This window comes from Stenotrophomonas sp. MH181796, assembly GCF_009659995.1.
In the GTDB taxonomy this organism is placed as follows: domain Bacteria; phylum Pseudomonadota; class Gammaproteobacteria; order Xanthomonadales; family Xanthomonadaceae; genus Stenotrophomonas; species Stenotrophomonas riyadhensis.
The window spans coordinates 1-57,248 of sequence record NZ_RAHU01000010.1; the positions used below are offsets into that span (position 1 = coordinate 1).

At 66.9% G+C, this 57,248-nt stretch carries 49 protein-coding genes and 1 tRNA gene (1 of these 50 running past the window's edge); 18 read left to right on the plus strand and 32 right to left on the minus strand.

The genetic code is table 11. From position 1 onward, the window contains the following. Positions 1-228: 228 nt before the first annotated feature. Positions 229-313, minus strand: a tRNA-Leu gene (locus D5301_RS22055). Between the two features lie 128 nt (positions 314-441). On the opposite strand from D5301_RS22055, the gene rnr reads away from it, so the two are divergent. The 3 genes from rnr to rlmB all read left to right on the plus strand — a co-directional run bounded on the left by rnr (position 442) and on the right by rlmB (position 4,399). Beyond that, positions 442-2,907, plus strand: a complete 2,466-nt coding sequence (gene rnr, locus D5301_RS22060) for a ribonuclease R (RefSeq protein WP_153856902.1) — start codon at positions 442-444, stop codon at positions 2,905-2,907. A 102-nt stretch (positions 2,908-3,009) separates the two neighbouring features. Beyond that, complete coding sequence (locus D5301_RS22065; RefSeq protein ID WP_153856903.1) at positions 3,010-3,492, plus strand: GFA family protein; 483 nt, start codon at positions 3,010-3,012, stop codon at positions 3,490-3,492. 163 nt (positions 3,493-3,655) lie between these two features. Continuing rightward, on the plus strand, positions 3,656-4,399 hold the full coding sequence (gene rlmB / locus D5301_RS22070) for a 23S rRNA (guanosine(2251)-2'-O)-methyltransferase RlmB (protein WP_005408775.1): 744 nt from the start codon (positions 3,656-3,658) through the stop codon (positions 4,397-4,399). A 132-nt stretch (positions 4,400-4,531) separates the two neighbouring features. Here rlmB and D5301_RS22075 read toward each other — a convergent pair whose 3' ends face one another. The 3 genes from D5301_RS22075 to D5301_RS22085 are packed head-to-tail and all read right to left on the minus strand — an operon-like array spanning position 4,532 to position 9,164. Beyond that, positions 4,532-5,971, minus strand: a complete 1,440-nt coding sequence (locus tag D5301_RS22075; RefSeq protein ID WP_153856904.1) for a TolC family protein — start codon at positions 5,969-5,971, stop codon at positions 4,532-4,534. Next, positions 5,968-7,926, minus strand: a complete 1,959-nt coding sequence (locus D5301_RS22080; RefSeq protein ID WP_110711731.1) for a MacB family efflux pump subunit — start codon at positions 7,924-7,926, stop codon at positions 5,968-5,970. The genes D5301_RS22075 and D5301_RS22080 overlap by 4 nt, the downstream gene beginning before the upstream one ends. Then, positions 7,923-9,164, minus strand: coding sequence for an efflux RND transporter periplasmic adaptor subunit (locus tag D5301_RS22085; RefSeq protein WP_324187375.1), 1,242 nt, complete (start codon positions 9,162-9,164; stop codon positions 7,923-7,925). The genes D5301_RS22080 and D5301_RS22085 overlap by 4 nt, the downstream gene beginning before the upstream one ends. A 204-nt stretch (positions 9,165-9,368) precedes the next feature. On the opposite strand from D5301_RS22085, the gene D5301_RS22090 reads away from it, so the two are divergent. The 3 genes from D5301_RS22090 to D5301_RS22100 all read left to right on the plus strand — a co-directional run bounded on the left by D5301_RS22090 (position 9,369) and on the right by D5301_RS22100 (position 14,717). Next, entirely contained in the window at positions 9,369-10,097 is a 729-nt protein-coding gene (locus D5301_RS22090; RefSeq protein WP_110711733.1) for a response regulator, read from the plus strand. A gap of 6 nt (positions 10,098-10,103) precedes the next feature. Then, a complete protein-coding gene (locus tag D5301_RS22095) occupies positions 10,104-11,513 on the plus strand; it encodes an ATP-binding protein (protein WP_153856905.1) in 1,410 nt (469 codons plus the stop codon). A gap of 177 nt (positions 11,514-11,690) precedes the next feature. Beyond that, positions 11,691-14,717: a ligand-binding sensor domain-containing diguanylate cyclase gene (locus D5301_RS22100; protein ID WP_153856906.1), complete on the plus strand. Its 3,027-nt coding sequence runs from the start codon at positions 11,691-11,693 to the stop codon at positions 14,715-14,717. A gap of 319 nt (positions 14,718-15,036) precedes the next feature. Here D5301_RS22100 and rnt read toward each other — a convergent pair whose 3' ends face one another. The 11 genes from rnt to pstS (D5301_RS22155) form a co-directional block, all read right to left on the minus strand. After that, positions 15,037-15,621, minus strand: coding sequence for a ribonuclease T (rnt, locus tag D5301_RS22105; protein ID WP_005408782.1), 585 nt, complete (start codon positions 15,619-15,621; stop codon positions 15,037-15,039). Between the two features lie 235 nt (positions 15,622-15,856). After that, positions 15,857-16,378, minus strand: coding sequence for a DoxX family protein (locus tag D5301_RS22110; protein WP_153856907.1), 522 nt, complete (start codon positions 16,376-16,378; stop codon positions 15,857-15,859). A gap of 24 nt (positions 16,379-16,402) precedes the next feature. Next, complete coding sequence (locus tag D5301_RS22115) at positions 16,403-17,158, minus strand: putative DNA-binding domain-containing protein (protein WP_153856908.1); 756 nt, start codon at positions 17,156-17,158, stop codon at positions 16,403-16,405. Further along, positions 17,151-18,026: a DUF692 domain-containing protein gene (locus tag D5301_RS22120; RefSeq protein WP_324187376.1), complete on the minus strand. Its 876-nt coding sequence runs from the start codon at positions 18,024-18,026 to the stop codon at positions 17,151-17,153. The genes D5301_RS22115 and D5301_RS22120 overlap by 8 nt, the downstream gene beginning before the upstream one ends. Beyond that, positions 18,013-18,369, minus strand: a complete 357-nt coding sequence (locus D5301_RS22125) for a hypothetical protein (protein WP_110711739.1) — start codon at positions 18,367-18,369, stop codon at positions 18,013-18,015. Before D5301_RS22125 ends, D5301_RS22120 begins: the two co-directional genes overlap by 14 nt. Positions 18,370-18,595: 226 nt before the next feature. After that, positions 18,596-19,303 (minus strand): phosphate signaling complex protein PhoU, encoded by a 708-nt coding sequence (gene phoU, locus D5301_RS22130; protein WP_008265615.1) that lies wholly within the window; start codon positions 19,301-19,303, stop codon positions 18,596-18,598. A gap of 97 nt (positions 19,304-19,400) precedes the next feature. Beyond that, positions 19,401-20,231, minus strand: a complete 831-nt coding sequence (gene pstB, locus D5301_RS22135) for a phosphate ABC transporter ATP-binding protein PstB (RefSeq protein ID WP_005408788.1) — start codon at positions 20,229-20,231, stop codon at positions 19,401-19,403. A 19-nt stretch (positions 20,232-20,250) separates the two neighbouring features. Next, positions 20,251-21,114: a phosphate ABC transporter permease PstA gene (gene pstA / locus D5301_RS22140; RefSeq protein WP_032127902.1), complete on the minus strand. Its 864-nt coding sequence runs from the start codon at positions 21,112-21,114 to the stop codon at positions 20,251-20,253. Next, positions 21,114-22,082, minus strand: coding sequence for a phosphate ABC transporter permease subunit PstC (gene pstC / locus D5301_RS22145; protein WP_049421601.1), 969 nt, complete (start codon positions 22,080-22,082; stop codon positions 21,114-21,116). The genes pstA and pstC overlap by 1 nt, the downstream gene beginning before the upstream one ends. Positions 22,083-22,164: 82 nt before the next feature. After that, positions 22,165-23,253 carry a phosphate ABC transporter substrate-binding protein PstS gene (gene pstS, locus D5301_RS22150; protein WP_110711741.1) on the minus strand — a complete coding sequence of 363 codons (1,089 nt, stop codon included), beginning with the start codon at positions 23,251-23,253 and terminating at the stop codon, positions 22,165-22,167. 581 nt (positions 23,254-23,834) lie between these two features. Further along, positions 23,835-24,851, minus strand: a complete 1,017-nt coding sequence (gene pstS / locus D5301_RS22155; protein WP_014646540.1) for a phosphate ABC transporter substrate-binding protein PstS — start codon at positions 24,849-24,851, stop codon at positions 23,835-23,837. A gap of 553 nt (positions 24,852-25,404) precedes the next feature. Between pstS (D5301_RS22155) and D5301_RS22160 the strand changes: the two genes are divergently transcribed. Beyond that, entirely contained in the window at positions 25,405-26,637 is a 1,233-nt protein-coding gene (locus tag D5301_RS22160; RefSeq protein WP_110711743.1) for a porin, read from the plus strand. An 81-nt stretch (positions 26,638-26,718) separates the two neighbouring features. Here D5301_RS22160 and nth read toward each other — a convergent pair whose 3' ends face one another. The 3 genes from nth to D5301_RS22175 are packed head-to-tail and all read right to left on the minus strand — an operon-like array spanning position 26,719 to position 28,551. After that, on the minus strand, positions 26,719-27,411 hold the full coding sequence (gene nth / locus D5301_RS22165) for an endonuclease III (RefSeq protein ID WP_110711744.1): 693 nt from the start codon (positions 27,409-27,411) through the stop codon (positions 26,719-26,721). Beyond that, entirely contained in the window at positions 27,411-27,764 is a 354-nt protein-coding gene (locus tag D5301_RS22170) for a hypothetical protein (RefSeq protein ID WP_049399879.1), read from the minus strand. The genes nth and D5301_RS22170 overlap by 1 nt, the downstream gene beginning before the upstream one ends. A gap of 4 nt (positions 27,765-27,768) precedes the next feature. Next, positions 27,769-28,551 carry an enoyl-CoA hydratase-related protein gene (locus D5301_RS22175; RefSeq protein WP_107432509.1) on the minus strand — a complete coding sequence of 261 codons (783 nt, stop codon included), beginning with the start codon at positions 28,549-28,551 and terminating at the stop codon, positions 27,769-27,771. Positions 28,552-28,719: 168 nt separating this feature from the next. On the opposite strand from D5301_RS22175, the gene D5301_RS22180 reads away from it, so the two are divergent. The 3 genes from D5301_RS22180 to D5301_RS22190 all read left to right on the plus strand — a co-directional run bounded on the left by D5301_RS22180 (position 28,720) and on the right by D5301_RS22190 (position 31,260). Beyond that, complete coding sequence (locus tag D5301_RS22180) at positions 28,720-29,421, plus strand: FKBP-type peptidyl-prolyl cis-trans isomerase N-terminal domain-containing protein (protein WP_005408797.1); 702 nt, start codon at positions 28,720-28,722, stop codon at positions 29,419-29,421. A gap of 136 nt (positions 29,422-29,557) precedes the next feature. Next, the gene (locus tag D5301_RS22185; protein WP_153856910.1) at positions 29,558-30,361 is read left to right on the plus strand and encodes a CoA pyrophosphatase; all 804 of its coding nucleotides are present in this window, start codon (positions 29,558-29,560) and stop codon (positions 30,359-30,361) included. After that, complete coding sequence (locus tag D5301_RS22190) at positions 30,358-31,260, plus strand: sulfurtransferase (protein WP_153856911.1); 903 nt, start codon at positions 30,358-30,360, stop codon at positions 31,258-31,260. Before D5301_RS22185 ends, D5301_RS22190 begins: the two co-directional genes overlap by 4 nt. A gap of 317 nt (positions 31,261-31,577) precedes the next feature. Here D5301_RS22190 and D5301_RS22195 read toward each other — a convergent pair whose 3' ends face one another. Further along, on the minus strand, positions 31,578-32,144 hold the full coding sequence (locus D5301_RS22195) for an N-acetylmuramoyl-L-alanine amidase (RefSeq protein WP_110711748.1): 567 nt from the start codon (positions 32,142-32,144) through the stop codon (positions 31,578-31,580). Between the two features lie 72 nt (positions 32,145-32,216). On the opposite strand from D5301_RS22195, the gene D5301_RS22200 reads away from it, so the two are divergent. Both D5301_RS22200 and rlmKL read left to right on the plus strand, forming a co-directional pair. Beyond that, entirely contained in the window at positions 32,217-32,744 is a 528-nt protein-coding gene (locus D5301_RS22200) for an alpha/beta hydrolase (RefSeq protein WP_049399884.1), read from the plus strand. Between the two features lie 145 nt (positions 32,745-32,889). Then, positions 32,890-35,028 (plus strand): bifunctional 23S rRNA (guanine(2069)-N(7))-methyltransferase RlmK/23S rRNA (guanine(2445)-N(2))-methyltransferase RlmL, encoded by a 2,139-nt coding sequence (rlmKL, locus tag D5301_RS22205; protein ID WP_049423319.1) that lies wholly within the window; start codon positions 32,890-32,892, stop codon positions 35,026-35,028. A 120-nt stretch (positions 35,029-35,148) separates the two neighbouring features. Here rlmKL and D5301_RS22210 read toward each other — a convergent pair whose 3' ends face one another. The 6 genes from D5301_RS22210 to D5301_RS22235 all read right to left on the minus strand — a co-directional run bounded on the left by D5301_RS22210 (position 35,149) and on the right by D5301_RS22235 (position 41,369). Further along, positions 35,149-35,478 carry a DUF3325 domain-containing protein gene (locus D5301_RS22210; RefSeq protein WP_153856912.1) on the minus strand — a complete coding sequence of 110 codons (330 nt, stop codon included), beginning with the start codon at positions 35,476-35,478 and terminating at the stop codon, positions 35,149-35,151. Then, a complete protein-coding gene (locus D5301_RS22215) occupies positions 35,475-37,112 on the minus strand; it encodes a PepSY-associated TM helix domain-containing protein (RefSeq protein WP_110711749.1) in 1,638 nt (545 codons plus the stop codon). Before D5301_RS22215 ends, D5301_RS22210 begins: the two co-directional genes overlap by 4 nt. Further along, positions 37,109-37,423, minus strand: coding sequence for a DUF3649 domain-containing protein (locus D5301_RS24315; protein WP_164162308.1), 315 nt, complete (start codon positions 37,421-37,423; stop codon positions 37,109-37,111). The genes D5301_RS22215 and D5301_RS24315 overlap by 4 nt, the downstream gene beginning before the upstream one ends. 246 nt (positions 37,424-37,669) lie before the next feature. Next, the gene (locus D5301_RS22225) at positions 37,670-38,956 is read right to left on the minus strand and encodes a DUF445 family protein (protein ID WP_153856914.1); all 1,287 of its coding nucleotides are present in this window, start codon (positions 38,954-38,956) and stop codon (positions 37,670-37,672) included. A gap of 118 nt (positions 38,957-39,074) precedes the next feature. Further along, on the minus strand, positions 39,075-39,953 hold the full coding sequence (locus D5301_RS22230; RefSeq protein WP_153856915.1) for a plasmid replication/partition related protein: 879 nt from the start codon (positions 39,951-39,953) through the stop codon (positions 39,075-39,077). A 63-nt stretch (positions 39,954-40,016) separates the two neighbouring features. Continuing rightward, on the minus strand, positions 40,017-41,369 hold the full coding sequence (locus tag D5301_RS22235) for an aspartate aminotransferase family protein (RefSeq protein WP_153856916.1): 1,353 nt from the start codon (positions 41,367-41,369) through the stop codon (positions 40,017-40,019). 104 nt (positions 41,370-41,473) lie between these two features. Between D5301_RS22235 and D5301_RS22240 the strand changes: the two genes are divergently transcribed. After that, entirely contained in the window at positions 41,474-42,970 is a 1,497-nt protein-coding gene (locus tag D5301_RS22240; RefSeq protein WP_153856917.1) for an aldehyde dehydrogenase, read from the plus strand. A 153-nt stretch (positions 42,971-43,123) separates the two neighbouring features. On the opposite strand, the gene D5301_RS22245 is transcribed toward D5301_RS22240, so the two are convergent. Next, positions 43,124-43,765: a hypothetical protein gene (locus D5301_RS22245; protein WP_153856918.1), complete on the minus strand. Its 642-nt coding sequence runs from the start codon at positions 43,763-43,765 to the stop codon at positions 43,124-43,126. Between the two features lie 156 nt (positions 43,766-43,921). Here D5301_RS22245 and D5301_RS22250 point away from each other — a divergent pair, with 156 nt between their 5' ends. Continuing rightward, entirely contained in the window at positions 43,922-45,214 is a 1,293-nt protein-coding gene (locus D5301_RS22250) for an MFS transporter (protein ID WP_324187379.1), read from the plus strand. Here the strand turns inward: D5301_RS22250 and D5301_RS22255 are convergent. The 3 genes from D5301_RS22255 to D5301_RS22265 form a co-directional block, all read right to left on the minus strand. Next, entirely contained in the window at positions 45,195-45,656 is a 462-nt protein-coding gene (locus D5301_RS22255) for a bacteriohemerythrin (protein ID WP_153856920.1), read from the minus strand. The two genes, D5301_RS22250 and D5301_RS22255, sit on opposite strands and share 20 nt — an antisense overlap. Before the next feature lie 85 nt (positions 45,657-45,741). After that, positions 45,742-47,085, minus strand: a complete 1,344-nt coding sequence (locus D5301_RS22260; protein ID WP_153856921.1) for a diguanylate cyclase — start codon at positions 47,083-47,085, stop codon at positions 45,742-45,744. A 95-nt stretch (positions 47,086-47,180) separates the two neighbouring features. After that, on the minus strand, positions 47,181-48,716 hold the full coding sequence (locus D5301_RS22265) for an MASE1 domain-containing protein (RefSeq protein ID WP_153856956.1): 1,536 nt from the start codon (positions 48,714-48,716) through the stop codon (positions 47,181-47,183). A 346-nt stretch (positions 48,717-49,062) separates the two neighbouring features. On the opposite strand from D5301_RS22265, the gene D5301_RS22270 reads away from it, so the two are divergent. After that, positions 49,063-49,482, plus strand: a complete 420-nt coding sequence (locus D5301_RS22270; RefSeq protein WP_228756488.1) for a hypothetical protein — start codon at positions 49,063-49,065, stop codon at positions 49,480-49,482. A 108-nt stretch (positions 49,483-49,590) separates the two neighbouring features. Here D5301_RS22270 and D5301_RS22275 read toward each other — a convergent pair whose 3' ends face one another. The 3 genes from D5301_RS22275 to D5301_RS22285 form a co-directional block, all read right to left on the minus strand. Next, positions 49,591-51,180 carry an MASE1 domain-containing protein gene (locus D5301_RS22275; RefSeq protein ID WP_121504083.1) on the minus strand — a complete coding sequence of 530 codons (1,590 nt, stop codon included), beginning with the start codon at positions 51,178-51,180 and terminating at the stop codon, positions 49,591-49,593. Positions 51,181-51,371: 191 nt separating this feature from the next. Further along, positions 51,372-52,979 (minus strand): MASE1 domain-containing protein, encoded by a 1,608-nt coding sequence (locus D5301_RS22280; protein WP_153856923.1) that lies wholly within the window; start codon positions 52,977-52,979, stop codon positions 51,372-51,374. Between the two features lie 50 nt (positions 52,980-53,029). Further along, complete coding sequence (locus tag D5301_RS22285) at positions 53,030-54,250, minus strand: FAD-binding oxidoreductase (protein ID WP_153856957.1); 1,221 nt, start codon at positions 54,248-54,250, stop codon at positions 53,030-53,032. A 218-nt stretch (positions 54,251-54,468) separates the two neighbouring features. On the opposite strand from D5301_RS22285, the gene D5301_RS22290 reads away from it, so the two are divergent. From D5301_RS22290 to D5301_RS22300, 3 genes are all read left to right on the plus strand, one after another. Next, a complete protein-coding gene (locus tag D5301_RS22290) occupies positions 54,469-55,230 on the plus strand; it encodes a gamma-glutamyl-gamma-aminobutyrate hydrolase family protein (protein ID WP_153856924.1) in 762 nt (253 codons plus the stop codon). Beyond that, positions 55,227-56,624: a glutamine synthetase family protein gene (locus tag D5301_RS22295; RefSeq protein ID WP_153856925.1), complete on the plus strand. Its 1,398-nt coding sequence runs from the start codon at positions 55,227-55,229 to the stop codon at positions 56,622-56,624. The genes D5301_RS22290 and D5301_RS22295 overlap by 4 nt, the downstream gene beginning before the upstream one ends. Positions 56,625-56,715: 91 nt before the next feature. After that, positions 56,716-57,248, plus strand: partial view of a polyamine ABC transporter substrate-binding protein gene (locus D5301_RS22300; protein WP_153856926.1) — the 5' end (the start) only. 577 nt of this gene lie beyond the right edge of the window; only the first 533 of its 1,110 coding nucleotides appear in the window; it begins with the start codon at positions 56,716-56,718; its stop codon lies off the right edge, out of view.

The window sequence follows — 57,248 nt, forward strand, 5'->3', positions numbered from 1 at the left end:
TCTACCAATTCCGCCACCTGGGCGTCGAGGAGCGAAATTATGGGGTGTTGTTACGGGGGTGTCAACACTTCTTGCAGATCCGGGGTCGAATCCCGTTTCGCAGGCGAAACGGGATTCGACCCCATGGGGCTCGCGTTGGGGTCAGAGCCTTTTCCTGTGGGAAGGGCCCTGCCCCCGCCCCGAATTGCAGGCAAAAAAAATCCCCGCCGAAGCGAGGAATTTTTTCGTTGGTGCCCAGGAGAGGACTCGAACCTCCACGGTTTTACCCGCTAGTACCTGAAACTAGTGCGTCTACCAATTCCGCCACCTGGGCGTTCCAGAGGCGCAATTGTGAAGATGAATCCGCAGGCTGTCAACGACTTCCTGAATATTTTTCATGCAAGGCCTTCAAGACTGCCGCTGACCCGTTATGCACACCGTCAGCGGCTACCATGTAGGGCGATGACTACCAAAAAACCAAGCAAGGGCGGGAGTACCTCCCGCAGCCAGGCCCCGAAGAAGGGCGCCAAGGCGGGCACGGCCCGCACCACCAAGCCGGGCAAGCCGTTGCCGGGCTGGTTCCCCGAATTGAACGAAGGCGGTGCACCGCCGCGTGGCCGCAAGGCCCGCAGCGCCGATGCCGCCACCCCGGGCCCGGCCCCGGGCCGCAAGCTGCCGCCGACCGGCAAGGTGATCGACGATCCCTATGCCGCCCGCGAAGCCGAAAAGTACGAACAGCCCATCGCCAGCCGCGAGGCCATCCTGGCCCTGCTGGAGCGCTGCGAAGGGCCGCAGACCGCCGAAGAACTCGGCGCGCGCCTGGGCCTGACCGCGCCGGACCGGGCCGAGGCGCTGTCGCGCCGGCTCGGTGCCATGGTCCGTGACGGCCAGCTGGTGCAGAACCGTCGCGGCGGTTTCGCCCCGATCCAGACCCTGAACCTGGTCACCGGCGTGGTGATCGCCAACCCGGAAGGGTTCGGTTTCCTGCGCCCGGTCGAGGGTGGTGACGACCTGTTCCTGCCGCCATATGAGATGCGCAAGGTCATGCACGGCGACAAGGTGCTGGCCCGCGTGACCGGCATCGATCACCGTGGCCGTCGCGAAGGCAGCATCGCCCGCGTGCTCGAACGCGGCATGACCCGCCTGATCGGCCGCTTCAGCATCGAGATGGGCATCAACTATGTGGTGCCCGACGACAAGCGCGTGCAGCGCAACGTGCAGGTACCGCCGGACCAGACCGGTGGTGCACGCGACGGCCAGCTGGTGGTCTGCGAACTGACCCAGGCGCCGGACAGCCGCCGTCCGCCGATCGGCCGCATCATCGCCGTGCTCGGCGACAAGCTGACCGCGTCGCTGGTGGTGGAGACCGCCATCCACGGCCACGAGCTGCCGTTCGAGTTCCCGCAGGAGGTGCTGGACGAAGCGGCTTCGGTGCCGCTGGTGGTCGAGCCGGCGATGATCGGCGACCGCGTCGACCTGCGCAGCACGCCGCTGGTCACCATCGATGGCGAGGATGCCAAGGACTTCGACGACGCGGTCTACTGCGAGCCGAATGCCGAGGGATTCCGCCTGGTGGTGGCGATCGCCGATGTCTCGAACTACGTGCGCCCCGGCACGCCGCTGGATGAGGAGGCGCAGAAGCGCGCCACCTCGGTGTACTTCCCGGGCTTCGTGGTGCCGATGCTGCCGGAGACGCTGTCCAACGGCATCTGCTCGCTGATGCCGAAGGTCGACCGCATGTGCTTTGTCTGCGACATGCAGATCGACCGCGACGGCCTGGTCACGCATTCGCGCTTCTACGAAGCGGTGATGAACTCGCACGCGCGCCTGACCTACACCCAGGTGTGGAAGGCGGTGGGCGAGGACGATGCCGATACCAAGGCCTGGATGGGCGACCTGCTGCCGCAGGTGCAGCGCCTGCACCAGCTGTACAAGGTGCTGTCCAAGGCACGCGCCAAGCGCGGCGCCATCGAGTTCGAAAGCAGTGAAGTACGTTTCGTGCTGGACAACCGCGGTGAAGTCACCCAGGCCGGCATGCTGGTGCGCAACGACGCACACAAGCTGATCGAGGAATGCATGATCGCGGCCAACGTCGAGGCGGCCAGGTACCTGCTGTCGCGCCATGTGCCGGCGCCGTACCGCATCCACGAGAAGCCGCCGGAAACCAAGTACGCCGACCTGCTGGAATTCCTCAAGGAGTTCAAGCTGAGCCTGCCGCCGTGGTCGAAGGTACGCCCGGGCGATTACACCAAGCTGCTGAAGAAGATCCGCGACCGCCCCGATGCCACGCTGCTGGAATCGGTGCTGCTGCGCAGCCAGAGCCTGGCGATCTACAGCCCGGAAAACCACGGTCACTTCGGCCTGGCGCTGGAGGCGTACGCGCACTTCACCTCGCCGATCCGTCGCTACCCTGACCTGCTTGTGCACCGCGCGATCAAGCACGCGCTGTCCGGCAAGCCGCTGGACAAGTTCACCTACAACGCGCGCGAAATGGCAGCCCTGGCGCTGCAGTGTTCGGAGCGTGAGCGTCGTGCCGACGAGGCCGAGCGCGAAGTCGACGAGCGCTACCGCGCGGCGTGGATGGAAAAGCACGTGGGCGGCCAGTTCGACGGCGTGATCAGCGGCGTGACCAGCTTCGGCCTGTTCGTGGAACTGGACGAGTCGAAGGTGCAGGGCCTGGTCCATGTGACCCAGCTGCCGCAGGACTATTACAAGTTCGATGCCACCCGCAAGACGCTGACCGGCGAACGCCGCGGCAGCAGCTACCGGCTGGGCGACCGCGTGCGCATCCTGGTGCTGAAGGCCAGCATGGAAGAACGCAAGATCGACTTCCGCCTGGTCGAGCATAAGGGTGAGGATGAGGGCGATGGCCTGCCGCCGCTGCCCGAGCGCGGCAAGCCGGCCAAGCGCGCGAAAAAGCAGTATTGAAAGGTGTGCCGACCAACGGTCGGCACCCACCTCACCCGGTCGGCACCCACCTCACCCGGTAGGTGCCAACCTTGGTTGGCACGACGTTACGGAGGACCGCAGATGCAGGGTCAACCCGAATACAGCGGCGGCTGCCAGTGCGGCGCGATCCGCTTCCAGGCGCGAGGCGAGCTGACCGACAGCTCGATCTGCCATTGCCGGATGTGCCAGAAGGCCTTCGGTGCCTACTATGCGCCGCTGGTGTCGGTGCGCGGCGTGCAGTTCAGCTGGACCCGCGGCCAGCCGCGCTATTTCCAGTCGTCCAACGTGGTGCGGCGTGGCTTCTGCGCCGACTGCGGAACGCCCCTGACCTACGAAGCCCCGGATGGCGTGGCCGTGGCCGCCGGTGCCTTCGACGAGCCGGAACGCCTGCCACCGACCATCCAGTACGGGGTGGAGCGCAAGCTGCCGTTCGTCGACAGTTTGTCCAGCCTGCCGGCGCGACGTACCGAGGAAGACGTCGCGGCGCTGGAGTTCCTGGCCACCATCGTGTCCCACCAGCACCCGGACCACGACACCCCGCACTGGCCGCCGCGCAGCCGATAAGCCACCTGTAGCGCCGAGCCCACGCTCGGCTGCTCTGGGTCCAGGCTTCATCGGCCGCCGCCCGCCGCCCGCCGAGCATGGGCTCGGCGCTACAGAGGGCCGGCCGCAGCGCCCGGCCCGCCGATGCTCTACCATAGCCACCCCCTTTCCGGTCCCCGCCCGCATGAGCAAGAACAGCCAGTGGATTGTCGGCGTCAACGCCGTCGCCTCCTCCATCGAGAACGACGCCGAGAACGTCCGCGAAGTGCTGGTCGAGGCCGGTGCGAAGAACCCGCGCCTGACCGAGATCGAGGAAAACGCCCGCCGCAAGGGCATCGACGTGCGCAAGGTGAACAGCCAGGCGCTGGACGGTGTCGGCGGTTCGGTGCGCCACCAGGGCGTGGCCGCGCGCTATGCCGCCGCCCGCACCTACAGCGAGAACGAGCTGGAAGGCCTGGTCACCGCGGCCGAGGGCAAGGCCCTGCTGCTGGTGCTGGACGAAGTGCAGGACCCGCACAATCTCGGTGCCTGCCTGCGCTCGGCGGCTGCCGCCGGCGCGACTGCCGTGATCATCCCCAAGGACAAGTCGGCCACGGTCAATGCCACCGTGCGCAAGACCTCGGCCGGTGCCGCCGATCTCATCCCGGTGGTGGCGGTGACCAACCTGTCGCGCTGCCTGAAGGACCTGCAGAAGCAGGGTGTGTGGATCTACGGCCTGGCCGGCGAAGCCACCGCCTCGCTGTACCAGCTGGACCTGAAGGGCAACATCGCCCTGGTGCTGGGCGGCGAAGCCGATGGCCTGCGCCGCCTGACCCGCGAGAACTGCGATGGCCTGGTCAAGATCCCGATGCCGGGCGAGATCGAGAGCCTGAACGTCTCCGTCGCCGCCGGCGTCAGCCTGTTCGAGGCCGTGCGCCAGCGCGGTTGATCGGCCAGCGCGATGTGATCGGGGTCAGATCCCTCTCCGCTGGAGAGGGATCTGACCCCTTCTTCATGTGCCGTGTCGACCAAGGTCGACACCTACCGGGTAGTCGCCAACCTTGGTTGGCGCTCCTAAAGCTCACCCCGCGCTGCCGCCCAGTGCCTTGAACAGGGTCACGTCGTTGTTCAGCTGGCCCTGGCGCACGCGCGCCAGCGACAGCTCGGCATCGCGCCGGGTCTGCTGCGCTTCCAGCCAGGTGCGCAGATCGGTGGCGCCCACGCGGTAGCGCACTTCCTGCGCGCGTTCCACTTCCACCGCTTCGTCGTACGAGGCCTGCGAGGCCGCTACCTGGCGCGCCAGCTGCTCGCGTGCCGACAGCGCGTTGTCCACTTCCGACAGCGCGGTGTACAGCGTCTTGCGGAAGTTGGTGGCGGCGATCTGGTAGGCGGTGCCGGCAATATCGGTATCCAGCTGCGCACGCTGCAGATTGAGGAACGGCAGTGACAGGCCGGCGCCCAGCGTGGCTACCGGGTTGCGCAGCACATCGCCCAGCGAGGTCGCGCTGGAACCGAGGCTGCCGGTCAGGCTCAGCGCCGGGTAGTACTGGGTGGCGGTGACCTTGATGGTCTTCAGGCTGTTGCGCAGGCGCAGTTCGGCCGCGCGCAGGTCGGGACGGCGACCGAGCAGGTCGGTCGGCAGGCCCTCTGCGATGCTGGGGCTGCGTGCGCCCAGCAGGTCCTGCGGTTCGTCCTGCTGCGGCCAGGGCGTGCCGTCCAGCAGCACGGTCAGTGCGTTGCGTACTTCCACCCGCTGCTGCTCCAGTGCGCTCTGCGAAGACCGCTGCGACTGCAGGTTCTGCAGCGCCTGGCGTACTTCCAGGCGCGATACCGCACCGGCGTCGAAGCGTGCCTGCACCAGTTCGCGGGTGCGTTCCAGGCGCTCCAGGTTGGCCTGGCCGGTGGCAATCGACTGGTTGAGGTAAGCCAGCGTCCAGTACTGGGTGATGGTGTCGCTGATCACCAGCAGCGCGGTGTTCTGCCGGTCTTCCTCGCTGGCCTCGGCTTCCCAGCGGGCGATGTCGCGCTGGGTGCGCAGGCGGCCCCACAGGTCCACTTCCCAGCCCAGCGAGACGCCGGTGGAATAGCTGCGGCGCCAGTCGTCGGCCTGGTCGGTGGCGCGGCTGGCATTGCCGCTGACGCCGGACGACGAAGGCTGTGGCCACAGCGCGTTGCTGGCCAGTCCGGCCTGCAGGCGCGAACGCTGCACGGCCAGGCCAGCGGCGGCAAGATCGCTGTTGGCGGCCAGCGCCTGCGCCACCAGACGGTCGAGACGCTCATCGCCGAAACCGGTCCACCAGGTGTCCTGGCGGATGTCGCGGCCCGGAGTATCCAGGCTGCTGCGCGGATCGTCGGCGGGCGCATTGAGGGTGGCGTCGCCACGACCGTAGGTCGCCGCCACGTCGGGGTCCTGCACCGGATAGCGGCCCATCGATGCGCAGCCGGACAGGGCGAGCAGAACGGCACCGGCCAGCAGCAGGCGCGAGGGGGCAGGGAAGGTCAGTCGGGTCATCATCTTCATTCGCGGGCCAGGGCCTCCACCGGGTCGAGCTGCGCGGCGTTGCGCGCAGGCAGGAAGCCGAACGCCACGCCGATCAGGGTCGAGCAGGCGAACGCGGCAACGATCGAGGCCGTGGAGAACAGCACCTGGAAGTCGCTGGCGAAGCGCCCGATCATCGAGCCCAGCAGCAGGGCCAGGCCGATGCCGAGTACGCCGCCAAGCAGGCAGACCAGCACCGCCTCGATCAGGAACTGCTGGCGGATATCACTCTGCCGTGCACCCACGGCCATGCGCACGCCGATCTCGCGGGTACGCTCGGTGACCGAGACCAGCATGATGTTCATCACGCCGATGCCGCCGACCAGCAGCGCGATGGCGGCGATGGCGCCGATCAGCAGCGTCATCGTGCGCGTGGTCTGTTCGATGGTCTGGCGGATTTCGGCGCTGTTGCTAAGGAAGAAGTCTTCGGTGCCATGGCGCATGGTCAACAGGCGGGTGATCGCTTCCTGTGCGGCATCCATCGGCGTGTCGTCGTCCACGCGCACGGTGATGCTGGACACGTGGCTCTGGCCGAGCATGCGCGACATCACCGTGGTGTACGGCACCCACACGCTGAGGCTGGTGCTGCCGCCGAAACCGAAACTCTGGCGCTTGGCCACGCCGACCACACGTGCCGGCACATTGCCGAGCAGGATCACCTGGCCGACCGGGTCGACATCGGGGAAGAACTGGGTCTGGGTGTTCTCATCGATCACCGCCACCTGGCCCAGGCCCTTCACCGCATCGCTATCGAAGAAGCTGCCGCTGAGCAGGGTCACGCCCTTGACCCGGAAGAACTGCTCGCCGACGCCGCTGACCTGGGCGGTGGAGGACTGGTTGCGGTAGCGGGCGGTGACCGAGGTCGACACGCTGGGGGTGGCGCTGTCCACGTAGCTCTGCTTTGCCAGTGCATCGGCGTCGCTGGCCTTGAGCGTCTGTACCCGCGCCGAGCGCATGTCGCCGAAACCACGGCCGGGATAGACGTCGATGGTGTTGGTGCCGAGCGCGCTGATGTTCTGCAGGATCTGTTGTTGCGAGCCATTGCCCAGCGCCACCACCGAGACCACCGAGGCGATGCCGATGATGATGCCGAGCATGGTCAGGAAGGTGCGCAGCCGATGTGCGTTCATCGCCAGCAGCGCCATCCGGAACGCTTCGGTGAAGCGGTCGCGTGCGGCCCGCCAGCTGTTGCCGCGGGCGACGCCGGTGCTGGCCTCGCGCTGCGCACGGTAGGTCGGCGCATTCGGGTTGGCGCGATCAGCGATGATCTCGCCGTCGCGGATCTCGATGATGCGCTGCGCGTGTTCGGCCACGCTCATGTCGTGGGTGACGATGATGATGGTATGGCCTTCGGCGTGCAGCTCACCGAGGATCGCCATCACTTCCTCGCCGGATTTCGTATCGAGCGCGCCGGTTGGTTCGTCGGCCAGGATCACCTCGCCGCCGTTCATCAGGGCACGGGCGATCGACACGCGCTGCTGCTGGCCACCGGACAACTGCCCCGGCTTGTGGTGCATGCGATCGCTCAGGCCCAGCCGCTGCAGCAGCTGTTCGGCACGCGCGTTGCGCACTGCGCCCGGGCTGCCGGCATACACCGCCGGCACCTCTACGTTGCCGCGCGCGTCCAGGTCGCCGAGCAGGTGGTAGCGCTGGAAGATGAAGCCGAAATGCTCGCGGCGCAGTTCGGCCAGCTCGTCCGGCGCCATCTTTCCGGTCTCGCGGCCGGCCACCTGGTAGCTGCCGCGGGTAGGGCGGTCGAGGCAGCCGAGGATGTTCATCAGCGTCGACTTGCCCGAACCGGACTGGCCGACGATGGCCACCATCTCACCGGCGTGGATGTCGAGATTGACGTCGCGCAGCACGGCGATCACATCATCGCCGGCCGGGAATTCGCGTCGCAGGTCGCGCAGGCGCAGCAGCGGCGCCGTCGTGCTCATCGGCGCCCCATGCCCGGGCCGCCAACCCGCATCTGCATGCCGCCACGGTTGCCGCCGGCGGCGCTGGCACCGGCCGCACCGGCTTCGCCGACCACCACGCGCTCGCCTTCCTTCAGCCCCGACAGGATCTCGGCCGAGGCGCCGTTGTTGATGCCCACGGTGACCTTGCGCGGCTGCGGCTGGCCCTTGTCGTCCAGCACCCGCACCATGCGCTCGTCGCCACGGCGCTTCGGTCCCAACGCCACTGCCGGCACCATCAGCACGCCCTTGGCCTGCTTCAGCAGCACCGAGACCTGCGCGGTCATGTCGATGCGCAGCGTGCCATCCGGGTTTTCCACATCGAACAGTGCGTTGTAGTAGACCGCGCTGCTGGAGCTGGAACTGGAAGAGCTGCTGGAGCTGGACGAGTTTTCATTGGCGATCGAGGCCGGCGCCGGATTGATCTGGCGCAGCGTGGCGTGGTACTTGCGGTCCGGACCGCCCAGCGTGGTGAAGTACACCGGCATGCCTGCCTTGATCTTGACCACGTCGGCCTCGGAGATCTCGGCATTGACCGTGACCACGTCCAGCCGCGCCAGCATGACGATGGTCGGTGCGGTCTGGTTGGCGTTCACGGTGCGACCTTCCTCGGCCACCACCGCCACCACAGTGCCGTCCATCGGCGCCACGATGCGGGTGTAGGCCAGGTTGGCGCGGGCGGTGCCCAGTTCGGTTTCGCGGCCCTTGATCTGTGCCTCGTAGGACTGCAGCTGGGCACGGGCGGTCTTCAGCTGCGCCTCGGCGGCATCGTATTCCTGGCGCGAGGTGGCCTCGGCGGCCAGCATCTGCTGCTGGCGCGCGAACTCCAGTTCGGCCTGGCGCAGGGTGGCCTGCTGCACGGCGCGCTGGGCGGTGACCTGGTCCAGCGAGGCCTGCGCGTTGAGCACCTGGTTCTGCTGGGTGGTGGCGTCGATCTCGGCGATCAGGTCACCTTCCTTCACGGTGTCGCCCAGTTGAACTTTCAGCGACTTGATCTGGCCCGAGGCCTGCGCACCGACGCTGACCAGCTTGTAGGCGTCGATCACGCCGGTGGCGTCCACCGTCTGCTCGATGTCACCGCGGCTGACCGGCGAGGTGGCCACCGCCGGGGCGGCGGGCTTGCGCAGCAGCCACCAGGCGGCTGCGGCAACGGCAAGGGCGAGCAGGGCGATCAGTATCAGGCGACCCCGGCGGGTCGCGGGCAGCAGGCGGAACGTCACGTCGTGGCTTCACTCTCGGGGCCGCGGTGGCGGCGTTGGTGGGCATTGTGAAGACCGGGCGATGGGCGGCTCAATCCTCGGGGTATGTCTCTATGTAACACTGTCGGTGAATACGCGTAACCACAGGTATCCCGCCAATGGCTGGATACACTGGTACGCATTGCCCCGGATGCGGTTCAGCTGCCGACACGGGATGATCGCGACATGGAGACTGAAAACACGATGCATCGACTGCTGATCGTCGACGACGACAACGACATCCGCACCCTGCTGGCCGAACAGCTCGGCCGTGCCGGCTACCAGGTAAGCACGGCCGCAGACGGCACCGCCATGCGCCAGCTGCTGGACCGCGAACACGTGGACCTGATCGTGCTCGACCTCAACCTGCCGCGCGAGGATGGCCTGACCCTGTGCCGCGACCTGCGCGCGCGCTCGAACACGCCGGTGATCATGCTGACTGCGCGTGCCGAGCCGATCGACCGCGTGCTGGGCCTGGAAATGGGCGCCGATGACTACCTGGCCAAGCCGTTCGAACCGCGCGAGCTGCTGGCGCGCATCCGCAACGTGCTGCGCCGGACCGAGGCGCTGCCGGCCAACCTGGAGCCGCTGTCGGTGCGCCGTGCGCGTTTCTCGCGCTGGGTGTTCGACCTGGAGCATCGCCACCTGGTCGATCCGGACGATCGCGTGGTGGTGCTGTCCGGCGCCGAGTTCCGCCTGCTGCGGGTGTTCATCGCCCATGCCAACAAGGTGCTGTCGCGCGAGCAGCTGGTCGCGCTCAGCAGCGGCCGCAACTACGAGGCGCAGGACCGTGCCATCGATCTGCAGGTCAGCCGGCTGCGCAACAAGCTGGGCGACGACGGTGGCCCGGACGGACTGATCAAGACCGTGCGCAACGAAGGCTATGTGCTGGCCTCCTCGGTGAACCTGGAATAAGCCGCGATGAAGCGCCTGCGTCATTTCCTGTCCTCGATGGTCGGGCGGTTGTTCGTGATCCTGCTGCTGGGCATGAGCGTGGCCGCGATCGGCGCGACCATGCTGGCTACCTCCAAACGCCAGCAGGAGTTCGAGCGGCAGAACCTGAACCGCATCGCCGACCGCCTGCAGGGTTACGTCAACCTGCTCGACGGCAATCCCGAACTGCGCGAGCGCCTGCTGGAGGTTGGCGGGCCGAGCGTGCGCGCGCTGCAGCCAGGTGCACGCCTGGGGCGGGCCGATACGGCGTTGATGGAAGTGCTGGATGACCGGCCGGGCCCGGTCGCACGCGCGCATGTGCATTTCGCTTCGTTCCGCTCCTGCATTCCCAAGCTGCAGGATCTGTTGCCACCACCGCCGCCGGGGCATCGCCGGCATCCACGCGAACGTGATCCGGCGTTCATCCCGCCCAAGTGCCGTGCGGTCGACGTGACCCTCAACGACGGCACGCTGCTGAAGCTCGCGCTGGATTCGCCTGCGGTGGCACACAACGGCATCCTGGCCGTGGACCCGTGGTTCCTGACCCTGCTGGTGCTGGCGATCGCGGTGCTGGCCTACATCGTCGCGCGCATGGCCAGCGCGCCGCTGCAGGAACTGGCGGCCGCTGCCGAGGATCTCGGCGATGACCTGCAGCGTGATCCCTTGCCACTGCGCGGGCCGCGCGAGGTGCAGCGTGCCGCCGAAGCCTTCAATGCCATGCAGCACCGCCTGCAGCGGCACCTGGCCGAGCGTACGCAGATGCTGGCGGCGATCACCCATGACCTGCAGACCCCGCTGACCCGCCTGCGCCTGCGCCTGGAGAACGTCAGCGATGAAGCGCTGCGCGAGCGCCTGATCGGCGATCTGGCGGCAATGCAGGCGCTGGTGCGCGAAGGCCTGGAGCTGGCCCGCAGCGCCGAAAGCGCCGAGCAGCGTGCCGCGCTGGACCTGGATTCACTGCTGGAGAGCATCGTTGAAGACGCCGCCGAGGGCGGTGCCGATGTCGTCTTCGAGGGCGGTACCGGCGCGGTGCTGATGCTGCGCCCATTGGCCATGCATCGCCTGTTCTCCAACCTGGTGGACAACGCGGTGATGTACGCCTACCGGGTGCGGGTGCGGGTGGAACGCGGCGGTGGCACGATCACCGTGATGGTGTCGGACGATGGTCCCGGGCTGGCGGAGGATCAGCTGGAGGCGGTGTTCGACCCGTTCGTGCGGGTGGAAACTTCGCGCTCGCGGGAAACCGGCGGTGCCGGGCTGGGCCTCACCATCGCCCGCGCACTGGCCGAGAAGGACGGCGCCCGCCTGTGGCTGCGCAACCGTGCCGAAGGCGGACTGGAGGCGGTGGTGCAGTGGCCAGCCAGCGCGCAGGTGGTGCCGCCGGGCCGGGCTGGCTGAGGCTGACGGCCTGGCAACGGTGACGCCCGGGCCGGGGTTTGGCCTATCATCTGCGCAACTCCCCAGTTTCCCGTCGATGAGCCAGCCCGTTCCCGCCGGCACGCCGTTCCGCGCTGCCCGGCCGTTCCCGCACGCTGCCTGGCCTGGCAGCCGCGTCTGGCCACCGCCGCTGCACTGATGGGCGGACAGGGGGGCAACCGGCGCTGGGTGGAGTGCCACGTATCAGGATTCAGGCGGGTGCTGCGGCAGGGGCTGCTGTGGCTGCTGCTGGCGCTTGCGCTGCCGCTGGCCGCACAGGACGGTGCGCCCCCGCTGCGCGACTACGCCATCGATGTGTGGACATCGCGCAACGGCCTGCCACACAACTCGCTGCGTGACATCGCGCAGACGCCGGAAGGCCACCTGTGGTTCGCCACCTGGGAAGGCCTGGTGCGTTACAACGGCCTGGATTTCACCGTGTTCGACCGCAGTACCCGCCCGGGCCTGCGCGACAACGGCATCGGCGCGCTGTTCGTCGACCGCCAGGGCGGGCTGTGGATCAGTGATTCGCGCGGCAATGTCAGCCATCGTGGCAATGACGGCCAGTGGCGGGTCTGGGAGCACCAGGCCGATACCCCGCAGGTGCTGATCCAGTCCATGCAGATGGACAGCCGGGGGCGCCTGTGGCTGCTGTACGAAGGCAAGGGACTGGGTTACCTGGTGCCCGACAAGGGCATGGTCTACCAGGCGCCGCCGGCTGGCCTGCCGATGGCGATGAGCTTCACCAAGCTGGTGGTCGATGCGCAGGACCGGGTCTGGGTCGGCACCCTTGACGGGCTGGTGCTGCGCGACAACGACGGCGTGCTCAAGCGCGCGCCGGCTGCATGGGGCCTGGGTGCGGGCAGCGGCCTGTCGTGGCCGTACCGCGCGCCGGATGGCGCGTTGTGGATCGTGGCCGGCGAACGCCTGTACCGGGTGGAGGACGATCAGCTGGTGCTGGTGCACCGCCTGCCGGGCCAGCTGCACATGACCTCGATGCTGCAGGATCGCCATGGTGACCTGTGGCTGGGCACCGAGAACCAGGGCCTGCTGCGCATCTCCGCACATGGGCTGGAGCGGCTGCCGGCCGGCCTCAACCTGCCGGGCGGGCGCGTGGTCAGCCTGCGCGAGGATGCCGAAGGCAGCATCTGGGTGGGCGCCAATGGCGGCCTGTACCGCCTGCGCGAAACGCTGTTCAGCAGCTACACCGAACGCGACGGTCTCAGCGGCGACTACGTGCGCACCGTGTTCGAGGATCGCGACCGCCAGCTGTGGGTGGGCAGTGCCAGCGGCCTCGACCTGCAGACGCCCGATGGCCGCTTCCGTGCCGTGCCACTGCACAACCGCGGCGGCAAGGCGCCATCGGTGCTGAGCCTGGCGCAGGGGGCTGATGGAGACCTGTGGGTGGGGACCTTCGGCGACGGTGTCTACCGCCTCGGTCGCGACGGCAGCCTGCGCCACAACTATGCGGCCGCCGATGGCATGCCGGGCGGCAACATCCGGGCGATCAGCGTCGATCCGCAGGGCGGCGTCTGGGCCGGCACTCAGAAGGGCGTGGTCCGCATCGAGGGTGATCGCGTGCAGGTATCGAACGTCCCGGGCATGCCCGGTGGCCTGATCACCGCGCTTGAGCATGACCATCAGGGCAACCTGTGGATCGGCACCATCGAAGGCATCCGCGTACTGCGCGGCGACCGCGTGCAGGCGATTGACCTGGCCCCGATGGGCGGTGGCCGCAGCGTGTTCGGCTTCCACCAGCTGGGCGACGCAATGTGGATCAGCAGCGACCGTGGCCTGTATCGCTGGCAGGATGGAACGCTGGCGCGGGTTGGCCTGGAGCAGGGCATGCCGGTGGACACGGTGTTCCAGCTGGTGCCGGACCGCCTGGGCAACGTCTGGATCAGCAGCAACCGCGGCGTGCTGCGCACCGACATGGCCACGCTCAACGCCGTGGCAGATGGCCGCACGCCGCGGGTGGTGGTGGAGCGCTACAACGAGATCGACGGCATGGCCAACGCGCAGGCCAACGGCAGCTCCAGCCCATCGGCGATCCTGCGCCAGGACGGCACGTTCTGGGTGGTCACCGTCGGTGGCCTGAGCACCGTCGATCCGCAGCGCCTGCAGCGCTTCCGCGAGCGTCTTTCACCGCCGGCAGCGATTGAAAGCGTGCAGGTGGATGGTGCACCGGTGCATTGGGAGGGCCCGGACCGCAACTACATTCCCGGCGGCCGCCGCTTGACGGTGAGCTATGTCGGCCTGAGCTACCTGATGTCTGACCGGATCCGCTACCGCACGCGGCTGGACGGCCTGGATGCGGGGTGGGTCGAACGCGGTCCGCAGCGCAGCGTGGAGTTCGTCGGCCTGCCGCCGGGCGACTACACCCTGCACGTGGCAGCGGCTCATCCGGGTGGCAGCTGGGGCCAGCAGGAAGCGGTATGGAGCTTCACCGTGGAGCCGTTCTGGTGGCAGCGACGCAGCGTGCAGGTGCTGGGTGGACTGATGCTGCTGGCCGGGCTGGTGGCGCTGTACCGCCTGCTGCTGCAGCAGCTGAAGGCCAGCAACCTGCGCCTGGCGCGGCGGGTGGATGAAGCCACCTTCGACCTGCAGGCCAAGACCGTGCACCTGCAGGCGCTGAACCAGGAAAAGACTGAACTGGCCGAGCGCCTCGCACGCCAGGCCGAGGCCTTCGAACGGCAGGCCCGCGAGGACGCACTGACTGGCCTGGCCAACCGCCGTGCTTTCGATGAAACGCTGGCGCGCGACTTCGCGCGTTCGCAGCGCAGCGGTCATCCGCTGTGCCTGGTGGTGCTGGATATCGACCACTTCAAGGACGTCAACGACCGCCACAGCCACAGCATCGGTGATGCCGTGCTGGTGCAGGTGGCACGGTTGATCGCTGCCGCCAGCCGCGACTCGGACCTGCCGGCGCGGACCGGCGGCGAAGAGTTCGCGCTGCTGCTCAACGACACCCGCCTGGAGGAAGCCGCACAGCTGTGCGCGCGCCTGCGCGGCCTGTTCCACGACCATCCCGACTGGGCCGGGGTGGACGGACTGCGCGTGACCTTCAGCGCGGGCCTGGTGGAACTGGATGCCGACGACCGCACCCCGGCACTGCTGTACCAGCGCGCAGACCGCGCGCTGTACCGCGCCAAGAGCGATGGCCGCGATCGTACGAGCATTGGGTGATCGCATCCACGCATGGCGTGGATCTACGGGTGTTGCCGTACCAACGGTCGGCACCCACCAGAGAAGTGACCCACCACAGAAGTGATCGGCAGCCCCCAACGAGCGCAGCGACCCGCGGTTGCTCCCGCTTTTTCTGATCTTTCCGTGGCGGCCAGCAACCTGTCGAAGGCCGGGCAGGGTGGGTTCGCGGGGGTATCCGCGCCATGGATGGCGCGGCTAAGCCCCCAGGGACGGGTTCACGGCGTCCCCCGCGAACCCACCTTGCCCGGCCCAACCGATGATTCGCTTCACGCCACGAGGGGCTCCGCCGTTGGCCGCTTCACCGCGGCCAGGCGTTGGCGATCGTGCAGAACAACCGTGCCGTCTGCTCGGTGTCATACACCGCGCTGTGTGCCTCGTTCGCGTCCCAGCCCAGCCCGGCGGCCGTGGCCGCACGCGCCAGCACGGTCTGCCCGTAGGCGATACCGGCCAGGGTCACCGTGTCGAACACGCTGAACGGATGGAACGGATTGCGCTTGTGGCCGGTGCGTGCCACCGCCGCGTTGACGAAACCGAGGTCGAAATGAGCGTTGTGGCCGACCAGGATCGCGCGCTGGCAGCCGTACTTCTTCATTGCCGCACGCACCGGGGTGAAGATGTGGTCCAGCGCGGCCTTCTCTTCCTTGGCCAGCCGGAACGGGTGGTCGAGGATGATGCCGGTCACTTCCAGTGATTTCGGATCGATCTCCAGGCCCTCGGCCGGCACCACGTGGGCGCTGGCGGTCTGGCCGGGGTAGAGCAGGCCGTTCTCGTCCATCTCGATCGGCACGGCAGCGATTTCCAGCAGTGCGTTGCGCTGGCTGTCGAAGCCGCCGGTTTCCACGTCCACCACCACCGGCAGGAAGCCGCGGAAGCGTTGTGACATCGCGCGCTGCGCCTGGGGTACTGCGGAATCGGGAGCGGCGGCAGGTGCGGGGGTGGGGTCAGTCATGCGTGAATTCTAGCAGAGCGACCCTGAGCGCCCGGCCAGCCTGCGGTGCACGGGTTCCCTGCGCGGGCGTGTGTCGACCAAGGTCGACACCTGCCGGAGCACCGCACGCTCAGGATTCCGGCAGGTGCCCACCTTGGTTGGCACGGTGCGCGCCGACCAAGGTCGGCATCTACCGGACTGCTGGCCGCGCAGGCGTGGCCGAGGGAGACCACCGCGTCAACCACGCATCCACACTCAGCTTGCCGGCGCCGGTGAAGATCAGCGGCAGCAGCATGGCCATGAACAGCACCGGCAGCTTGAAGTTGCCGAAGCCCTGGTCGCTGATCGCGTAGCCCATGGCCAGGTCGGCCAGCGAGTTCCACTCCATCGGCCAATGCACCGCATAGGTGGCCACCACGGTCAGCACCAGCAGGCTGGCGGCGGCGAAACGGGTGCCGAACCCGACCAGCAGGCAGGCCGCGCCGATCAGCTCGAACCAGGTGGCAAGCTGCCAGTTCAGCGCCGCCGGCAGCTGGTCGAACGGGAACGGGAAGGCGTCCTGCAGGTCGGCGAACCAGTTCTGGCCGTGCAGCTTTTCGCGGCCGGATTCGAAGTACTCCCAGGCCAGCAGCAGGCGCAGGCCAAGCGGCGCCAACCAGGGGGCGAGGCGGTCCAGCTGGCCACGCGCGGTGGCCAGGGTCGGAAGGTTCATCAGGGGATCTCCGCGAATGAGGTGTCAGGGAGGGGCGGTGAGCGGGCCGATCACGCCGGCCTGCAGGAACTGCCGCAGCAGCGCGGCACCGGGTTCGGCCAGCGCCTCCTCAGCCAGGCCGTGCGCGGCGGCCAATTGCCGCAGATAGGCATGTCCATCGAGGCCGGGTTGTTCGCCGATGCTGGACAGCAGGTATACCGCCAGCGGGCTGAGTGCGGCGAAGCGCACTTCGCCGTCAGCCTCACGGCGCACCAGCAGGCCGGTCGGCTCGGTGGGCGGCTGCATTGGTGCATCCTCGGCACCCAGCCGGTGAACCGGCCACTGGTACAGCAGCGGCCACGCCAGCGGCGAGCGTTGCAGTGGCACCCGCAGCGGATCGATCTCACCCCGCGCCGGCAGCGGCTCGGCAGGAAGCTGGTACAGCGCGGTTTCCACCCACTCGTAGTGGGCCAGCTCGGCCAACGCCGGGTGCGACAGCTGCGGCTGTGCCTGCAGCCACTGCACGAATTCGGCGGCCAGTTCGGTGAACAGCGGCGTCCGGCAGCGATGGGTGACGAAGTAGTGGCGCACCAGGTCGCTCCAGGCCGGTTCGCCGAGCAGGCGCACGCAGACCGGGAAGCCGTTGCTCAACAGGCCCAGCAGATTGTTGAACAGCAGCCGTTGGTATACCGCGACCCGGCGTGGTTCCAGCCCGACCGGCGGTGGCACACCCTGCGGATCGCGCAGGTGTGCGGTGAACGCATGCTGCTGTGCGCGCAGAGTGTGGGAGGAATCAGCCATGGGCGATACCGGCATGGCTGGACTGCAGGCGGCGGATGGTCTGCAGTTCGCCCTGCAGCTCGGCGTACGGGGGGAAGTTGAAATCGCGTTCGAGCAGGGTGGGGCGTGGGCCGATGCGCGCGTAGGTACGCGCCAGCAGCTCCCAGACCGGGTCGATCACCGCGCTGCCATGGGTGTCGATCTTCAGGTCCGGTGCCTCGTCCAGGTGCCCGGCCACGTGCAGGCAGACGATGCGCTCTGCGGGTAGCCCGGCAATGAAGCTGTCGGCATCGTAGCCGTGGTTGCAGGCGTTGACGTAGACATTGTTGACGTCGAGCAACAGGTCGCAGTCGGCTTCGGCGAGCACGGCATTGGTGAAGGCCAGTTCGTCCATCGCCGGCTCCGGCGCCAGGTAGTAGGACACGTTCTCCACCGCGATGCGGCGACCCAGCAGGTCCTGCACACGGGTGATGCGCGCGGCGGTATGGCGCACCGCTTCGTCGGTGAACGGAATCGGCAGCAGGTCGTACAGGTGGCCATCGTCGCTGCAGTAGCTCAGGTGCTCGCTGTACAGCGGCACGCGGTGCTTTTCGAGGAACTGGCCGACCTGCTCCAGCAGCTCGATGTCCAGTGGTGCGCTGCCGCCCAGTGACAGTGACAGGCCATGGCAGCTCAGTGGATGGCGCTGTGCCAGTTCGGCCAGTGCATCCCCGGCGGGACCACCGACGTTGATCCAGTTCTCCGGTGCGCATTCGAGGAAGTCGAAGTCGCCGGCCGGTGCATCACGCAGATCCTGCAGCAGCGCCCGGCGCAGGCCCAACCCGGCGGCCGCCGCGCGAAGCGGCGACCGCAGGTGGACAACGCTGGCGCGGACGTCAGTGCTTGCCACCGCACTTGCCTTCGCCACACTTGCCCTCGGCCGACTTCTTGTCGCCGCTCTTGGCCTTGGCGCCGGCCGCAGCACCGGCGGCCTTGCCCTTGTCGGCGCCGCACTTGCCTTCGGTACTCTTGCCGTCGGCACCACATTTGCCTTCGGCGTGCTTGGTCGCGTCCGCGGCCATCTTGGTGTCCGCTGCCTTGGCATCGGTGCTGGCCTTGGCAGCCTGGCCGGCGACCAGATAGCCCTGGGCGAGGTCGCTCATGCTCAGGGCCGAGGCACTGGCGGTCATGCCCAGGCCGGCGGCCAGGGCGGTAGCAGTCAGCAGGGACAGGGTCTTGTTGGAACTGCTCATCGGTCGTGCTCCTGGGTGGTGTGGGCGGGTGCCCGGGTCGCCGGCAGGGGTGCCGGTGGAAACGATGGTGCAGCGATCCTACTCAACGAATCCTCGCCAAGACCTCAAATTTTCGTGAGGTTTGTTACAGAAGGGGAGACCGGTGGCCAGAACGCCCAAAACAAGAAGGCCGCTGTCACCAGGACAGCGGCCACCTTGGAGTCAACTCCGGTGTTGCAGTGCAGCGTCAGGGCTGGCCGGTGCTGGAGGTTTCATCGCGTTTTTCACGCGGCGGCAGCGGCTGCTCGCCATGCACCAGGAACCACACGTTCTCGGCGATGTTGGTGGCGTGGTCGCCCACGCGCTCCAGATTCTTGGCCATGAACAGCAGGTGCGTGCAGGGGGTGATGTTGCGCGGGTCTTCCATCATGTAGGTCAGCAGCTCGCGGAACAGCGCGGTGTACTGCGCGTCCAGGCGGGCGTCGTCCTCGCGCAACGCCAGCGCGGCATCGGCATCGTTGTCGCGGTAGGCGGCAATGGCACGACGGACCTGCTGCGCGGCCAGGCGGCCGAGCGCCCGCAGGCCCTGGATCTGCGGCAGTGGCGGTACCTTGCCCAGCGCGATCGAGCGCTTGGCGACGTTGGCGGCGTAGTCACCGATACGCTCGATGTCGGCCGGGATGCGCAGGCCCGCCAGGATCTCGCGCAGGTCGCGTGCCATCGGGCCACGCAGCGCCAGGCGCATCACGTCGTGGCTGATCTGCTGTTCCAGCGCATCGATCGCCTCGTCGTTGGCGATGATGCGATGGGCGGCGTTCTCGTCGCGCTTCTCGATCACGTCCATCGCCGCTTCGAGCTGGGCGACGGCCATCTCGCCCATGCGCACGATTTCGGCCACCAGGCGCTGCTGCTCTTCGTCGTAGCTCTTGACGATGTGGTCGTTGGGAAGGTTCATGGTCTGCAATCCGGGTAGAGCCAGGCCATGCCTGGCTGGCGTGATTTGTAGAGTCGAGCCATGCTCGACTGACATTGTCTGTCTGTCGACTGCCGTTTCAGCCGAAGCGACCGGTGATGTAGTCCTCGGTCTGCCGCTGCGACGGCTGCGAGAAGATCACTTCGGTGCGGTCGTGCTCGATCAGGTCGCCCAGGTACATGAAGGCGGTGTAGTCGGACACGCGCGCGGCCTGCTGCATGTTGTGGGTGACGATGACGATGGTGTACTCGTGCTTGAGCTCTTCCACCAGCTGCTCGATGCGGCTGGTCGAGATCGGATCCAGCGCCGAGGTCGGCTCGTCCAGCAGCAGCACCGACGGGCGCAGGGCCACGGCGCGGGCGATGCACAGACGCTGCTGCTGGCCACCGGACAGGCCCAGTGCGCTTTGCCCCAGCTTGTCCTTCACTTCGTCCCACAGTGCGCCCTGGCGCAGCGCCTGCTCGACGCGGTCGGCCATGTCGGCCTTGCTCAGCTTCTCGTGGTGGCGGATACCGTAGGCCACGTTCTCGAAGATGGTCATCGGGAACGGCACCGGCTTCTGGAACACCATGCCGACCTTGCTGCGCAGGCGGTTCATCGGGTACTTCGGCGACAGGATGTTCTCGCCGTCCAGCAGCACTTCACCGCGCGCTTCCAGCTTCGGGTACAGCGCGTAGATGCGGTTGAAGATGCGCAGCAGGGTCGACTTGCCGCAACCGGAGGGGCCGATCAGCGCGGTCACGCGCTTTTCCGGGATCTCCAGGTTGATGCCCTTCAGGGCATGGAACTTGTCGTAGTAGAAGTCCAGTCCACGCGCAGCCAGCTTCACCGGCGACGGCGTGTGCAGGCTCTCGTGCGAGGACGGCACGGCGATGCGCTGCATCGGCACGGCGTTGGAAAGGTCGTTCATGGCGTTATCCACGGAAAGGTCAGTCATGGGAGATACGGTTGCGCAGCAGGATGCCGCGGGCGGCAAGGCTGACCAGCAACACGAAGACAGTCAGCACCAGGGCACCGGCCCAGGCCAGCACCTGCCAGGATTCATACGGGCTGCCGGCGAACTGGTTCATCACCACCGGCACCGAGGCCATCGGCTGGAAGATGTTGTTGTTCCAGTACTGGTTGCCGAAGGCAGTGAACAGCAGCGGTGCGGTCTCGCCGGAGATGCGGGCCAGCGCCAGCAGGATGCCGGTGATGATGCCGGCCGACGCACTGCGGTACAGCACCTGCACGATCACCTTCCACTGCGGGATGCCCAGCGACAGGGCCGCTTCGCGCATCTGCGAGGGCACCAGGCGCAGCATTTCGTCGGTGGTGCGAACCACCACCGGCAGCACGATGAAGGCCAGCGACAGCGCACCGGCGAACGCCGAGAAGTTGCCGCCGGTCTGCATCACGTACAGCGTGTAGACGAACAGGCCAAGCACGATGGACGGCGCCGACAGCAGGATGTCGTTGACGAAGCGGACCACGGTGCCGGCCTTGCGGGCGTTGCCGTACTCGGCCAGCCAGGTGCCGGCAAGCACGCCCAGCGGGGTGCCGATGCCGATCGCCAGCGCACACATCACGGCACTGCCGAAGAAGGCGTTGGCGAGACCGCCTTCCTGCATCGGCGGCGGCGTCATCTTGGTGAACAGATCCCAGTTGATGCCGGCCAGGCCCTTGGAGGCCAGGGTGAACAGGATCCAGCCCAGGAAGAACAGGCCGAACAGGGCGGTGGCGCAGGAGGCGGTGATCGCAACGACGTTGCCGATGCGACGGCGCAGGTACAGCGAATCAGCGGTGGTGGACATCAGTTGCCCTCCTTGCGGGACAGGCGCATCAGCATCAGGCGGGCGATGGCCAGCACCACGAAGGTGACGATGAAGAGGACGAAGCCGAGCAGCAGCAGGGCCGAGCGGTAGGTTTCAGTGGCTTCGCCGAAATCGTTGGCGATCAGCGCGGCGATGGTGGTGCCCGGTTCCAGCAGCGACGGCGACAGGCGCACGCTGTTGCCGATCACGAAGGCCACCGCCATGGTCTCGCCTAGGGCGCGGCCGAGGCCGAGGAAGATGCCACCGATCACCGCCGAGCGGGTGTAGGGCAGGACGATGTCCCAGCTCACTTCCCACTTGGTGGAGCCCAGTGCATAGGCCGATTCCTTGAGGCGGGTCGGCACGGTCAGGAACACTTCGCGCATCACCGAGGAGATGAACGGAATGACCATGATGGCCAGCACGAAACCGGCGGTGAGCATGCCGATGCCCAGCGGCGGGCCCTGGAACAGCGGGCCGATGATCGGCATCTCGCCCAGGGTTTCGTTGAGGAACGGAGTGACGTACTCGGTCATCACCGGCACCAGCACGAACAGGCCCCACATGCCGTAGATGATCGAAGGAATGCCCGCCAGCAGTTCGATGGCGGTACCGACCGGGCCACGCAGCCAGCGCGGCGCGACTTCGGTGAGGAAGAAGGCGATGCCGAAGCTGACCGGCACGGCGATGACCATCGCGATGAGCGCGGTGACCAGGGTGCCGTAGATCGGAGCGAGGGCGCCGAACTTGTTTTCGACCGGATTCCAGTCGGCGGAGAAGAAGAAGCTCAGGCCCTGCATCTGCAGGGCATGGCGGCCGCCCCACAGCATGGACAGCGCGGCGCAGGCCAGGGCGATCAGGACGAAGATGACGGTGCCGACCAGCACCCATCGGAACAGTTTGTCGTTGCGGGCATCACGCGCATCACGCGTGGACGGGGCGGCTACAGGCTGGGCGATGGCATTCATGGGGACGGCAGGGCCAGGAAGGGGCGGGGCGGCACGGCGTGGAAGAGGCGGTGCCCGCGCGGGGCGGGCACCGTCGTGTCCATCACTTCAGGTCGGTCGCCCAGTAGGCCTCGATCTGCTTGACCAGTTCGGCCGGCAGCGGCACGTAGTGCAGCTCGTTGGCCTGGGCCTGGCCGTTTTCGAAGGCCCACTTGAAGAAGGCCAGGGTGTCCTGGTTGCGCTTGGCGTCCTTCGGCTGCTTCTGCATCAGCATGAAGTTGGTGGCAGTGATCGGCCACGCCTGCTCGCCCGGAGCGTTGGTGATGACCAGGTTGAAGTCCTTGGCGCTGGCCCAGTCGGCGCTGGCAGCCGCGGCGGCGAAGGTTTCCGCGCTCGGCTCGACCCAGTTGCCGGCCGCGTTCTGCATGGCGGTGTACGGCATGCCGTTCTGCAGCGCGTAGGCCAGTTCGACGTAGCCGATCGAGCCCTTGATCTGCTTCACGTAGGAAGCGACGCCTTCATTGCCCTTGCCACCGACGCCGTCCGGCCACTGCACCGAGGTGCCTTCGCCGACCTTGCTCTTCCATTCCGGGCTGACCTTGGACAGGTAGTTGGAGAAGTTGAAGGTGGTGCCCGAGCCGTCCGAACGGTGGACCAGGGTGATCTTGCCGTCCGGCAGCTTCACGCCCGGGTTGGCGGCGACGATGGCCGGGTCGTTCCAGGTCTTGACCTTGCCCAGGAAGATGTCCGCCAGCAGGGCGCCGCTCAGGCGCAGCTTGCCGGCTTCCAGGCCTTCGATGTTGACCACCGGCACCACGCCGCCGATGGCGGACGGGAACTGGGCGAGGCCGGCCTGGGCCAGCTCTTCGCTGCTCAGCGGCTTGTCGGAGGAGCCGAAGTCGACGGTGCCGGCCTTGATCTGGGCGATGCCGCCACCGGAGCCGATCGACTGGTAGTTGATCTTGGCGCCGGTGCTGGTGTTGTAGTCAGCCGACCACTTGGAGACCAGCGGGAAGATGAAGGACGCGCCCGCGCCGGACACTTCGGCGGTCACCTTGGCACCGGCAGCGGCCGGGGCGGCGGCACCGTCGGCAGCCGGCTGCTGCGCGGCCTGCTTGTCGCCACCGCAGGCCGACAGGCCCAGGGCGATGGCCAGGGAAAGGGCGGCAAGGCCGGCCGAGTGCAGTTTCATGGTCACTCCATAGCGGGGAAGAGCCGACGTCGTCGGCGGATGCGGCTATGAAATGATGTTTTTGTTACAGCCGTATTACGACCATGACAGAGGTGCCCTGGATCACGTTCTGACAAGGGTTTCACGGGGTTGGCCGCGGTCCGGGAGGCGCCCGGAGACCCCGGATCTGCGCACCGATATGACGGCCGGCGCAAGGTACAGCAGAGCCCACGCTCGGCTGCGCGCGAGGCCAGGCCAGAAGCAGCCGAGCATGGGCTCGGCTCTACAAACACTGCTGCCTTTGCTCCTGCCTTCCATGACCCCACCGCGCCCCCGATGAACTGTCCAGAGTCGGCGCAGGGCCCAGCCCGGGACCGTTCGCGCCATGGATGGCGCGATCGAGCCCCCATGGACGGGTTTACGGCGTGTCCCGGGCTGGGCCCTGCGCCGACTCCGGGCAGTAGATTGGAAGCGCAGCGCTCTTCACGACCAATCCCACAAAAACAAGAAGAGCGCGAGATCTCGAGGATCTCGCGCCCGGGGTGGGATCGGCGGGGGAGAGAGGACCCGCCGATCCCGTTCCTGCGGGGGAACGCGCTTGCTTACTTCAGGTTCTGCGACCAGTAGGTCTCGATCTGGCGGACCAGGCTGTCCGGCAGCGGCACGTAGTCCAGCTGGCGGGCCTGGGCGTCGCCGCTCTTGTAGACCCAGCGGAAGAACTCCTGGGTGGCCTTGCCGTTGGCAGCGTTCTTCGGCTTCTTGTGCACCAGGATGAAGTTGGTGGCGGTGATCGGCCAGGACTCGGCGCCCGGGGCGTTGGTCATCACCAGGTAGAAGTCCTTGGCGCTGGCCCAGTCGGCGCTGGCAGCGGCGGCGGCGAACGACGCATCGCTCGGCTGCACGAAGCGGCCGGCGGCATTCTTCATCGCGGTGTACGACAGCTTGTTCTGCAGTGCGTAGGACAGTTCGACGTAGCCGATGCCGCCCTTGATCTGCTTCACGTAGGCAGCAACGCCTTCGTTGCCCTTGCCACCGATGCCGGCCGGCCACTGGACCGAGGTGCCTTCACCGACCGAGCTCTTCCACTCCGGGCTGACCTTGGACAGGTAGTTGACGAAGTTGAAGGTGGTGCCCGAACCATCCGAGCGGTGCACGACGGTGATCTTGGCGCTCGGCAGGGTCACGCCCGGGTTCAGTGCGGCGATGGCCGGGTCGTTCCAGGTCTTGATCTTGCCCAGGAAGATGTTGGCCAGCACGGTGCCGTCCAGCTTCAGTGCGCCCGGGGCGATGCCGGCCACGTTGACGACCGGCACCACGCCGCCGATCACCGACGGGAACTGCGCCAGGCCCGAAGCGGCCAGTTCTTCCGGCTTCAGCGGAGCATCGGAGGAGCCGAAATCAACGGTCTTGGCCTTGATCTGGGCGATACCACCGCCGGAACCGATCGACTGGTAGTTGACCTTGTTGCTGGTGGCGGCGTTGTAGTCGGCCGACCACTTCGACATCACCGGGTAGATGAACGAGGCGCCCGCGCCGGTGATTTCAGCGGCGTTGGCGGCGAACACGGACGACGCTGCGAAGACGGCAACGGCAACGCGCGACTTGAAGGCGTGGATCACGGGGTGGCTCCTGGGTTGATTGGGATGCGGGGTTACCCGCCCGGCGCACATTCCATAACGGTTCGATGACAGCGCAGGGACCGTTGTATGACGCAACCGTTACAGCGCTGCCCGGCGCCCGCACAGCCAGGGGCGTGAAGGTTCTGAGTGCTGTGGGCAACGTGTTGACCAATGCACCGGAGACGGACGTGGCCCGGTTGCGATCACGTTCTATATGTCGCTGATGGCCTGCCCAGTGTGGTCGTCAATGCCATCCCAGCCTGGCATTCCGCAGTGATGCTGCGTCATCCACACGAAACCATCGATGCAGGTGAGAGCGTCGCGGCGGTCGGTCCGGGCCGAGACGCTGATACATGACGCCATATGCCGCAAGGGATCGACAAGCATGTGCCCGCAAATGAGTCGTACGCATGACCGCACGAAGAAATCTGTGGTTGGTGCTCAGGTTGTCATTCGGCTGTCATGGTTTTAACGGAATGTTCGCAAAACGCTTGACCGGCCTGCCGGCGTGGCGTTCTGCCCAAGCCATTCCAACCCTCTGGAGAAATCCAAAATGCGTTCCCATTTGCTCGCCGCCGCGGTCGTTGCAAGCCTCGGTCTGGTTTCCGCCGACGCCTTCGCAGCCCCCGCCAGCACGGGCGTATCCCAGGCACAGCTGCAGCAGCTGCAGGCACAGATCGCTGCGCTGCAGGCCCAGGTCCAGCAGTTGCAGAACGATTCGCAGGCGCTGCAGGCGCAGTCCGATGCGCAGTCCGAAGTGAACATCACCCAGGCACAGGCTCTGGAAGGTGCGCAGAAGACCCAGACCAGCGTCGACAAGCTGGCCAAGCTGGTCAATGACAACAAGATCGGCGGTCGCATGTTCTTCGACCTGACCAACATCGACAAGACCAGCAACGGCAAGGACACCGCCGCCAGCGGCACCGGCCTGGACGTCAAGCGCTTCTACCTGACCGTCGACCACAAGTTCAACGACATCTGGTCGGCGAACCTGACCACCGACTTCCAGTACAGCTCGGCCATCGGCAACACCGAACTGTTCGTCAAGAAGGCCTACGTGCAGGGCAGCTTCGACCCGGCCTTCAACCTGCGCGTCGGTGCCGCCGACATGCCGTGGATTCCGTATGTCGAGAAGTTCTACGGCATGCGTTATGTCGAGAACACCCTGACCGACCGCCTGAAGTACGGCAACTCGTCCGACTGGGGCCTGCATGGCTTCGGCAACCTGGGCAACAACTTCAACTACGCGGTCTCGGTCGTGTCCGGCGCCGGCTACAAGAACCCGACCCGCAGCAAGGGCATGGACGTGGAAGGCCGCGTGGCCTACACCCCGAACGAGAACTTCGTGGTCGCCGTCGGTGGCTACAGCGGCAAGCTGGGCAAGGAAACCGACATCCAGAGCGCCGAGAACACCTACACCCGCGCCAACGCGATGGTCGCCTACGCCAGCAGCGACTTCCGCGTCGGTGGCGAGTACTTCCAGGCCAAGAACCTCAACAACGTGATGACCGTTGCCACCGACAAGACCAGCGGCTGGTCGGTGTGGGGCAGCGTGCGCGTCACCGACGGCGGCATCAACGTGTTCGGTCGTTACGATGACACCGACGTCAGCAAGACCCTGGACCCGACCCTGAGCGACAAGTACTGGAACGTCGGCGTCGAGTTCCCGGTCATGAAGAACCTCAAGCTGTCGACCGTGTACAAGTACACGCACCTGGCCAACGCCGGCGACAAGAAGAACGACAAGACCAAGGAGTTCGGCGTCTGGGGCGACCTGTCGTTCTGATCTCCTGAAGCACCCTTGTCTACAAACGAAGACGGCGGGCCTTGTGCCCGCCGTCTTCGTTTCGTCACAACACGAACGCCGTCACGCCTCGGCCGGGGTCTTTTCCTTGAACCGGCACAGGTCGGCGATCACGCAGCCCGGGCAATCCGGCTTGCGCGCCTTGCACACATAACGTCCGTGCAGGATCAGCCAGTGATGCGCGTCGAGCAGGAACTCGGCCGGAATCACCTTCACCAGTTTGTCTTCCACTTCGCGCACATTCTTGCCCGGGGCCAGGCCGGTGCGGTTGGAGACGCGGAAGATATGCGTGTCCACCGCCATCACCGGTTCGCCGAAGGCCGTGTTGAGCACCACGTTGGCAGTCTTGCGGCCGACACCGGGCAGGGCTTCCAGTGCTTCGCGGTCGCGCGGTACTTCGCCGCCGTACTTCTGCAGCAGGATCGCGCAGGTGGCAATCACGTTCTTCGCCTTGGCGTTGAACAGGCCGATGGTGGCGATGTACTGCTTCAGGCCGTCTTCGCCCAGGGCGAGGATCTTCGCCGGCGTGTTGGCCACCGGGAACAAACGGCGCGTGGCCTTGTTGACGCCGACGTCGGTGGCCTGCGCCGACAACGCGACCGCCACCAGCAGTTCGAACGGCGAGCTGTACTCCAGTTCGGTCTTCGGGTGCGGATTGAGTTCGCGCAGACGGGTGAACATTTCCACCACATCGGCGCGCGGCATCACGCCGCCACGGCGCGCCGGTGCACGCGCGGTTTTCTTCGCAGTGGCCATTACTGCTCCTTGCCGGTGGCGCGGGCCTTGGCCCGGGCGAGGATGGCGGCGGCGGCCGGGGGCAGGGCGGGCTTCACGTCCGGCGCCGGGGCCGGCGTGCGTCGCGCATCGCGTTCGGCCTCGCGGCGGGCCAGGCGCACGGCACGGGCACGGTAGCGTTCGCGTGCGGCCCAGGCCGCGTGCAGCTGCTGCTGCGCCTGCTGCAGGCGTCGTGGAAGGTCCGGGTGGCCGGGCAGCAGCTGTTCGTCGCCGGCACGGGCGACGTAGTCCATCAGTCCGGCCTGCAGGGCGCCATCGAGATCGTCTGCCTGGACCCGGGCGAACAGCTGCGCGGGGTTGGGTCGGGATGCCATGGCGTCAGCGGTTCTGGAAGGCCGGTGGGCGGCGCTGCAGGAAGGCGCTGGTGCCCTCGCGCATGTCTTCGGTGGCGAACAGCAGGCCGAACTGCGCGCTTTCGTACTCCAGCCCAGCCTCCAGGCTGCATTCGCCGCCCACGTGTACCGCGTCGAGCAGCCCACGCAGGGCCAGCGGGGCCGAGCGTGCCAGCTGGCGGGCGATGTCCTGCACACGGTTGTCCAGCGCGTCGGCCGGCACCACCTCGTTGACGATGCCCAGTTCCAGCGCACGCGCGGCGTTGATCGGTGCACCCAGCAGGCACAGCTCCAGGGTGGCGGCGCGGCCGCACAGGCGCAGCAGGCGCTGGCTGCCACCGAAGCCGGGAATCAGGCCGAGGTTGATCTCCGGCTGCCCGACCTTGGCCGTATCGGCAGCAATGCGCAGATGGCAGGCCATCGCCAGCTCCAGCCCGCCGCCCAGGGCGAAGCCGTTCACGCGCGCGATCACCGGCTTGGGCATGCGTTCGATCTGGCGCATCAGGGCCTGGCCCAGCAGCGAGAAATCACGTCCCTGAACCGCGCTGAGAGTGTTCATCTCGGCGATGTCGGCACCGGCCACGAAGGCCTTAGGGCCGGCACCGGTCAGCACCACCACACGCACCTCCGGGTCGGCGGCGGCGGCGCTGAACGCCTCGGCCAGCGCCTGCAGGGTCGCGGCATTCAAGGCGTTGAGCTTGTCCGGGCGCTGGACGGTCACGGTGCGGATGGCGCCGTCGTCGGCGACGGCGATCAGGGCATCGGCCACGGGGAAAACTCCTGAAACGTTAAAAAAAAGTGAGATTGAACTCCGCGAACGCAGACGGGTCTTAGCCTGCATCGTGAGTAGCGGTTACACGTTGTGCCCGTTATCCTAACCCGTCGCCTCAGGGCGGCGCAGAACGTCCCTGAGTTACCACCCCTGGAGAACTGTTTGATGAAGTTGCGTTCTATCGCGGTCGCCGTCGCGGCCCTGGCCCTGACGGGCAATGCCTTCGCCCAGGACGTCTCGTCCGAAAAGGGCAAGCTGAGCTACTACTTCGGTTACGACTACGGCAACAACCTGGCGGAGCTGACCGGTCGTGGTGAGCAGCTGGACATCAACTCGGTGGTGAAGGGCCTGCAGGACGCCTACGCCAAGAAGCAGCCGGCGATCACCGCCGAGCAGCTGAAGCCGGCCGTTGAAGCCTTCCAGAAGCGCGAGCAGGGCCGTGCCCAGGCTGCCAAGGCCGAGTACGAAAAGGCTGCTGCCGAAAACAAGACCAAGAGCGATCAGTTCATCGCGGCAAACAAGGCCAAGGCCGGCGTGCAGTCCCTGCCGAGCGGCGTCCAGTACCGCGTGATCGAAGCCGGCAAGGGCGCCAAGCCGACCCAGGCCAGCACCGTGCAGCTGGAAGTGGCCGGTCCGTTCCCGTACGGCCAGCGCCCGACCGAAGCCCGCCCGGCCCAGCAGATTCCGTCGATCAAGGTCAGCGAAGTCGAAATGAAGGCCATGCGCGAGACCCTGCTGCAGATGCCGGCTGGCTCTAAGTGGGAAGTCACGCTGCCGCCGGACCAGGCCTACGGTGCCGACCCGCGCACCCCGTTCCCGCCGAACGTGGCTGTGCAGTTCGAGATCAAGCTGGTCAGCGTCAAGTAAATCGAAGCCGTAAACGAAACGCGCCGGTGATCCCACCGGCGCGTTTTTGTTTGCGCGGAGCGCGACGCTGCCACGCACCGCAGATTGACCCCGCGCAAATTCAGCCCGATCGCGCTACTGTTGCCGAGTGCAAACAATGGAAGAAACGGCGCGTGTTGTCGGAAGTCCCTGCATCGGAGTGTGCACGCTGGATCCAGGCCGGCAATGCACCGGCTGCGGGCGGCACATCGATGAAATCGCACGGTGGTCGTCGATGAGCAACGACGAGCGCAGCCGCATCCTGCATCGCGTGCAACCGCTGCGCCAACAACTGCAGCAATCACTGCGCGGTTCGCTGGCCGACCACGAACGCTTGATGCGCGCGCTGCATCCATTGGCCGAGCCGCCGGCCGGCGACGGTTGGAACCGCAGTGAACTGATCGATCTGCTGCCGCCCGGGCCCCCGGTGGAAGCCGCCGTGCTGGCGGGCATCGTGCCGCGCGCCAACGGTGCGCAGGTGATTCTTACCCGGCGCACCGAAACCCTGCGTACCCATGGTGGCCAGGTCGGTTTCCCCGGTGGCCGCACCGAACCCGATGACCGCGATGCGTTGGCCGCTGCACTGCGCGAGAGCCAGGAGGAAATCGCATTGGCGCCTGGTCAGGTGCAGGCGCTGGGCTATCTTGATCCCTTCGTGACGATCACCGGCTACCGGGTCACGCCGGTGGTGGCCGTGGTCGATCCGGATTTCGTACCGGTGCCACAGCCCAGTGAAGTGGCCGAAGTGTTTGAAGTGCCGCTCGATTACCTGATGGCAGCCGATAACCTGCACCAGGTCGAAATCAATCATCGCGGCCGCGTCCGCCACGTCCTCGAATATGGCTGGCCCGGCCAGCGCATCTGGGGCGCCACCGCCGCCATCCTCTACAACCTGCGTCGCCGCCTGGAGCAAGTGCAATGAAGCCGATCGATCCGCCGTGGACCACCCTGGTCGATGTCGCCACCCTGGCCGCTGCATTGGGCGAGGGCGTTCGCGTGGTCGACGCACGTGCTACTGCCAGTACCGCCGTACGCGTGGTCGATGCACGTTCCTCGCTGGTCGATCCGCAGGCGGGTATCGGCCAGTATCTGGCGGGGCATGTTCCGGGCGCGGTGTATGCCGACCTCAATCGGGACCTGTCGGATCTGACCCGCAGTGGCCACGGCCGTCACCCGCTGCCGGACAGCGATGCCTTCGCCGCGAAACTGGGCCAGTGGGGCATCGGTCCCGACACCCAGGTGGTGGTCTACGACGGCAGCGATGGCAGCATGGCCGCCGCGCGCCTGTGGTGGCTGCTGCGCCTGATCGGGCACAGCAAGGTGGCCGTGCTCGACGGCGGCATCGCCGCCTGGCAGGCCGCCGGTCACACGCTGGCAACCGGGCAGGGCGAAGTCACCGCGCTGCCAACTTACCCGGGCCGTTTCGACACCACACAGATCGCCAATGCCGATGAGATCAGCGCACGTCTGAAGCACGCGCCGGGCTGGCTGGTCGACGCACGCGCGGGTGAACGCTTCCGTGGCGAAGTGGAGCCGCTGGATCCGGTCGCCGGCCACGTGCCGGGCGCGGTCAACCGCCCGTTCGCATTGAACGTACTCGACGGCCACCTGCGCGACCCACAGGAGCTGCGCGCCGAACTGCAGGGCGTGATCGGCAATCGTGATCCGCAGCAGGTGGTGCTGATGTGTGGCTCCGGCGTGACCGCCTGCCACCTGCTGCTGGCGATGGAAACGGCGGGCCTCTCCGGCGCGCGCATCTACGCCGATTCGTGGAGCGGTTGGGTGAGCGACAGCAGCCGCCCCGTGGCCAGCGGCGCCTGAGCCGCGCGGGGTCGGATCCGTTTTCCAACGGAAAACGGCTCTGACCCCATCAACTGAAAATCCGGGTCAGAGCCCGTTGCGTAGCCACGGGATCCGACCCCGTGTCGAGCAAGGTCGACACCCACCAACAGCAGCAGAGATCTGTCGAAGGCGGGGTGGGTCCGGTTGCGAGGGTGTCCGCGGCATGGATGCCGCGGCCAAGCCCCCATGGACGGGTTTACGGCGTCCCTCGCAACCGGACCCATCCCGCCATCCCACGGATTGCCCGCTTTTGATGTTGATGTTGCCGCTGCGGGTACAGGGCGCAGCCCTGTCGATCAATCCAGCCCCTGCAACGGCACCTTCGCCAGAATCCGCGCCCACGGGAACAGCGGCCCCGGATCACGCTTGCGTGCCACCATCAGCGCCGGGTCATCGCTGGCCGGCACCTGCTCCAGGTCCAGCTGGTCATGCCCGGCAATCCGCCGCAGCGACGGATAGCGCACCACCAGCGCCTGCAGCAGCCGTTCCAGCGCCTGCAGCTGTGCCTCGGTGTAGGGCTCGTCCATCGCCTGCTGGCGGCTGTCGAACCAGTGCGGGTAGCGCCCGGTGTTGACCAGCTCGATGCCCAGCGTATGCGCGTTCATGCCACGCACGTGGTGGGCCACCCGTTCCGGTGCCACGTACTGCACCACGCTGCCATCGCGGTCGATGTAGAAGTGGCCGCTGTTGCCGGCGCCGCTGTCATACAGCACGCGCTCGCCGTATTCGCGGGCCATCGCCAGATCGGGCAGCTCGGTGCAGTGGATCACCACCATCTCCAGCGTGGCCGGGTCGCGCAGCGGCAGACGGTCTTGGTAGGGCAGGGGCTGCAGCTGCAGGCCGGGCAGGAGCGGGTTGGGCATCCGGCGATGCTAGCATTGCGGCATGAACCTGCCTTCCCTTTCCTCATCGGCCCGCTCGCACGGAGCACGCGCATGAGCCGCGGCCACTGCATCCTGTCGCATGGTTTCGAGAGCGGCCCGGAAGCGACCAAGGTCACTGCGCTGGCCGACGTGGCGCAGCGACTGGGCTGGACCCATGAGCGTCCGGACTACACCGACCTGGACGCGATGAGCGAGGTCAGCCGGGTGGGCGATGTGCCGACCCGGCTGCGCCGCCTGGTCGAACGCACCGCCATCGCTGCCCAACAGGGCCCGGTGGTGCTGGCCGGCTCCAGCCTGGGTGCCTACATCTCTGCCATCGCCTCGCTGCAGGTGCCGGTGGCCGGCCTGTTCCTGATGGTGCCGCCGACCACCATGGGCCCGATGCCGGCGCTGGACGCCGCCGCCGTGCCGACCACCGTGGTCCAGGCCTGGCATGACGATGTGGTGCCGGCCGCTGGAGTGATCGCCTGGGCTCAGGCGCGTTCGGCGCAGTTGCTGCTGGTCGACGACGGCCACCGCCTGGAGCACCACGTGGAGGCCTCCGCGCAGGCCTTCGAGCGCCTGCTGCGGCAACTGTGAAGCCCGGGCGCACGGCGCGCCCGCCCGCATTGACTACAATGGCAGCCCCGCCGCCCCCGGCGCGGGCCTGCCGGCCGTGCCTACGGCCCTCCTTTCCGACTGGCCCGGCCCCTGTGCCGCGCCCGACCACCTGCGAACCGATCCCGTGAAATTCTTCGTCTCCTGCGCCAAGGGCCTGGAATACCTGCTTGCCGATGAACTGTCGGCCCTGGGCCTTGGCAAGGCCACTGCCACCATTGCCGGCGTCAATGCCGAGGGCGAACTGGAGCAGGCGCTGCGGATCGTGATGTGGTCGCGCCTGGCCAGCCGCGTGCTGTGGCCGATCGACGAGTTCGACTGCCCGGACGAACAGGCCCTGTACGACGGCGTGCGTGCGCTGCCGTGGCACGAGCACATCAAGCCGGAGATGACCCTGGCGGTGGACGCGCATGTGTCGGGCGACAAGATCACCCATGCCCGCTTTGCCGCGCAGCGGATCAAGGACGCCATCGTCGACCGTATGCGTGATGAAGGCCTGGAGCGCCCGTCGGTCAACACCGACCTGCCGGATGTGCGCGTCAACCTGTCACTGCGCAAAGGCCGCGCCTCGCTGTCGATCGACCTCGGCGGCGGCCCGTTGCATCGCCGTGGCTGGCGCGGCGCCGCCCACGAGGCACCGCTGAAGGAAAACCTGGCCGCCGCGCTGCTGCTGCGCGCGCAGTGGCCGCGCCTGCACGCTGCCGGTGGCGGCCTGCTGGACCCGATGTGCGGCAGCGGCACGCTGCTGATTGAAGGCGCGCTGATGGCCGCCGACGTTGCTCCCGGCCTGATGCGCCATGGCAGCCTGCCGCCGAGCCGCTGGCTGGGCTTCGACAAGGCGGCCTGGAAGAGCATCCAGAGCGAGGCGCGTGACCGCGAAGCGGCTGGCCTGGCCGCGCTGAAGCCGGTCATCCACGGCAGCGACATCGACCCGACCGCGATCCAGGCGGCACGCGAGAATGCCGAGGTGGCTGGTGTTGCCCACGCGATCCGCTTCACCCGCGCCGATGTGGCCGACCTGGCCGCGCCGGAGCAGGAGATCGGTGCGGTGGTCTGCAACCCGCCGTACGACGAGCGCCTGGCCGCTGATCCGGCGCTGTACCGCGCGCTCGGCAACGCCCTGCAGAAGGCCGTGCCGCAGTGGCGCGCCAGCCTGCTGTGCGGCAACGACGAACTGGCCTTTGCCACCGGCCTGCGTGCAGGCAAGAAGTACCAGATGTTCAACGGTGCGCTGGAATGCGCGCTGATCGTCTGCGACCCGATCGCCGTGCCGGGCCGCGACCCGGCGCAGCCGCGCGAACTGAGCGAAGGCGCGCAGATGGTGGCCAACCGCCTGCGCAAGAACCTGAAGAAGTTCAAGAGCTGGCGCGCCCGCGAGGACATCACCTGCTTCCGCGCCTACGATGCCGATCTGCCGGAGTACGCGGCGGCCATCGATGTCTACGAGGAAGACGGTGGCAAGCGCCGCACCTTCCTGCATGTGCAGGAATACGCTGCACCGGCGGCGATTCCGGAGAACGACGTGCGCCGCCGCCGCAACGAGCTGCTGGCGGCCGCGCGCGAAGTATTCGGCGTGCCGCCGGAACAGGTGTCGATGAAGTCGCGCGAGCGCGGCAAGGGCGGCAGCAAGTACGGCCGTTTCGAGCAGCGTGACGAATTCATCGTGGTGCGCGAGAACAACGCGCTGCTGCAGGTGAACCTGTTCGACTACCTGGACACCGGTCTGTTCCTCGACCACCGCCCGCTGCGCCGGATGATGGCCGAGCAGGCGCGTGGCAAGCGTTTCCTCAACCTGTTCTGCTACACCGGCGTGGCCAGCGTGCAGGCGGCGGTGGCCGGTGCCGCCAGCACCACCAGCGTCGACCTGTCGGCCACTTACCTGCAGTGGTGCTACGACAACCTGGCGTTGAACGGGCAGGGCGGCAACCAGCACCTGCTGGTGCAGGCCGATGCGATGGCGTGGCTGGAAGGCGACCGTGGCCAGTACGACGTGATCTTCTGCGATCCGCCGACGTTCTCCAACTCCGCGCGTGCCGACGACTTCGACGTGCAGCGCGAACAACTGAAGCTGCTGCGCGCGGCGGTGGCGCGGCTGGCACCGGGTGGCGTGCTGTACTTCTCCAACAACTTCCGACGCTTCAAGCTGGAAGAGAACGCCATCGCCGAATTCGCCCAGTGCCGCGAGATCACCGCGCGCACCATCGGCCCGGACTTCGAGCGCAACGCGCGCATCCACCGCGCGTGGGAACTGAAGCGGTTGGGGTAAGCCGATGCCCGGGGTCGGATCCCCTGCGCGAAGCGCAGGGGCTCTGACCCCATCCGGATCTACGTACCCGGGGTCAGAGCCCTTGCGCTGCGCGCAAGGGATCCGACCCCGGTGGCTCTGCTACAGCAACGCCACCAGCAGCCCGGTCACGGGCAGCGCGATCGCCAGCGGCGCGATCCATTTCGGCCGGTACGGGTACAACCCGAACGACAACGCCACGCCGCCGACGGTCATCACGCCCAGCCACAGCACCGGGCCCATCGCCCAGCCGTGGTCGACCACGCACAGTGCGAACGCTACCGCCAGCAGTACCCAGCCCAGCACCCGCCACTGCGTGCGCCGTGCCGGGGTGGCTGCAGCCTTGCCGTGCAGATCGTGCTGGTGCTTCTCCATCGCCAGCGACAACGCGGTGAACGCAGAGAACGACAGGGTCAACGCCAGCAGCATCATGCGCTGGCCTCCGCTTCGGCGGTTTCCACAGCGTCCACCGGGGCCTTGGGTGCCGCTGCGGCGGCAGCACGCTTCTTCTTCTCGGCTGCAGACAGCGGTGGCGTCCAGCGCTGCATGCGCCAGCCACACAGCGCCAGCATCGCGCCGAACGCGATCATCGACAGATCGAAGCCCGCCAGCACCCAGTCGCCGTTGCGCAGGGTGATGCCCAGGTGCGCATGCGTGGTCAGTGCATTGACCACCGGCACCAGCGCGAACGCCGCCGCACCGAGGTACAGCTGCCAGGCCCACATCATCCGCTTGGGCCAGATGAAGGCGGCCAGCAGTGCCGCACCCCAGGCGTAGAAGAACACGTTGGCTTCGGCGCTGGAGCGCTCGGCGATGTCCAGCGGCAGCAGGCGGTTGCCCCAGAAGTAGGCGGCGAAGGCGATCGGCAGGCCGGCCACGGTGCCGATGTTCAGCGCATCGACCAGGCGCAGGCCGAAGCCGATGCGGCCACTCTTGGCGTGCTTGGGCCGTTCCTTCACTGCCCACAGCACCACGCCGCTGGCCACCATCAGGCAGCCGACCAGGCCGGACAGGAAGAACAGTGCGCGCAGGCCCCAGTCGGCGAAGCGCGCCAGGTGCAGGCCGTACAGCACGCCGCGGGTGGCGGTGGCGCCACCGGAAGGCGGTGTTTCTTCCAGCAGCGCACCCGTGATCATGTTGTAGCGCACGGCCGGTGTGTCGGTGGACAGGCGCTTGCCGTCGCGCTGGCGGATGTCGATCACCGCATTGGCCGCGCCCGGATGGGACACGGTGAAGCCGGCCACCTCCACGCCGTGCCAATGCGCGCGTGCGCTGTCCAGCAGCTGTGCGATCGGCAGCGGGGTGGCGCGGCCTTCGGCCGGCGCGGTCACCTCCGGCATGCCGCCGAAGGCCTCGAAGAAGAACTTGTCCTCGTCCTGCGGGTAGGCCACCTTCACGCCCCACGGCAGGTACATGATCATCAGCGTGACGATGCCGGTGTAGGTGATCATCGCGTGGTAGGGCAGGGCCATCACCGCGCTGACGTTGTGGAAATCCAGCCAGGAACGCAGGCCCTTGTCTTTGCGGAAGGTGAAGAAGTCCTTGAAGATTTTCTTGTGGGTGATGACACCGGTGATGATCGCCACCAGCATGAACATCGCGCAGAAGCCGACCAGATAGCGGGCCCACAGCACCGGGATGTAGTGCAGGTCGAAGTGCAGGCGGTAGAAGAAATCACCGCCGCGGGTCTCGCGCGCTTTCAGTGCCTGGCCGGTGTTCGGGTCCAGCGTGGCATCACCGAAGCCACCACGGCGGCCACGGCTGGGATCGGCCAGTTCCGGTGGCAACCGCCAGAACATCTGCATGGCCGGGTTGCGCGGCTGCGGCAGGGTGACGAACCAGTTCTCGGCCTGCGCGGCGTTGGCCTGCAGGTAGTCCACCGCGCGCTGTGCGGCGACGTCGATGCTGACGTTGCTGGACGGCAGTTCCGGACGCATCCAGCGGCTGATTTCCTCGCGGTAGTAGCTGGCCGTGCCAGCCATGAAGATCAGCAGCAGCAACCAGCCAACCAGCAGGCCGGTCCAGGTGTGCAGCCAGGCCATCGACTGGCGGAACCCGTTCTTCATGCCCAGGCCCCCAGCAGGCGCGCAATGACGGCCATCAGCAGCGCGGGCGCGAGGATACCGACCCAGGCGCGCAGTGCGCTGCGGGTGGCGAATGCCCACAGTGCCGCACAGGCGGCGACCAGGATGGCCAGCAGCATGCCGGTCAGCACGGTCTGGCCACGTGCGCCAGGCAGGGCCACGGCGCAGAACACGCTGGTCACCGAGGCCAGCGCGTAACCGCCGAAGATCGCGGCCAACGAGCGTGACAGCACGCCCCAGCGCGGGTTGGAGAAAAAGGTGCGGGGGCTGGCGGTTGCGGGCGAGCGGTCCACGGCATTCCTGCAGGTAGGAGAGGGGATGGAACGCGTCCGCGGCCCCCTTGCGCCCTGCGCATGTCGCCCAGCGTGTCCCATCGACGAAGCACGGCCCGCGCAGACGGGCAGTCCAGAGGTCGGGGATGTACACGGGCGATGGGTGCGTCTTCCGCACCCGATTGGCTAAGCGTACAACCGATCAGTAAATGATAGGCATTCGCATTTTATGAATCAAGCGTGATGATCCGAAGGGCGCGCTGAGGCCTAGAACCTGAACACCACCGTCGCCGCATGCAGCAGCAGGCCGATCAGCCCGCCCACCAGGGTGCCGTTGAAGCGGATGAACTGCAGGTCGCGGCCCACGCTCAGTTCCAGCTGCTCGACCAGGTGCCGTTCGTCCCAGCTTTTCACGGTCTGCGCGATATGCGTGGTCACGCCTTCGCGCAGGCGGCCGGTCAGACGCTGGGCGCCCTCCAGCAGGTGCTGGTTGAGGGCCTCGCGCAGGGCCGGGTCGGCCTGCAGGCTGCTGCCCAGCGAGGCGAGGCTGCGCTGCAGGTGGCCGACCAGCGCCGAGTCCTCGCGCTGCAGGTCGGCGCGCAGGCCGGCATGGATGCGCGCCCACAGTCCCTGCACATACTCCTGCAGGGCGGGGTGGTCGATCATTTCCTGCTTGAGCTGTTCGATGCGCTCGGCCAGGGCCGGGTCCTCGCGCAGGCGCTGCACGTAGTTCTGCAGCCAGGTCTCGTAGTCCTGGCGCAGCGGATGCTGCGGCTCGGCCAGTACCTGCTGCAGTTCTTCCAGCACCGCCCGCGCCAGGCGTTCGGCCAGGCTGTCGCCGATCTCATCGATCGGCTTGACCCAGTTCACCGTGCTCGACAGCGTCGGCCATTCGCGCTGGATATAACGCACGATCAGCTGCGAGGCACGTTCCTTCACCTCTGGCTGTTCCAGCCAGCGGCCGAGCCGCTGCAGGCCCTCGTCCAGCACGCGCTGGTGGCGTCCATCGGCGGTCAGCAGGGCCAGCAGCTCACCGGCGGTGGCGGCGGCATTCCACTGCCGCAGCTGCTGCACCACGAAGGCATGCAGCTGCCGGCGCACCGCGGTTTCGTCGAAGAAGTCTAGTGCCTGCAGGGCCCAGCCGCGGGCCATGTCGGCCAGCATCCGCGACCGTGCAGGGTCGGCCAGCCAACTGCCGAGACGGCTGGCCGGGTCGAATACCTGCAGCTTTGCCAGCAGCACCTGTGGTTCAAGGAACTGGTCGCGCACGAACAGGGCCAGGCTGTCGCCGATGCGTTCCTTGCTGCGCGGGATGATCGCGGTATGCGGGATCGGCAGGCCCATCGGCCGCCGGAACAGGGCAACGACCGCGAACCAGTCGGCCAGTGCGCCCACGGCTGCGGCCTCGCAGAACGCCGAAACCCAGGCCCAGATGCCGCGCTCGCCCTGCCAGTGGCTGACCGCGAAACCGGCCAGCATCAACAGCAGCAGTCCCAGCGCGAGGGCTTTCAGGCGCTGCAGCTGAGCGCGGCGCGGATCGTTGGCAGGCGTCATGCCGGAAGTCTACCTGCCAGCGGATGAGCACCGGGTAGTGCCGACCGCTGGCCGGCATCCGCAACGCACCCGGAACGTTCATGGGGTTGCCGGCCAGCGGCCGGCACTACCCGCTGGTTCAGAGCGCTTCGAGTTGCTTGCGCAACGCAGCCAGCTGCGCGCGCAGGGTGTCGTTCTCGCGGGTCAGCGCGACCACGCGGCGGCGCAGCGCCGGCGCATCCTCGCCCAGCTGCTCCAGTGCCGACAGCACCTCGGCGTCGCGGCTGGCGATCTGCTCTTCGTCCGCTTCCTCGAAGTCCATCTCGGCTGCTTCCGGCTTCGGTGCGCGCGGCTTGCGCTTGGACTCCCGCACGCGCTTGGCGGCCTGCTTCAGCTCATCCTTGCCACCGGCGGCAGCGGCGCGCTGCTCGTCTTCCGGCAGGTCGGCCACGGCAGCAGCGGCGCTGATCGAGATCACGCCGGCCTTCACCGCTTCCACCACCTCGGCCGCGGCCTGGGCGTGGATGCGTTCGATCATGCCGACCTGGCTGGTGCTCAGCTTGGCCTCGCGGGCCAGCTCGGCGCGGCTGATCTTCGGTGCCGGCTCCCACGGCGGGCTGTCCTCACCCGCGTCCTCGACGGCTTCGGCGGTGCCATCGCTCTCGCGCTGCAGCTGCGCCTGCTCGATCTGCTTGCGGGCGGCCAGGATGTCGCGCTTGCGCAGCGCCAGCACACCGCGCTGGAAATCGGACACGCTGCGGCGGCCCAGGTGCTGCTCGATCATCCACAGGTGCACGTCTTCCATGCTCTGGAAGCGGGTGTTCTGCACGGTATTGAACGGCAGGCCGTGCTTCTGGCAGATGCCGAAACGGTTGTGGCCATCGACCAGCACGTCACCCCACAGCACCAGCGCATCGCGGCAGCCTTCGGCCAGGATGCTGCGCTCCAGCGCGTCATGTTCGTCCGCGGTCAGCGGGTCGATGTAGGCCTTGAGTTCTTCTTTGACGACGATATCCATGGGCACGGCAGCGAGCAGGAGCGGAACCGCCCATTGTACCCGCTCGCCACCGCCGGCCCGGGCTCAGGCGGTGGCCCGGATCATCTCGCCCAGGGTGCCGGTGATCTGGTCGATCTGTGCCTTGTCCACGATCAGCGGCGGCGACAGCGCGATGATGTCGCCGGTACAGCGCACCAGTAGCCGGCCGTCGTGGAAGCAGCGCCGGAACACCTCGTAGCCACGGCTGCCGGGGGCATCGCGGCGTGGTGCCAGCTCGACCGCGCCGACCAGCCCGAAGTTGCGGATGTCGATCACGTTGGGCAGGCCCTGCAGCGCATGCAGGCGTTCCTGCCAGTATTCGCCCAGCTCTATGGCACGCTCGAACAGGCGCTCCTCGGCATAGACCTCCAGCGTGGCCAGCGCCGCCGCACAGGCCAGCGGATGCCCCGAGTAGGTATAGCCATGGAACAGCTCGATGGCCTGTGGCGGTGCCTGCATCAGGGTTGCATGCACGGCGTCGCTGGCCAGCACGCCACCCAGCGGTACCGCGCCGTTGCTGACCGCCTTGGCGAAGGTCAGCAGGTCCGGAGTGACTCCGAAGCGCTGCGCGGCGAAGGGCATGCCGACCCGGCCGAAGCCGGTGATGACCTCGTCGAACACCAGCAGGATGCCGTGGTGGTCGCACAGCTCGCGCAGGCGCTGCAGGTAGCCCGGCGCGGGCAGGATCACTCCGGCGGAACCGGCAATGGGCTCGACGAACACCGCCGCGATGGTAGAGGCGTCGTGCAGCGCGATCAGCCGTTCCAGGTCGTCGGCCAGCTCGGCGCCCTGACGTGGCAGGCCCCTGCTGAACGCATTGCGCGGCAGGTCCAGGGTATGCCGCAGGTAGTCCACGCCGCCCAGCTGCAGGCCGAACGCCCTGCGGTTGTTGGGCAGTCCACCCAGTGCCATGCCGCCGAAGCCCACTCCGTGGTAGGCCTTCTCGCGGCTGATGAAGCGGGTGCGCTGGCCCTCGCCACGCTGGCGGTGGTAGGCCAGCACGATTTTCATCGCGGTATCCACCGCCTCCGAGCCGGAGCTGGTGAAGAACACATGGTTGAGCGGGGCAGGCGCCAGTGCGGCCAGCCGCTGCGCCAGCGTGAAGGCCGGCGGCGAGCCCATCTGGAAGGCCGGCGAATAGTCGAGGGTACGTGCCTGCTCGACGATGGCCTCAACGATGCGCGGGCGGGCGTGGCCGGCGTTGCAGCACCACAGGCCGGCGGTGCCGTCGAGGATCTGGCGGCCGTCGACGTCCTCGTAGTGCATGCCTTCGGCGCGTACCAGCAGGCGCGGCGCGGCCTTGTACTGGCGGTTGGCGGTGAACGGCATCCAGTACGCGTCCAGTGACTCGGGACGCTGGGTGGCCAGGTCGTGCAGGTCGCTTTCGGGACGCTTCATGCCAGCTCCATCGGGTCCGATGCGACGAATGTAGCGCAGCCGCGTCACGGTGGAGTCGCGGCGGTCCCGGTATAACCAAGGCTCGTTGACCGCTGGAGCGTCCCATGGCCGATTTCCCCGACCGCAGCCACTGGCAGGCGCTGTCCCTTCAGCTCTCGATGCCGGGCCAGGCCTTCATCGATGGCCGTTATGTCGATGCCGCCAGCGGCGCCCGCTTCGACTGCATCAGCCCGATCGATGGTCGCGTGCTGGGCGCGGTTGCCGACTGCGACGCGCAGGATGTCGAGCGCGCGGTACTGGCCGCGCGGCGCAGCTTCGAGGCGGGCCACTGGTCGCAGGCGAGCCCGGCGCATCGCAAGCGCGTGTTGCTGGCGCTGGCCGCGCTGGTGGAGAAGCACGCCGATGAGCTGGCGCTGCTGGAAACCCTGGACATGGGCAAGCCGGTGCGTGACGCGCGCCGTATCGACCTGCCCGGTGTGGTGCGCTGCCTGAGCTGGACCGCCGAAGCGGTGGACAAACTGTATGGCGAGATCGCGCCGACTGGCCCGCACGAACTCGGACTGGTCACCCGCGAGGCCGCGGGCGTGGTGGCGGCCATCGTGCCGTGGAATTTCCCGTTGCTGATGGCCTGTTGGAAGATCGCGCCGGCGCTGGCGATGGGCAACTCGGTGGTGCTCAAGCCTTCGGAGCGGTCGCCGCTGAGTGCGCTGCGGCTGGCGGCGCTGGCCGCCGAGGCGGGCCTGCCGGAGGGCGTGCTGAACGTGCTGCCGGGCCATGGCGCGCGCGTCGGCGAACCGCTGGCCCTGCACATGGACGTGGATGTGTTGGCGTTCACCGGTTCCACTGCCACCGGCGCGAAGCTGCTGGAGTATTCCGGGCGATCCAACCTCAAGCGGGTCTGGCTGGAATGCGGCGGCAAGAGCCCGCACGTGGTGTTCGCCGACGCTCCCGATCTGGACGCGGCGGCCAAGACCGTGGCGCAGGGCATCTTCTTCAACCAGGGCGAAGTCTGTACCGCCGGGTCGCGCTTGCTGGTGCAGCGCTCGATCCGTGAGGATTTCGTGCACCAGGTGGTTGCTTATGGCCAGCACATGCAGCCGCAGCATCCGCTGGACGCCGACGCGCCGATGGGCGCGCTGGTGGACGCCGCGCATCTGGACAAGGTGATGCGGGATATCGCACGCGCCGAAGCTGAAGGTGCCCGCCTGCTGCTGGGCGGGCATCGTGCCGAGGTGGAGGCGGGTGGCAGCTATGTGCAGCCGACGGTGTTCGACCAGGTGCGCCCGGGGCAGGCCTTGGCACGCGAGGAAGTGTTCGGGCCGGTGCTGGCGGTGCTCGGTTTCGACGACGAGGCCGAAGCCGTGCGCGTGGCCAACGACAGCCGCTACGGACTGGCCGCCGGTCTCTGGACACGCGATCTGGGCCGCGCGCATCGGGTTGCGCGCCAGCTGCGCGCCGGCAGCGTCTGGGTGAACGGCTGGGATGGCGGCGACATGACCGCACCGTTTGGTGGTTACAAGCAGTCCGGCAACGGCCGCGACAAATCGCTGCACGCCTTCGACAAGTACAGCGAGATCAAGGCCACCTGGATCCAGTTGTAACGACGCGGCTGCTTGACCGCTGTTCGCTCTTTGTAGAGTCGAGCCTTGCTCGACTACTTTTCGTTCTTCGGTAGAGCCGAGCCATGCTCGGCTGCTTTTCGCGAAGAGCAGTCGAGCCTTGCTCGACTCTACAGAAGGAAGACAGCTGTCGAGCTACCGGCAGCGGGCACTCACCTGCAGCACTGCCACACGCAGCATGTCGCGGTCGGCTTCTTCGACGGCATTCTGGAAGTAATCCATGTCCTGCCGGCCCAGCTCACACGGGTCGACAATGTATCCCGGTGGCCACAAACCCAGCAGTTGCGCTACGCCATGCACGATCTGCTCCGGCGTCATCTGCCGGCGGATCCGGAAGTAATTGCGGCGCGGCGCGAATGCCGGGTGTATCTCGCGGTGACCAATAAGGCGCGGAGCGACACCCGCAGCGCTGATGCCGTCGCCACCGTCGATGCTGCCCGCCGGGAGGCCCAGGATCAGCGGCGCCGCAACGACCGTTTCCTCTGCGGCTGGTAGGGGGGAATCTGTCTGGGCAGCCGGGGCAGGACGTGGCATCGCCGACGCGGACGGACGCGTCACCGGTGCGGAGCGCAGGGTAGGCTGTAAAGGCGCCAGCGTCGGCGGTTCCGGTGGCAGCCAGCGCAGCGAGATCCTTGCGTCGTCATCACTGCGCAGCATGATCCTGCCGCTGCCCAGCAGCCACAGCGCCATCAATCCATGCACCAGCAGTACCACCAGCCACGCCGCCATGCGCGGCAGCTTCGGCGAATCGGACCACGACAGTGTGACTGCATCCATCGGCAAAGCATCCATGCAGGGACCGGTGGCGCAGCCTAGCCGGACGCCCGAAAAATTTCGTTGGCATCGGTGTCGGCTGAAACCATCGCCCCGTGCGGCCACCAGCCCGTGGCAGAATCGGGCGATCCGCCGTTACCCGTGTTGCCGATGTCGACGATCACCGCTGCCGCGCCGCCCGTGAACTCCCCCCGCCGTGTCCTGCTGGCCAGCCTGGTCGGCACCACCATCGAATTCTTCGATTTCTACATCTACGCCACGGCCGCGGTGCTGGTGTTCCCACACCTGTTCTTCCCGGACAGCAGCGAACAGGCGGCCCTGTTGCAGTCACTGGCGACCTTCGCGGTGGCGTTCATCGCGCGGCCGGTCGGCTCGGCGGTGTTCGGCCATTTCGGCGACCGCATCGGCCGCAAGGCCACCCTGGTCGCCGCGTTGCTGACCATGGGCCTGTCCACGGTGCTGATCGGTTTGCTGCCGACCCACGCGCAGATTGGCCTGTGGGCCCCCGCGCTGTTGGCGCTGTGCCGCTTCGGCCAGGGCTTGGGGCTGGGCGGCGAGTGGGGTGGGGCAGTGCTGCTGGCCACCGAGAACGCACCGCCGGGCAAACGTGCCTGGTACGGCATGTTCCCGCAGCTGGGTGCGCCGCTCGGCTTCCTGCTGTCGGCCGGCATTTTCCTGGTGCTCGGCCGCTGCCTGAGCCAGGATGACTTCCTGCAGTGGGGCTGGCGTATCCCGTTCGTGGCCAGCGCACTGCTGGTCGGCCTTGGCCTGTGGGTGCGCCTGAACATCCACGAGACGCCGGACTTCAAGAAGGCGCTGGAGCGCAAGGCGCCGGTGCGGCTGCCGATGTGGACGGTACTGCGTGACCACCCGGTACCGATGCTGCTCGGCACGCTGGGTGCGTTCGCCACCTTCGTGCTGTTCTACCTGATGACGGTGTTCAGCCTCGGCCACGGCACCGCGGTGCTGGGCTACAGCCGCGAGCAGTTCCTGCTGATGCAGATGGCCGGCATGCTGTTCTTCGCGCTGGGCATCCCACTGTCGGCGCGCTATGGCGACCGTTGGGGCACGCGGCGCACGATGATTGTCGCCAGCGTACTGATCGTCGGCTTCGGTGTGCTGTTCGCGCCGCTGTTCCAGCCGCACAGCCCGTGGCTGGTCACGGCCTTCCTGTGCCTGGGCCTGTTCCTGATGGGTCTGACCTACGGCCCCTGTGGCACCTTCCTGGCCGAGATCTATCCGGTGGAGGTGCGCTACACCGGCGCCTCGCTGTCATTCAATCTGGCCGGCATTCTCGGTGCGGCACCGGCGCCGTACCTGGCCACCTGGCTGGCCGAACGCTTCGGTCTGGTCGCGGTCGGCTACTACCTGTGTCTGACTGCGGTGGCGACCCTGTGCGCGCTGGTGGCACTGCACCGGCGCGCCCTGCGGCTCAACCAAAGAAGCGCTTGAGCGTACGCCCCAGCCAACCGCCACCCTGGTGCTCGCGGGCGAACTGGTTCAGGTGCGCCTTGACCTGTTCGGCATAGGCCTGGTCATCACCGCGGATGTGGTTGAACAGCCAGCGCGAGAGCATGGTGCGTAGTTCGTCGCTGATGTCCTCGCCGGCCTGGAAGCGCATGCGGTATTCCGATACCCGCTTGATGAAGACCTCATGCACGCGCTTGTGCGCGGCACAGAACGGGTAGCCCGCTTCTTCCATCAGCTCTTCTTCGAACGCGAAGTGCGACATGGTGTAGTCCACCACCTCGTCGATCACTTCACCCACCGCCGCGCGCTGCATGCTGGCCTGGGCCACGTGCAGGTGGTTGAGCATCTCGATGATGCGGCGATGTTGCTGATCGATCACCTCGATGCCGATGTTCAGATCGTCCTGCCAGACCAGTAGTGCCATCCCCGGCTCCCCTTCATGCGTATGTCGGGGCCGACTGTAGATCCGCCACGCGGTGGTGGCGTTGATCTGGATCAAAGCGCGCCGGTCAGGGCAGGGCAGGCTCGCGCGGGCGCAGCGGGCTGGCCACGGTGGTGCAGCTGACCCGGTTGCGGCCGCCAGCCTTGGCCAGGTACAGCTGGCGATCGGCCTCGGAGATCAGCCGGTGCAGCGCATCACGCTGCGGGCGCAGGCAGCACAGGCCGATGCTGACCGTCATGCGAAGCGTCGCGGTGCCAATGTCCACTTCCAGTGCGGCGATGCGCTGGCGCAGCTCCTCGAAGTACTGCAGTGCCTCGTCCTGTTCCATGTCCGGCACCAGCAGGCAGAACTCCTCGCCACCGAAGCGTGCGATCAGGTCCTGGCTGCGTGCATGCGCGGCCACCGCACCGGCCACCGCACGCAGCGCATCGTCGCCGGCTTCGTGGCCATGGGTATCGTTGATGTGCTTGAAGTGGTCGATGTCGATCATCGCCACCGCCGCGCACTGGCCATGCAGCTGCAGCTGCGGCAGCTGGCGCTGGCTCTGTTCCAGGAAGCAGCGGCGGTTGGGCAGGCCGGTAAGGAAGTCTCGGGTGGCCAGATCCTGCAGGGTGCCGATCAGTTCCAGCTGGTCCACGTTCTGCGAGACCCGGCAGAAGAATTCCTCGCGCGAGAATGGCTTGCGCAGGAAGTCGTTGGCACCGTTCTTCAGGAAGCGCGGGATCAGCGAAGTGTCGGTGTTGCCGGAGATACCGATCACCGCCACCTTGTCGCGCGAGCGCAGGGTGCGCAGGCGGCGGGTGAATTCCACGCCCTGCATGCCCGGCATTTCCTGGTCGACCACCGCCAGGCGGATCGCCGGATGCGCCTCGATCGCGGCCAGGCCCTCGTTGCCATCGGCCGCTTCGTGCACCTCATGGCCGTACATGCGCAGCAGGGCGGCGGCATAGCCGCGCGCGGACGGGGAATCGTCCACCACCAGCGCCGCGATGCGGCGGTTGCGTTCCAGCCGTTGCACCAGCCACACCAGGTAGTCGATGCTGCCGGGGGTGTTCTTCAGTACGTAGTCGATGATCTGCTGCTGCAGCACGCGCTTGCGCAGGTCTTCGTCGTAGACGCTGCTGACCACCACGGTGGGCAGACCGCGCTTGAGGAAGAACTCGACCACTGCATCGCGGTCGCCGTCGGCCAGCACCAACCCGGTCAGCACCAGGAACCAGCCGCCATCCTCGCTCAGCAGGCGATCGGCCTCGGCCAGGGTGGAGGCGATCACCACCGGCAGTTCCAGGCGTTGCTCGATGGCTTCGCGCAGCATGCCGGTAAAGGCACGGGAATTTTCGACCAGCAGGATCCGCTGTGGCAACGGATCGGCCAGGTCGCCATCGACGGCGGCCTGCGGCAGGACGGGCATGATGCGGTGGCTCACGAGGGAGGGCTCGGCACGGATAGCGGCGGTTTCGGGTGTAACTTTAGCGGCGAACGTTGCGCGCCGGGCCAGATCCCGTGTCAGGCCGCCGCTGGCGAGGCGTGGGTGATCGATTCATGCAGGACCAGTCGCAGGCGGTTGCTCCGGCAGTGGACCGTTCCGCCGTAGGCAAGCATCCGTCCGGCCAGACGCTCGACGGCCTGTTGGGTGGTGCGTGTCGACAGCGTGCAGTCACGGTCGAGCAGGCTCACTACGGCAACGATGCCGCGACGTCCGCCCGCGCGGCCACTTCGGGCGCGCACGCAGACCTGCCCGGTCTCCAGCTCCAGCAGCAGCGACACCGCCTCGATCAGGGAGCGGTAAATGGCCAGTTGCAGATCCACGGTCAGCAGGCAGGGGTTGCCCGCCAGCCTGGGCGGAATGACGCGGTGCGTGTTGTTCCAGATTTCGCATGCACCACCGGCTTGCAGGGCGATGTACAGCCCCACCTGCTCCAGTCCGGTGGGATAGACCAGGCTGGCCTGTTCACGGAACAGCCGTGAGTGCACGGATGAAGCGTGTTGCAGGCTGTTCGCCACTGCATGATGGCCCTGAGCCTTCAGCCAGCTGACCATTTCAACGAGCGAGCTGTCCATGCCGTCGCTCAGATGCTTCAGGTGGACGGCCCGTTCACGCAGCTCCCGCTCGCTGGTCTGGTGGGAACTGCGTGCCAGGCGCAGCGTCGTTTCTTCGGCCAGGCCGCGGGACCGGGCGCGCTGATGGTGGTAGCTGATGCTGGACCCGAGCGCGAGCAGCGCGACACTCATCACCGCCATGTTCTGCTGGGTGGAAAACGTGCCCAGATCGAACGAGGCCGGTAGGCCGGTGCTGGGAGTGGCGAAATGAAGTGGAAGGTTCAACAGTGGAATCGCGATGGCGGCGCCACGCCATCCATGCATGAAGGTCAGAGCGATGGCGGGGAGTGCCGCCAGCAGCACAAGGTGGGTACGGGTCGAATGGGCATCCGTCGAAATCAGCTGCATGCACAGCCCCAGCCCCAGCATCAGGGCGATGGCCGCGAGGGATGGAGCGAGCAACGTCTTCTGCCATGGAGAAGCGGAGCGCCGCCGGGCCCACAGAAGGGCCAGGGGGGCCATGGTAATGATCGCGGCAAAATGACCAAATACGACTCTTTCGGCAGCATCCAGCAGGGTGTCCGGGGGAGGAACTGGCCACAGCAGGCGAGAAAGGCTCAGGTTGAGGCCGGTAACGGCAACCGCTGCCGAGATTGAAAGGGACAGCAGCCAGAATCCGGTGGCTGCCTCGGATATGGCTTTTCTCAGATGGAGGTGAACTACCAGCATCGCCATCGGCATCAGCAGCGTGGACGCCAGGATGACCCATTCCAGACCGTACTCGTCGATCGTAGGGATGCGCAGATATGCGAAGTAGCCCAATTCTCCCAGCAGTACATAAGGCCATCGGCGTTGTGGAACGATCAAAAGCGCTGCCACGCGGATACCGGCGGGAAGGAAAAACTGGTCCAGGGAAAACTGTCGGGCGGAAACGCAGGCAATAGCGTACGCGGCAGCCAAGAGAAGCCCGGCCGGGTGCACTGGAATGCCGGCTAGTGCCATGTTCTTCACGGCGCTCCATCTCGGATGGGCTGGTACGCGAGCAACGCTCACATTCCCTCGGGGCGGTAACGGTCCAGCGGCGAAAGTAGCGGTACTTCGCGGGGTGTGCAACGGTATTGGCAGAAACTCCGCCGTTGTCCGTATCCACGTAGGGCGAGTGATGCGAACGGCGGGGTTGTGAGCGGCGCAAATATGCTGACAGGGAAGCGTGTCCTGAGATTGTTCACGTCGCCAGGGGGGCACTCAGGGGATATTGCACTATCTGCCAAGGCCGCGCCTGTGTTGCCTTGATGTTGTCCACATTTCAATCATGGAGATGCCTGTGAGATTTTCCCGGTTGTCGAAGTTGAGCGCCGCTGCTGCGCTGCTGGTCGTTCCTGCGCTGTCGTTTGCCTGCTGTCCGGGCGGAGGGCAGGGTGTACCACTGGCAACGGCTGGGTTGGGTGAGAGCCAGCCTGCGGCGCTTGATCTGAGTTCAGATCCCGCATGGCTTGTCTACGCATTCGAGCGGGATGGAGTGTCGTACTACCAGGTCAATGATCTGACCGGCCAGGTCAATCTGATCGTTGCCAACATCGAATCGACGTTCTGGGCATTGCCGGCCGGCAAGACCGTAGCTCGCGTGTCGTTGCCGTCCAAGCCTTTGGCGATACCGAAGAATGCTCGCCGCAGCGTTGTCTTCCGCGGGCCTGATTTTTCTCTGGTCGTCTATGGAGAGGGGCGTGGGGCAGTCTGGTCCGTCGAGCGCGAGGTCAGTAACAAATGAGGGGCTGAGTACAGGTGGCCTGCCTGTGGCTTGCTTCGCAGAGGGAGGAAACACCTCTGCGGGGGCGAGCCACAGGCGTCGCCTGGGCTATCGATCGTCCGCCTGCGATCACTGGCGCGCGGGCGTCTCGCAAATGTCGTTTCGCTTGTATGGAAGTGTTCCGCGCTCGGCCTCGCCTGCAGTGTCCAGCAACACCATGGTGATGCGGTGGCCCCGGCATTGCACGCGTCCGGAATAGGCGTGCACGCGTGCAGAGAGTCGATCAATGGCGCTTTCCATGGTTCGCGAGGCGAGTGTGCGATGTCGGTCCAGCAGCGCGACCCTCAGCACGATACCGTGCATGCCTCTATAGCGACCACAGCGAGCACTGATCTGGATCTGGCCGGATTCGTCCTTCAGGAAAAGGGATACCGCTTCGGCAAAGGTGCGATACGCGGCAAGCTGCAGGCCCATGCTCAGCTGGCATGGATCCCCGCCAAGTATCGGACGGACGATGCGATGGCTGGCGTTCCAGGTTTCGCTGAGTCCCCCGGCACGCAAGGCGACATAGAGGCCTGCATGCTCGAGCTCCGTGGGATAGACCATACTGGTCAGTTCACGGAATCGTCGTGAGCGTTGCGAGAAGGTGCGGAGCAGATCAGACGCAGGAACTTCATGGCCATCGGCCTTGAGTTGTTGCACGGTCTCTCCCAGAGCCTCTTCGATGTCATCTGCAATCTGGCGCAGGCCCAGCGCGCGTTCGCGCAGGTCCTGCTCGTTGGCAAGATGCGCCGAGCGCGAGAGTGCATTGACCCGCGATGCTGACATCGCTACAGGTGTGCGCTGATTGTAATGATGGGTGATGCGCGGTCCCAGCGCGATAAGCGCTGTACTAGTGATGGCAATGATCTGCTGGGTGAAGAAAGTGGTCTCGTCGAATGACCCGGGCAGACCCGTGGTTGGCATGGTCTGGCTGAGGATGATGTTCATCAGCGGAACACCCACAGCGGCTCCTCGCCAACCGTGCATGCAAGTCAGTGCGATGACTGGCAGCACCAGCAACAACTGCAGCGTTGCTCGTGCCGAGTGATCCTCCGTGCTGACTTGGAGCAGCAGGGCGCCCAGCATGCCCAGCGAAGTGAGGGCTGCGATGGTCGGTCGGCGTCGCCAGGTCGTCCAGTCATAGCCGCTGTGTCGGCGTATCCAGAGCAGCGCCAGGGGCGCGACCGTAAGGATTGCAATGTAGTCGCTGAGCACGTAGAGCATCGCGTTCGTGTAGAACGGCATGCTCGGTGGAACTGGCCACAGCATGTGAATCAGACCGAGCTTGAGAGCAGTGGCCATCAGCGCAGCGGATGCCGCGATCGAAAGCAACCAGCTTTCGGTGGTGGAAGCAATCAGCTTGTGATGAAGATGAACGATCAGCGCCACTGCAGGTATGAGGCATGCGGATCCGAAAATGACCCAGGCCATTCCGTAATCTTCAATCATCGGATAGCGCATGTGGGCGAAGTAGGCATACTCGCCAAGGACCAGATAGGCCCACATTCGCTTCGGGGTCAGCAAGAGCGCCGCAACACGGATTCCAGCCGGAAGGAAGAACTGATCGACGGAAAGGTGCCAGGTGGTCCAGCACGCGACAGCGTAAAGTACCGCCAGCGCAAGGCCTGCCGGGCGGATACGGAAACTCAGCTCAAACCCATTTCTCAGCCACTTCAAACGCAAGCCTCCCCTGCTCGTCGAACACTATCGCTGTCCAGTCGATACATGACGCACTCCCTTCAGCGCGACAGTATCGATAGATTCAGATGGGCGCAATCTCACCCTTCCATCCGTGATGCGGACATACGAAAAGGAGACTTGGAGAATGTCACGACAACGTTGTGATATTCATCGCATTTTTCGCCGGGCTACCAAGAGTGGGGGGCTGTCCCGGGCGGCTGCAGACTGGCAGGTACACCGGTTCCCCAGATCGAGGCCTCTTCGCCCTGTGATGCATCGGCTGCTTCTACCAGCATCAACCTGATTCTCCTACGGCCACAATGCAGTGCACCACGATAGGCGGTTATTCGAGCAGATAATTGGGACGTTGCAAGATCGAGGGTTGCCGTTGACAGCGTCTGATGCGGATCCATCGCCGCAACCACAACGAGGATGCCGCGGTGACCGGCACGTTGCCCGCAGCGGGCCCGGACCATGAGCTGGCCTTTCTCGCTGCCCAGGAGGATCGAAACCGCTTCGACGATCGAGCGATAGGCTGCCAGCTGCAAACCGGGGCTGAGCTGACACGGGTCACCCATCAACCTGGGTTGCCCGATTCGATGCGTGGCATTCCACGCCTCACGCACTCCACCCGCCTGCAAGGCCACGTACAAGCCCAGCCGTTCCAGGGCGGCGGGATAGATCATGCTGGCCTGGGCCCGGAACAGGCGTGAATGCACCTCCGAGGTATGCCGCAGGCTGTCTGCGACAGCGTGATGGCCCTGCGCATGCAGCCAGTTCACCATTTCGTTCAGCGACAGGTCCATGCCATCGCCCAGCTGGCGCAGATGGGCCGCGCGCTCACGCAGGTCCATCTCGCTGGCCAGATGTGAATTCCGCGCAAGCTGCAGGGCCGCTCTGCCATCTTCCTCGCGCAACCGGTGCTGGCTCTGGAAGTGGGTGATGCGCGCGCCCAGCAGCAGGAGGGCGATGCTGGCGATCGCCATGGCCTGCTGGGTAGCGAAGGTAGCCGGGTCGAATGCCGTCGGATGGTCGGCGGGAGTGCTGAGGCCAAGAATCATGTTGACGGCGGCGACACCGATGGCCGCACCGCGCCATCCCAGCAGGCATGTCAGGGCGATTGCGGGAATAGGCAGGATCAACAACAACTGCAGCGAGCCAGGGGCGGTGATCGAGGCAGGTACCGGCGTCGCCTGCAGGCCAATGACCAGCATGGCTCCGAGGGCTCCGACGGTGGCCGCAACAGACCGGACCGTCCATTGTTCCTCGGCGCGGCGGATCCACAGCAGTGCCAGAGGCGCCAGGATCAGGATGCCGGTGAAGTCGCCCAGCGCATAGCGCAGCAGGTTGGTGACAAATGACGCGTTTTGCAACGGTTCCCAGAGCAGGTACGAGATTCCCAGGTTGAGCAGGCTGATGACCGTCGCGGCGCATACCGCAATGGAGATCACGCCGACGATCGTGGTACGTGCCAGCAGCTTGCGGTGCAAGCGCACGATCAGCATCACGGCAGGCATCAGGAACACCGAGGCGAGGATCACCCAGGTCAGGTTGTACTTGCTGATCAGGGGAATGCGCAGATGCGCGAAGTAGGCGTATTCACCGATCAGCAGGTAGGGCCAAAGACGGGGCGGGCACAACAGCAATGCGGCCACCCGCACGCCAGCAGGCAGGAAGAACTGGTCCAGTGACAGCTTGCGTGCGCCCCAGCAGGCGAGGGCATAGAGCAGCGCCAGCGCCAGCCCCTCGGGGCTGACCCGTATCCTCACCTGCAGGCCGTCCTTCCACCACTGCATCCACGTGCTCCCCAGCTCCTGCGCCGATTATGTGGCTGGGAAGGGCCCCGCTACCACAACGCATCCCGCAGCTTGTACCACGACATCGCTGCCACCAGCAGCGGCATCCGCAGCAGCCGCCCACCAGGGAAGGGCGCATGGCGCAGGCGCTGGAACACGTCCAGGCGCTCGCTCTGACCGGCGATGGCAGCGGCAATCACCTCGCCGGCCAGCCCGGCGGCGGCCACCCCATGGCCGGAGAACCCCTGCGCGAAGTACAGGTTGCCATCCAGCCGGCCCCAGTGCGGGGCGCGGTTGCGGGTAATGTCCACATAGCCGCCCCAGACCTGGTCCAGCGCCACGTCAGCCAACTGCGGAAACACCTCATGCATGCGCCGCTGCATCACCCCGCGCAGACCGGGCGGCGGCAGCGCCGAATAGCTGGCGCGGCCGCCGAACAGCAGCCGGTGGTCGTGGCTGAGGCGGAAGTAGTCCAGTGCCCAGGCGGTGTCGGCCACGGCCATGTTGTTGCCGATCAGGGCACGTGCACGCTCGGCGCCGAGCGGCTCGCTGGCGCCGATATAGGTGCCGACCGGCATGATGCACCGCTCCAGCTCGGGCAGCAGGCCCTGCAGCCACGCGTTGCCGGCGACCACCAGGTGTGCGGCGCGCACGCTGCCCTGTGCGGTGTGCAGGGCAGGCTGCGGTCCGCGCTGCACGCGGGTTACCGCCGAATGCTCGTGGATCACCACGCCGGCCGCGCGCGCCGCATCGGCCAGCCCACGCGCATAGGCCAGTGGATGCAGGTGCGCGCTGAGTGGGTCGAACATCGCGGCGCGGTAGCGCGGGCTGTCCAGCTGCGCGCGCAGGGCATCGCGGTCCCACCACTGCATGGGGTAGTCGTAGTGGCGTTGCAGGTGCTCGCAGTTGGCCAGCAGGTCACGCTCATGGCGTTCGCGGATGGCGACGCTGGCATGGCCTTCCACCCAATGGCAGTCGATGCCATGGCGGTCGATGCGCGTACGCATGGCCTGCACCGCATCGCGTGACCAGTCGAACAGGTGGCGCGCATCATCACGGCCGAGCTGGCGCTCCAGCTCGTCCACCTCGCAGCCATAGCCGACCAGCGCCTGGCCGCCGTTGCGGCCGGACGCGCCCCAGCCGATCCGCTGCGCTTCCAGCAGCACCACGCGCTGGCCACGGGCGGCCAGTTCCAGCGCGGCGGTCAGGCCGGTGTAGCCGGCGCCGAGCACCGCCGCATCGGCCTGCACATCCCCCTGCAAAGGGGGCAGCGCGGCCGGCTCGGGGAGACTGGCGGCGTACCAGCTGGGCGGGAAGGCGGCGCTCACTGCAGGCCTCGCGGGTGCAGGGCAGGAGGACGGAGCGGGGCAGGTCGATCAGCGTTCACCAACCTAGTTTCGCCGATGCGTGACGGCTGTGGTGTGACGGCACCGACTTGCCGCCTTCGCCGGGCGACGGGTAACGTGGCGGCACGCCAAGGAGTTTTCCCATGCGCCGCCTGCCCTGGGTGGGCCTGCCCACCGACAGCACCGTGCTCGGCCATCACCGATTCGCGATGGCCGGCGAGAAGTACGTGCGCGCGCTGGCCGAGGCTGCCGAAGTGACCCCGGTTGTATTGCCGAGCCTGCAGCCTCCTTTGCCGGCTGGCGAATGGCTGCAGGGGCTCGATGGCCTGCTGTTGACCGGCGCGGTCAGCAACATCGAACCGCAGCACTATGAGGGCGGCCGCAGCTGGCCGGGCAATCCGCATGACCCGGCCCGTGATGCCAATGCGTTCGCGCTGCTGCGCGAGGCGCTGGCGTTGGACCTGCCGGTGCTGGCGATCTGTCGCGGCTTCCAGGAACTGAACGTCGCGCTGGGTGGCAGCCTGCATCCGCAGGTGCATGCGGTGCCTGGCCTGGCCGACCATCGCGAAGACCCGCAGGCGCCGGTGGAAGTGCAGTATGGGCCGGCCCATGCGGTGACCCTGGCCGCCGATGGCTGGCTGGCGCAGTGGCACGGCAGTGGCCGCGCGCAGGTCAATTCGGTGCACGGGCAGGGTATCGCCCGCCTGGCGCAGGGGCTGCAGGTGGAGGCCGTGGCCGACGATGGGCTGGTCGAAGCGGCACGCAGCCTGCACCATCGTTTCGTGCTCGGCGTACAGTGGCACCCGGAGTGGCGTGTCATGCAGGCGCCGTTCTATCACGCTATTTTCCGTGCGTTCGGCCAAGCTTGCCGGCAGCACCAACAGAACCGACTGGATTCCCGATGAGTTCCCGAACGCGCCCGCGCAAGACGGCCACGCCCCCCGCACCGCAGGAAAGCACGCTGCTGCGCTGGCTGAAGGAGCGGCGCATCACCGAGGTGGAATGCCTGGTGCCGGACATCACCGGCAACGCGCGCGGCAAGATCATTCCCGCCGACAAGTTCTCGCATGACTACGGTACGCGGCTGCCCGAAGGCATCTTCGCCACCACCGTCACCGGCGAGTTTCCCGATGACTACTACGAGCTGACCTCGCCGTCGGACTCGGACATGATGCTGCGCCCCGACCCGGATACGGTGCGGATGGTGCCGTGGGCGGCCGACGCCACCGCGCAGGTCATCCACGATTGCTACACCAAGAACGGCGAGCCGCATGAGCTGGCACCGCGCAACGTGCTGCGCCGCGTGCTGGCGGCCTATGCCGAACTGGGCCTGCGCCCGGTGGTGGCGCCGGAGCTGGAGTTCTTCCTGGTGCAGAAGAACACCGACCCGGACTTCCCGCTGCTGCCACCGGCCGGCCGTTCCGGGCGCCCGGAAACCGCGCGGCAGTCGTACTCCATCGATGCGGTCAACGAGTTCGACCCGATCCTCGACCTGATGTACGACTACGCCGATGCGATGAAGCTGGACGTGGACACCCTGATCCATGAATCCGGCGCGGCGCAGCTGGAAGTCAACTTCACCCATGCCGATGCGATGGACCTGGCCGACCAGGTGTTCCTGTTCAAGCGCACCATGCGCGAGGCGGCGATGCGCCACGGGGTGTATGCCACGTTCCTGGCCAAACCGATGGAAAACGAGCCGGGTAGTGCCATGCACATCCACCAGAGCCTGGTGCGGGTGAGCGACGGCAGCAACGTGTTCGCCGGCGAGACCGATGCCGAAGGCGAGTTCAGCCCGGTGTTCGGCCACTACCTGGGCGGCCTGCAGAAGTACGTGCCGCAGGCGATGGCCTTCTTCGCGCCGAACGTGAATTCCTACCGCCGGCTGGTGTTCGGCGAGGTCTCGCCGAGCAACGTGCACTGGGGTTATGACAACCGCACCTGCGGGCTGCGCGTGCCGCTGGACACGCCGGAAAACATGCGCGTGGAAAGCCGTTTCGCCGGTTCCGATGCCAACCCGTACCTGGCGATGGCCGCGACACTGGCCTGCGGCCTGCTCGGCATCCGTGAGCGGCTGGCACCGGATGCACCGGTGACCGGCAGTGCCAAGGAACTGGGCTACAACCTGCCGCGCTCGCTGGGCGAAGCACTGGACGGCCTGGAGCAGTGCAGCGAGCTGCAGGCCCTGCTGGGCGAGCGCTTCTGCCGCGCCTACATCTCGGTCAAGCGCAAGGAATACGAGACCTTTTTCCGCGTCATCAGCTCGTGGGAGCGCGAGTTCCTGCTGCTGAACGTCTGAGCACCTGGAATAGAAAAATCCGCCGCCGGGGGGTAGGCTGGCACCCGTCGCCGGCCCCGCCGGCCCCCCTTTCCGCATTCTGGAGCACCCGATGAAGCTGCGTATCCTCACGCTCGGCCTGGCCTCCGCCATGCTTGCCGCCTGCAGCGGTGGCAACGGCGGCGCGCAGGACAGCCAGGTCCTGAACGTCTACAACTACAGCGATTACATCGCCGAGGACACCATCCCGACCTTCGAGAAGGAGAGCGGCATCAAGGTGACCTACGATGTGTTCGACAGCGACGAGATGGTCGAGACCAAGCTGCTGGCCGGCAACAGCGGCTACGACGTGGTGGTGCCGACCCTGAACTTCTTCGGCCGCCAGATCCAGGCCGGCGTGTTCCTGCCGCTGGACAAGAGCAAGATCCCGAACCTGGCCAACCTCGATCCGGCGGTGATGAAGCGCATCGCCACCCAGGACCCGGGCAACCAGTACGGCGTGCCGTACATGATCGGCACCACCGGCATCGGCTACAACGTGGACATGCTGAAGCAGCGCTTCGGCGGCAGCGCCGACATCGCCAACAGCTGGGACCTGGTGTTCAAGCCGGAGAACATCAGCAAGATGAAGGACTGCGGCGTGAC

What these genes read in the sequence shown, in the direction of transcription:
- D5301_RS22125 (WP_110711739.1), bottom strand. Translation starts at nt 18,369, where the DNA reads ATGAGCAGTTCCAACAAGACCCTGTCCCTGCTGACTGCTACCGCCCTG.
- D5301_RS22170 (WP_049399879.1), bottom strand. Translation starts at nt 27,764, where the DNA reads ATGGCATCCCGACCCAACCCCGCGCAGCTGTTCGCCCGGGTCCAGGCA.
- D5301_RS22290 (WP_153856924.1), top strand. Translation starts at nt 54,469, where the DNA reads ATGCGCCGCCTGCCCTGGGTGGGCCTGCCCACCGACAGCACCGTGCTC.
- pstB (WP_005408788.1), bottom strand. Translation starts at nt 20,231, where the DNA reads ATGAACGACCTTTCCAACGCCGTGCCGATGCAGCGCATCGCCGTGCCG.
- D5301_RS22245 (WP_153856918.1), bottom strand. Translation starts at nt 43,765, where the DNA reads ATGGATGCAGTCACACTGTCGTGGTCCGATTCGCCGAAGCTGCCGCGC.
- D5301_RS22180 (WP_005408797.1), top strand. Translation starts at nt 28,720, where the DNA reads ATGAAGTTGCGTTCTATCGCGGTCGCCGTCGCGGCCCTGGCCCTGACG.
- D5301_RS22095 (WP_153856905.1), top strand. Translation starts at nt 10,104, where the DNA reads ATGAAGCGCCTGCGTCATTTCCTGTCCTCGATGGTCGGGCGGTTGTTC.
- D5301_RS22210 (WP_153856912.1), bottom strand. Translation starts at nt 35,478, where the DNA reads ATGATGCTGCTGGCGTTGACCCTGTCGTTCTCTGCGTTCACCGCGTTG.
- D5301_RS22090 (WP_110711733.1), top strand. Translation starts at nt 9,369, where the DNA reads ATGGAGACTGAAAACACGATGCATCGACTGCTGATCGTCGACGACGAC.
- D5301_RS22190 (WP_153856911.1), top strand. Translation starts at nt 30,358, where the DNA reads ATGAAGCCGATCGATCCGCCGTGGACCACCCTGGTCGATGTCGCCACC.
- D5301_RS22080 (WP_110711731.1), bottom strand. Translation starts at nt 7,926, where the DNA reads ATGAGCACGACGGCGCCGCTGCTGCGCCTGCGCGACCTGCGACGCGAA.
- D5301_RS22295 (WP_153856925.1), top strand. Translation starts at nt 55,227, where the DNA reads ATGAGTTCCCGAACGCGCCCGCGCAAGACGGCCACGCCCCCCGCACCG.
- D5301_RS22110 (WP_153856907.1), bottom strand. Translation starts at nt 16,378, where the DNA reads ATGAACCTTCCGACCCTGGCCACCGCGCGTGGCCAGCTGGACCGCCTC.
- D5301_RS22240 (WP_153856917.1), top strand. Translation starts at nt 41,474, where the DNA reads ATGGCCGATTTCCCCGACCGCAGCCACTGGCAGGCGCTGTCCCTTCAG.
- rnr (WP_153856902.1), top strand. Translation starts at nt 442, where the DNA reads ATGACTACCAAAAAACCAAGCAAGGGCGGGAGTACCTCCCGCAGCCAG.
- D5301_RS22260 (WP_153856921.1), bottom strand. Translation starts at nt 47,085, where the DNA reads ATGCCCGTCCTGCCGCAGGCCGCCGTCGATGGCGACCTGGCCGATCCG.
- D5301_RS22235 (WP_153856916.1), bottom strand. Translation starts at nt 41,369, where the DNA reads ATGAAGCGTCCCGAAAGCGACCTGCACGACCTGGCCACCCAGCGTCCC.
- D5301_RS22075 (WP_153856904.1), bottom strand. Translation starts at nt 5,971, where the DNA reads ATGAAGATGATGACCCGACTGACCTTCCCTGCCCCCTCGCGCCTGCTG.
- D5301_RS22230 (WP_153856915.1), bottom strand. Translation starts at nt 39,953, where the DNA reads ATGGATATCGTCGTCAAAGAAGAACTCAAGGCCTACATCGACCCGCTG.
- D5301_RS22215 (WP_110711749.1), bottom strand. Translation starts at nt 37,112, where the DNA reads ATGAAGAACGGGTTCCGCCAGTCGATGGCCTGGCTGCACACCTGGACC.
- D5301_RS22195 (WP_110711748.1), bottom strand. Translation starts at nt 32,144, where the DNA reads ATGCCCAACCCGCTCCTGCCCGGCCTGCAGCTGCAGCCCCTGCCCTAC.
- D5301_RS22160 (WP_110711743.1), top strand. Translation starts at nt 25,405, where the DNA reads ATGCGTTCCCATTTGCTCGCCGCCGCGGTCGTTGCAAGCCTCGGTCTG.
- D5301_RS22265 (WP_153856956.1), bottom strand. Translation starts at nt 48,716, where the DNA reads ATGGCACTAGCCGGCATTCCAGTGCACCCGGCCGGGCTTCTCTTGGCT.
- pstC (WP_049421601.1), bottom strand. Translation starts at nt 22,082, where the DNA reads ATGAATGCCATCGCCCAGCCTGTAGCCGCCCCGTCCACGCGTGATGCG.
- pstS (WP_110711741.1), bottom strand. Translation starts at nt 23,253, where the DNA reads ATGAAACTGCACTCGGCCGGCCTTGCCGCCCTTTCCCTGGCCATCGCC.
- rnt (WP_005408782.1), bottom strand. Translation starts at nt 15,621, where the DNA reads ATGTCACAACGCTTCCGCGGCTTCCTGCCGGTGGTGGTGGACGTGGAA.
- pstA (WP_032127902.1), bottom strand. Translation starts at nt 21,114, where the DNA reads ATGTCCACCACCGCTGATTCGCTGTACCTGCGCCGTCGCATCGGCAAC.
- D5301_RS22100 (WP_153856906.1), top strand. Translation starts at nt 11,691, where the DNA reads ATGGGCGGACAGGGGGGCAACCGGCGCTGGGTGGAGTGCCACGTATCA.
- phoU (WP_008265615.1), bottom strand. Translation starts at nt 19,303, where the DNA reads ATGAACCTTCCCAACGACCACATCGTCAAGAGCTACGACGAAGAGCAG.
- D5301_RS22065 (WP_153856903.1), top strand. Translation starts at nt 3,010, where the DNA reads ATGCAGGGTCAACCCGAATACAGCGGCGGCTGCCAGTGCGGCGCGATC.
- nth (WP_110711744.1), bottom strand. Translation starts at nt 27,411, where the DNA reads ATGGCCACTGCGAAGAAAACCGCGCGTGCACCGGCGCGCCGTGGCGGC.
- D5301_RS22280 (WP_153856923.1), bottom strand. Translation starts at nt 52,979, where the DNA reads ATGCAGTGGTGGAAGGACGGCCTGCAGGTGAGGATACGGGTCAGCCCC.
- D5301_RS22115 (WP_153856908.1), bottom strand. Translation starts at nt 17,158, where the DNA reads ATGGCTGATTCCTCCCACACTCTGCGCGCACAGCAGCATGCGTTCACC.
- rlmB (WP_005408775.1), top strand. Translation starts at nt 3,656, where the DNA reads ATGAGCAAGAACAGCCAGTGGATTGTCGGCGTCAACGCCGTCGCCTCC.
- D5301_RS22225 (WP_153856914.1), bottom strand. Translation starts at nt 38,956, where the DNA reads ATGACGCCTGCCAACGATCCGCGCCGCGCTCAGCTGCAGCGCCTGAAA.
- D5301_RS22185 (WP_153856910.1), top strand. Translation starts at nt 29,558, where the DNA reads ATGGAAGAAACGGCGCGTGTTGTCGGAAGTCCCTGCATCGGAGTGTGC.
- D5301_RS22255 (WP_153856920.1), bottom strand. Translation starts at nt 45,656, where the DNA reads ATGGCACTACTGGTCTGGCAGGACGATCTGAACATCGGCATCGAGGTG.
- D5301_RS22200 (WP_049399884.1), top strand. Translation starts at nt 32,217, where the DNA reads ATGAGCCGCGGCCACTGCATCCTGTCGCATGGTTTCGAGAGCGGCCCG.